This is a genomic window from Simplicispira piscis, from assembly GCF_054783455.1.
This window is the reverse complement of the sequence record NZ_BAAGQN010000027.1, coordinates 55402-111181: the sequence shown is the minus strand read 5'-3', so window position 1 is coordinate 111181 and position 55780 is coordinate 55402. Positions and strand designations below refer to the sequence as shown.

General features: G+C 63.2%; 54 protein-coding genes and 1 pseudogene (1 of these 55 cut by a window edge). 33 read left to right on the top strand and 22 right to left on the bottom strand.

All coding sequences use genetic code 11. From position 1 onward, the window contains the following. The 4 genes from ACYVOC_RS17350 to ACYVOC_RS17335 all read left to right on the top strand — a co-directional run. Nucleotides 1-778: the 3' portion of a branched-chain amino acid ABC transporter substrate-binding protein gene (locus tag ACYVOC_RS17350; RefSeq protein ID WP_461162591.1), read on the top strand. It extends 554 nt beyond the left edge of the window; only the last 778 of its 1332 coding nucleotides appear in the window; its start codon lies off the left edge, out of view; its stop codon occupies nt 776-778. 63 nt (nt 779-841) lie between these two features. Next, complete coding sequence (locus tag ACYVOC_RS17345) at nt 842-1228, top strand: GIY-YIG nuclease family protein (protein WP_461162590.1); 387 nt, start codon at nt 842-844, stop codon at nt 1226-1228. After that, entirely contained in the window at nt 1225-1788 is a 564-nt protein-coding gene (locus ACYVOC_RS17340) for a DUF2239 family protein (RefSeq protein ID WP_461162589.1), read from the top strand. Before ACYVOC_RS17345 ends, ACYVOC_RS17340 begins: the two co-directional genes overlap by 4 nt. Beyond that, complete coding sequence (locus ACYVOC_RS17335) at nt 1775-3157, top strand: MATE family efflux transporter (RefSeq protein WP_461162588.1); 1383 nt, start codon at nt 1775-1777, stop codon at nt 3155-3157. The genes ACYVOC_RS17340 and ACYVOC_RS17335 overlap by 14 nt, the downstream gene beginning before the upstream one ends. A gap of 15 nt (nt 3158-3172) precedes the next feature. Here ACYVOC_RS17335 and ACYVOC_RS17330 read toward each other — a convergent pair whose 3' ends face one another. The 11 genes and pseudogenes from ACYVOC_RS17330 to ACYVOC_RS17280 form a co-directional block, all read right to left on the bottom strand. After that, a complete protein-coding gene (locus tag ACYVOC_RS17330) occupies nt 3173-3943 on the bottom strand; it encodes an ABC transporter permease (protein ID WP_116003235.1) in 771 nt (256 codons plus the stop codon). Continuing rightward, a complete protein-coding gene (locus ACYVOC_RS17325) occupies nt 3940-4908 on the bottom strand; it encodes an ABC transporter ATP-binding protein (RefSeq protein ID WP_116003236.1) in 969 nt (322 codons plus the stop codon). The genes ACYVOC_RS17330 and ACYVOC_RS17325 overlap by 4 nt, the downstream gene beginning before the upstream one ends. Before the next feature lie 207 nt (nt 4909-5115). Then, the gene (locus tag ACYVOC_RS17320) at nt 5116-6003 is read right to left on the bottom strand and encodes an alpha/beta fold hydrolase (RefSeq protein WP_461162587.1); all 888 of its coding nucleotides are present in this window, start codon (nt 6001-6003) and stop codon (nt 5116-5118) included. A gap of 259 nt (nt 6004-6262) precedes the next feature. Beyond that, nucleotides 6263-7093, bottom strand: coding sequence for an alpha/beta fold hydrolase (locus ACYVOC_RS17315; protein ID WP_116003238.1), 831 nt, complete (start codon nt 7091-7093; stop codon nt 6263-6265). Nucleotides 7094-7138: 45 nt separating this feature from the next. Further along, nucleotides 7139-8689 (bottom strand): wax ester/triacylglycerol synthase family O-acyltransferase, encoded by a 1551-nt coding sequence (locus tag ACYVOC_RS17310; RefSeq protein ID WP_461162586.1) that lies wholly within the window; start codon nt 8687-8689, stop codon nt 7139-7141. Between the two features lie 87 nt (nt 8690-8776). Next, nucleotides 8777-9040 (bottom strand): oxidoreductase-like domain-containing protein, encoded by a 264-nt coding sequence (locus ACYVOC_RS17305; protein WP_461162602.1) that lies wholly within the window; start codon nt 9038-9040, stop codon nt 8777-8779. Further along, nucleotides 9035-9274, bottom strand: a pseudogene (locus ACYVOC_RS17300) (DUF1653 domain-containing protein); the annotation flags it as partial. The pseudogene ACYVOC_RS17300 and the gene ACYVOC_RS17305, both read right to left, overlap by 6 nt. Nucleotides 9275-9287: 13 nt before the next feature. Then, nucleotides 9288-10364: a lytic murein transglycosylase B gene (mltB, locus tag ACYVOC_RS17295; protein WP_461162601.1), complete on the bottom strand. Its 1077-nt coding sequence runs from the start codon at nt 10362-10364 to the stop codon at nt 9288-9290. Then, on the bottom strand, nt 10364-12409 hold the full coding sequence (locus tag ACYVOC_RS17290; protein WP_116003241.1) for a transglutaminase TgpA family protein: 2046 nt from the start codon (nt 12407-12409) through the stop codon (nt 10364-10366). Before ACYVOC_RS17290 ends, mltB begins: the two co-directional genes overlap by 1 nt. An 82-nt stretch (nt 12410-12491) precedes the next feature. Next, nucleotides 12492-13502 (bottom strand): DUF58 domain-containing protein, encoded by a 1011-nt coding sequence (locus ACYVOC_RS17285; RefSeq protein ID WP_116003242.1) that lies wholly within the window; start codon nt 13500-13502, stop codon nt 12492-12494. Between the two features lie 32 nt (nt 13503-13534). Beyond that, nucleotides 13535-14455 (bottom strand): AAA family ATPase, encoded by a 921-nt coding sequence (locus ACYVOC_RS17280; RefSeq protein WP_116003243.1) that lies wholly within the window; start codon nt 14453-14455, stop codon nt 13535-13537. Nucleotides 14456-14497: 42 nt separating this feature from the next. On the opposite strand from ACYVOC_RS17280, the gene ACYVOC_RS17275 reads away from it, so the two are divergent. The 8 genes from ACYVOC_RS17275 (at nt 14498) to acs (ending at nt 24605) form a co-directional block, all read left to right on the top strand. Next, nucleotides 14498-15451 (top strand): histone deacetylase family protein, encoded by a 954-nt coding sequence (locus ACYVOC_RS17275; RefSeq protein ID WP_461162585.1) that lies wholly within the window; start codon nt 14498-14500, stop codon nt 15449-15451. Between the two features lie 140 nt (nt 15452-15591). Further along, on the top strand, nt 15592-16383 hold the full coding sequence (locus tag ACYVOC_RS17270; protein WP_461162584.1) for an enoyl-CoA hydratase: 792 nt from the start codon (nt 15592-15594) through the stop codon (nt 16381-16383). Continuing rightward, a complete protein-coding gene (locus ACYVOC_RS17265) occupies nt 16383-17708 on the top strand; it encodes a mechanosensitive ion channel family protein (RefSeq protein ID WP_116003246.1) in 1326 nt (441 codons plus the stop codon). Before ACYVOC_RS17270 ends, ACYVOC_RS17265 begins: the two co-directional genes overlap by 1 nt. Before the next feature lie 167 nt (nt 17709-17875). Then, the gene (locus ACYVOC_RS17260; RefSeq protein ID WP_461162583.1) at nt 17876-18625 is read left to right on the top strand and encodes an electron transfer flavoprotein subunit beta/FixA family protein; all 750 of its coding nucleotides are present in this window, start codon (nt 17876-17878) and stop codon (nt 18623-18625) included. Between the two features lie 12 nt (nt 18626-18637). Continuing rightward, nucleotides 18638-19570 (top strand): electron transfer flavoprotein subunit alpha/FixB family protein, encoded by a 933-nt coding sequence (locus tag ACYVOC_RS17255; RefSeq protein ID WP_116003248.1) that lies wholly within the window; start codon nt 18638-18640, stop codon nt 19568-19570. Nucleotides 19571-19642: 72 nt separating this feature from the next. Further along, complete coding sequence (locus ACYVOC_RS17250) at nt 19643-21433, top strand: acyl-CoA dehydrogenase (protein WP_461162582.1); 1791 nt, start codon at nt 19643-19645, stop codon at nt 21431-21433. An 89-nt stretch (nt 21434-21522) separates the two neighbouring features. After that, on the top strand, nt 21523-22479 hold the full coding sequence (locus ACYVOC_RS17245) for an NAD(P)H-dependent flavin oxidoreductase (RefSeq protein ID WP_116003250.1): 957 nt from the start codon (nt 21523-21525) through the stop codon (nt 22477-22479). A 128-nt stretch (nt 22480-22607) separates the two neighbouring features. After that, complete coding sequence (gene acs / locus ACYVOC_RS17240) at nt 22608-24605, top strand: acetate--CoA ligase (protein WP_461162581.1); 1998 nt, start codon at nt 22608-22610, stop codon at nt 24603-24605. 316 nt (nt 24606-24921) lie between these two features. Here acs and ACYVOC_RS17235 read toward each other — a convergent pair whose 3' ends face one another. Continuing rightward, nucleotides 24922-25227, bottom strand: a complete 306-nt coding sequence (locus tag ACYVOC_RS17235) for a c-type cytochrome (protein ID WP_116003252.1) — start codon at nt 25225-25227, stop codon at nt 24922-24924. 99 nt (nt 25228-25326) lie between these two features. Between ACYVOC_RS17235 and ACYVOC_RS17230 the strand changes: the two genes are divergently transcribed. Then, nucleotides 25327-25569: a TIGR04438 family Trp-rich protein gene (locus ACYVOC_RS17230; protein WP_116003253.1), complete on the top strand. Its 243-nt coding sequence runs from the start codon at nt 25327-25329 to the stop codon at nt 25567-25569. Between the two features lie 291 nt (nt 25570-25860). Continuing rightward, entirely contained in the window at nt 25861-27720 is a 1860-nt protein-coding gene (ilvD, locus tag ACYVOC_RS17225; RefSeq protein WP_116003254.1) for a dihydroxy-acid dehydratase, read from the top strand. A gap of 145 nt (nt 27721-27865) precedes the next feature. Here ilvD and bfr read toward each other — a convergent pair whose 3' ends face one another. Beyond that, the gene (gene bfr / locus ACYVOC_RS17220) at nt 27866-28342 is read right to left on the bottom strand and encodes a bacterioferritin (RefSeq protein WP_116003255.1); all 477 of its coding nucleotides are present in this window, start codon (nt 28340-28342) and stop codon (nt 27866-27868) included. A 59-nt stretch (nt 28343-28401) separates the two neighbouring features. Here bfr and lgt point away from each other — a divergent pair, with 59 nt between their 5' ends. Beyond that, nucleotides 28402-29217 (top strand): prolipoprotein diacylglyceryl transferase, encoded by an 816-nt coding sequence (gene lgt, locus ACYVOC_RS17215; RefSeq protein ID WP_461162580.1) that lies wholly within the window; start codon nt 28402-28404, stop codon nt 29215-29217. Here the strand turns inward: lgt and ACYVOC_RS17210 are convergent. The 7 genes from ACYVOC_RS17210 to ACYVOC_RS17180 all read right to left on the bottom strand — a co-directional run bounded on the left by ACYVOC_RS17210 (nt 29214) and on the right by ACYVOC_RS17180 (nt 38603). Further along, a complete protein-coding gene (locus ACYVOC_RS17210; RefSeq protein WP_461162579.1) occupies nt 29214-31082 on the bottom strand; it encodes an AMP-dependent synthetase/ligase in 1869 nt (622 codons plus the stop codon). The two genes, lgt and ACYVOC_RS17210, sit on opposite strands and share 4 nt — an antisense overlap. Nucleotides 31083-31172: 90 nt before the next feature. Beyond that, nucleotides 31173-32051, bottom strand: a complete 879-nt coding sequence (locus tag ACYVOC_RS17205) for a beta-keto acid cleavage family enzyme (protein ID WP_461162578.1) — start codon at nt 32049-32051, stop codon at nt 31173-31175. Further along, a complete protein-coding gene (locus ACYVOC_RS17200) occupies nt 32048-34048 on the bottom strand; it encodes an acetyl/propionyl/methylcrotonyl-CoA carboxylase subunit alpha (RefSeq protein ID WP_461162577.1) in 2001 nt (666 codons plus the stop codon). The genes ACYVOC_RS17205 and ACYVOC_RS17200 overlap by 4 nt, the downstream gene beginning before the upstream one ends. Then, the gene (locus ACYVOC_RS17195) at nt 34045-34872 is read right to left on the bottom strand and encodes an enoyl-CoA hydratase/isomerase family protein (protein WP_461162576.1); all 828 of its coding nucleotides are present in this window, start codon (nt 34870-34872) and stop codon (nt 34045-34047) included. The genes ACYVOC_RS17200 and ACYVOC_RS17195 overlap by 4 nt, the downstream gene beginning before the upstream one ends. 14 nt (nt 34873-34886) lie before the next feature. Next, entirely contained in the window at nt 34887-36041 is a 1155-nt protein-coding gene (locus ACYVOC_RS17190) for an acyl-CoA dehydrogenase family protein (protein WP_461162575.1), read from the bottom strand. A gap of 40 nt (nt 36042-36081) precedes the next feature. After that, a complete protein-coding gene (locus ACYVOC_RS17185) occupies nt 36082-37704 on the bottom strand; it encodes an acyl-CoA carboxylase subunit beta (RefSeq protein WP_461162574.1) in 1623 nt (540 codons plus the stop codon). Next, complete coding sequence (locus ACYVOC_RS17180) at nt 37701-38603, bottom strand: SDR family oxidoreductase (RefSeq protein WP_116003263.1); 903 nt, start codon at nt 38601-38603, stop codon at nt 37701-37703. Before ACYVOC_RS17180 ends, ACYVOC_RS17185 begins: the two co-directional genes overlap by 4 nt. 146 nt (nt 38604-38749) lie before the next feature. On the opposite strand from ACYVOC_RS17180, the gene ACYVOC_RS17175 reads away from it, so the two are divergent. The 8 genes from ACYVOC_RS17175 to ACYVOC_RS17140 all read left to right on the top strand — a co-directional run bounded on the left by ACYVOC_RS17175 (nt 38750) and on the right by ACYVOC_RS17140 (nt 45443). Then, nucleotides 38750-39046: an SCP2 sterol-binding domain-containing protein gene (locus ACYVOC_RS17175; RefSeq protein WP_116003264.1), complete on the top strand. Its 297-nt coding sequence runs from the start codon at nt 38750-38752 to the stop codon at nt 39044-39046. A 2-nt stretch (nt 39047-39048) separates the two neighbouring features. Continuing rightward, the gene (locus ACYVOC_RS17170; protein ID WP_116003265.1) at nt 39049-39531 is read left to right on the top strand and encodes a MerR family transcriptional regulator; all 483 of its coding nucleotides are present in this window, start codon (nt 39049-39051) and stop codon (nt 39529-39531) included. Between the two features lie 120 nt (nt 39532-39651). Then, nucleotides 39652-41103, top strand: a complete 1452-nt coding sequence (locus tag ACYVOC_RS17165; RefSeq protein ID WP_461162573.1) for a malonyl-CoA decarboxylase — start codon at nt 39652-39654, stop codon at nt 41101-41103. A gap of 34 nt (nt 41104-41137) precedes the next feature. After that, nucleotides 41138-41962: an enoyl-CoA hydratase/isomerase family protein gene (locus tag ACYVOC_RS17160; RefSeq protein WP_461162572.1), complete on the top strand. Its 825-nt coding sequence runs from the start codon at nt 41138-41140 to the stop codon at nt 41960-41962. 16 nt (nt 41963-41978) lie between these two features. Next, a complete protein-coding gene (locus ACYVOC_RS17155; RefSeq protein ID WP_461162600.1) occupies nt 41979-43535 on the top strand; it encodes a malonate--CoA ligase in 1557 nt (518 codons plus the stop codon). A 123-nt stretch (nt 43536-43658) separates the two neighbouring features. Further along, on the top strand, nt 43659-44117 hold the full coding sequence (locus ACYVOC_RS17150; RefSeq protein ID WP_461162571.1) for an IPTL-CTERM sorting domain-containing protein: 459 nt from the start codon (nt 43659-43661) through the stop codon (nt 44115-44117). A 194-nt stretch (nt 44118-44311) separates the two neighbouring features. Next, nucleotides 44312-44830, top strand: coding sequence for an exosortase H (gene xrtH / locus ACYVOC_RS17145; RefSeq protein ID WP_116003268.1), 519 nt, complete (start codon nt 44312-44314; stop codon nt 44828-44830). Continuing rightward, a complete protein-coding gene (locus ACYVOC_RS17140; protein WP_461162570.1) occupies nt 44820-45443 on the top strand; it encodes an exosortase H-associated membrane protein in 624 nt (207 codons plus the stop codon). The genes xrtH and ACYVOC_RS17140 overlap by 11 nt, the downstream gene beginning before the upstream one ends. 47 nt (nt 45444-45490) lie before the next feature. On the opposite strand, the gene ACYVOC_RS17135 is transcribed toward ACYVOC_RS17140, so the two are convergent. Further along, a complete protein-coding gene (locus ACYVOC_RS17135) occupies nt 45491-45934 on the bottom strand; it encodes a universal stress protein (protein WP_116003270.1) in 444 nt (147 codons plus the stop codon). 108 nt (nt 45935-46042) lie between these two features. Here ACYVOC_RS17135 and ACYVOC_RS17130 point away from each other — a divergent pair, with 108 nt between their 5' ends. The 10 genes from ACYVOC_RS17130 to rraA all read left to right on the top strand — a co-directional run bounded on the left by ACYVOC_RS17130 (nt 46043) and on the right by rraA (nt 54664). Then, the gene (locus ACYVOC_RS17130; RefSeq protein WP_461162599.1) at nt 46043-48463 is read left to right on the top strand and encodes a heavy metal translocating P-type ATPase; all 2421 of its coding nucleotides are present in this window, start codon (nt 46043-46045) and stop codon (nt 48461-48463) included. A gap of 18 nt (nt 48464-48481) precedes the next feature. Further along, the gene (gene ccoS / locus ACYVOC_RS17125) at nt 48482-48619 is read left to right on the top strand and encodes a cbb3-type cytochrome oxidase assembly protein CcoS (RefSeq protein WP_116003272.1); all 138 of its coding nucleotides are present in this window, start codon (nt 48482-48484) and stop codon (nt 48617-48619) included. 63 nt (nt 48620-48682) lie between these two features. Beyond that, entirely contained in the window at nt 48683-50125 is a 1443-nt protein-coding gene (gene ccoN, locus ACYVOC_RS17120) for a cytochrome-c oxidase, cbb3-type subunit I (protein ID WP_116003273.1), read from the top strand. A gap of 18 nt (nt 50126-50143) precedes the next feature. Then, nucleotides 50144-50773 carry a cytochrome-c oxidase, cbb3-type subunit II gene (gene ccoO / locus ACYVOC_RS17115; RefSeq protein WP_116003274.1) on the top strand — a complete coding sequence of 210 codons (630 nt, stop codon included), beginning with the start codon at nt 50144-50146 and terminating at the stop codon, nt 50771-50773. A gap of 9 nt (nt 50774-50782) precedes the next feature. Continuing rightward, entirely contained in the window at nt 50783-50920 is a 138-nt protein-coding gene (locus tag ACYVOC_RS17110; protein WP_116003275.1) for a cbb3-type cytochrome oxidase subunit 3, read from the top strand. A gap of 24 nt (nt 50921-50944) precedes the next feature. After that, nucleotides 50945-51862, top strand: a complete 918-nt coding sequence (gene ccoP, locus ACYVOC_RS17105) for a cytochrome-c oxidase, cbb3-type subunit III (RefSeq protein WP_461162569.1) — start codon at nt 50945-50947, stop codon at nt 51860-51862. A gap of 83 nt (nt 51863-51945) precedes the next feature. Further along, complete coding sequence (ccoG, locus tag ACYVOC_RS17100; RefSeq protein WP_116003277.1) at nt 51946-53370, top strand: cytochrome c oxidase accessory protein CcoG; 1425 nt, start codon at nt 51946-51948, stop codon at nt 53368-53370. Nucleotides 53371-53418: 48 nt separating this feature from the next. Further along, the gene (locus ACYVOC_RS17095; protein ID WP_116003278.1) at nt 53419-53691 is read left to right on the top strand and encodes a FixH family protein; all 273 of its coding nucleotides are present in this window, start codon (nt 53419-53421) and stop codon (nt 53689-53691) included. Between the two features lie 58 nt (nt 53692-53749). Next, the gene (locus ACYVOC_RS17090) at nt 53750-54043 is read left to right on the top strand and encodes a hypothetical protein (protein WP_116003279.1); all 294 of its coding nucleotides are present in this window, start codon (nt 53750-53752) and stop codon (nt 54041-54043) included. 117 nt (nt 54044-54160) lie between these two features. Then, entirely contained in the window at nt 54161-54664 is a 504-nt protein-coding gene (rraA, locus tag ACYVOC_RS17085) for a ribonuclease E activity regulator RraA (protein ID WP_461162568.1), read from the top strand. Here the strand turns inward: rraA and ACYVOC_RS17080 are convergent. Next, a complete protein-coding gene (locus ACYVOC_RS17080; RefSeq protein ID WP_461162567.1) occupies nt 54653-55603 on the bottom strand; it encodes a DMT family transporter in 951 nt (316 codons plus the stop codon). The genes rraA and ACYVOC_RS17080 overlap by 12 nt on opposite strands. Between the last annotated feature and the right edge of the window lie 177 nt (nt 55604-55780).

Here is a 55780-nt window from a genome sequence, read left to right as displayed (position 1 = left end):
CATGGCCGCCCTGATGGGCGTGTTGCGTGCCGACGATGCCCTCAAGCGTGTCTATCTGATTGGCCAGGACTACAGCTTTGGCCAGGCCGTGCTGCGTGAGGCCAAGAAGCAGCTGGCCGCCCAGCGCCCCGATGTGGCCATCGTGGGTGACGAACTGCACGCCGTGGGCCGGGTGAAAGACTTTGCTCCCTATGCCGTCAAGATCAAGACCAGTGGCGCGCAGGCGGTCATCACCGGCAACTGGGGCAACGATCTGACGCTGCTCGTCAAGGCAGCGCGCGAGGTGGGTTACACCGGCAGCTTCTACACCTTTTATGGCAACGCACTGGGCGCCCCCGCGGCTATGGGCGATGCCGGCATCGACAAAGTGATCGCTGTGGCCGACTGGATGCCCAATGTGCCGGGCGCCCAGAGCGAAGCGTTCTACCAATCCTTCCGGGCGCGCTTTCCCAAGCCGCAAGACGACTATGTGCACATGCGCATGCAGCTCATGGTCGAAGCGCTGGCCCAATCCATCGAAGCTGCAGGCAGCGTGGACACCACGGCCGTTGCACGCCAGATGGAAAAAGCCCATGTGCAACTGGCCGGACGCAGTGGCCGTATGCGCGCTGCCGACCACCAGTTCCAGCAGCCGCTGGTGGTGGGCCTGATGGAAAAGCAGGGCGCTCCGGGCGTCAAGTTTGATGTGGAAGGCTCGGGCTATGGCTTCCGCGTGGTGCGCGATATTCCTGCAGCGCAGACCCAGCAGCCGCACAACTGCCAGATGCAGCGTTTTTAAAGAGGGGTTGTTTTTTACCCGGGTATATTGCATTGCAAATATTGCCCGGGTAAAATAAAAGGCATGACTTACTCATTGCCTGCCCACGCCGCCCTTTCGCCGCGCCGCGCACTGGTGCGCCAATACAAGGACTCGCGTCCGCCTGCGGGTGTTTTCGCCCTGACGAACCAGACCAATGGCCGGGTTTACGTGGGCGGCAGCCTCAACCTCGATGGCGCGATGAACCGCATGCGGTTCGAGTTGAAAATGCGCTCACACCGCAACAAATCGCTGCAGCAAGACTGGATTGCGCATGGTGCCGAGGCTTTCAGCTTTGCTGTGCTGGACCACATCAAGGAGCGGGACGATCCACTTTTTGATTACGCGGCTGAACTCGACAGCATGCTGCAACTATGGCGCGAGGAGACCCCTTGCCATGGCGACAGCGGCTACAACGGGGATCGTCCATGAGCGCCCGCACCCTGACCGCGTTTGGCGGGTTTGAGCGCATTGCCCATGGCAGCCGGGAAGAGGTCTTTGCACAAATGCGGCAATACCAGGGCGGTGCATCGGTTTTGATTTTTGACGACACCAGCGGTGCGTTGGTGGATCTGGATCTGCGCGAACCTGCGCCGGGTGCAGATGCAGAGCCCGCACCAGAAAGTGCACCGCGCAGTGTTGGCCGCCCCAAGCTGGGCGTGGTGGCGCGCGAGGTCACGCTCTTGCCGCGCCATTGGGACTGGCTCAGCCGCCAGCCCGGCGGCGCCTCGGTCGCCTTGCGCCGCTTGGTGGAAGAAGCACGGCGCATTCACCAGGGGCGTGATACGGTACGCGAATCACGTGAAGCGACCTACCGCTTCATGACCGCCATGGCAGGATCACTGGAAGGTTTCGAGGAGGCCGCACGCGCGCTGTTTGCGGGCGACCAGAAGCGCTTTGCCGCGTTGGTAGCACCTTGGCCTGTGGATGTTTCGCATTATTTGCAGGGTCTGGCTGCTGCGTCGTGGAGTGAAGACAATGCGGCCTCCTGAGAAGGCGCCCGGTGCGGCCCCTGCGGGCACACGCCCGCTTTGGCGTGTGTTTGCGGTGTTCCTCGCCCCCATGCTGGCGAGCAACATCCTGCAGTCCCTCTCAGGCACGCTCAACAACATCTACCTCGGTCAGATGCTGGGCGTGAAAGCGCTGGCGGCGGTCTCTGGTTTCTTCCCGGTCATGTTCTTTTTCATCGCCTTCATGATCGGGTTGGGTGCGGGCGCCTCGGTGCTGATTGGCCAGGCCTGGGGTGCAGGCAAGGTAGACCGTGTGCGTGCCGTGGCCGGTACCACGCTCACCGTGGGCGTGGTGTTTGGTGTGTTTGTGGCGGTGCTGGGCGGGAGCTTTACCGGCCCCATGCTGCGTGCGCTGGGCACTCCGGCCGACATTTTGCAAGACGCCACGCAGTACGCCCGCATCATCCTGATTGCCATGCCCGGCTTGTTCGTGTTTCTGCTGGCCACGGCCATGCTGCGCGGGGTGGGCGATACGGTCACACCGCTCTACACGCTGCTGATTTCCGCGGGCATTGGACTGGTGCTCACGCCCGCGCTCATTCGTGGCTGGGCGGGTTTGCCGCAGCTGGGTGTGGCCAGCGGCGCGGCTGCCACCGTGGTGTCCTTTGTGGTGGCCACGACCTGGCTGGGCTGGCGCTTGGTGCGCCTCCATAGCCCGCTCGCGCCGGGGCGTGCGTTGATTCCACATTTGCGCATTGACCTCGCCTTGCTGCGCGGCGTGCTGCGCGTGGGTGTCCCTACCGGGGTGCAGATGATCGTGATCTCGCTCGCCGAGTTGGCCCTGCTGGGCTTGGTCAATGGCTATGGCTCGCAGGCCACGGCCGCTTATGGTGCGGTGAACCAGGTGGTGGCTTATGTGCAGTTCCCAGCCATCTCGATTGCCATCACCACCTCCATCCTGGGTGCGCAGGCCATTGGCGCCGGACGCCTGCACACGCTGGGCGCGATCGTGCGTACGGCGCTGTGGATGAACGTGGTGCTCACAGGCGCGCTGGTGCTGCTGGGCTACCTTTTTTCGCGCACGCTGATGGGTTTTTTCATCACCGACCCGGCCGTGATCGAGGTGGCGCAGGAGCTGCTGCACATCATGCTGTGGAGCACGGTGATCTTCGGCATGGCCTCGGCCCTGTCAGGAATCATGCGGGCCAGCGGCGCAGTGTTGGTGCCCACTGGCATTGCGATTGCCTGCATTGCGCTGGTTGAGGTTCCCGCCGCGTGGTTGCTCAGCCAGAAGTTCGGGCTGAGGGGCGTGTGGATGGGCTACCCGATCGCCTTTGCTGCAATGCTGTTGTTGCAAGCGACCTACTACCGAAAAATCTGGCGCCATCAGCCGATTCGCAAGCTGGTGTGACGGCTGTTTCAAGGCTCACTTGCGGATACGGTGCCCGGTCTTGAACACCCACCACACCACGCAAAGGCATATCGCCATGAACGCGAGTGTCATGCCCGCGCTCACGCCGATGTGCACGTCAGCCTGACCGTAGAACGCCCAGCGCAGGCCGCTGATGAGGTAGACAACCGGGTTGAACAGCGACACCTTCTGCCACAGCGGCGGTAGCATGTTGATGCTGTAGAACGCACCGCCCAGGAAGGTGAGAGGCGTGATCACCAGCAGCGGAATGATCTGCAGTTTTTGAAAACTGTCGGCCCACAAACCGATGATGAAACCAAACAGGCAGAAGGTGATCGCCGTGAGCACCAGGAAGCCCACCATCCATACCGGGTGCGCGACCTCGTAGGGTACAAAAAACCGTGCTGTTGTGAGAATCAGAGCGCCCACCAGAAGCGACTTGGTTGCCGCCGCTCCCACATAGCCCAGCAGCACCTCGACCCAGTTCACCGGTGCGCTCAGCAGCTCGTAAATGGTGCCTGACCACTTGGGCATGTAGATGCCAAACGCCGAGTTGGAAATGCTCTCGGACAAGAGCGACAGCATCAACAGTCCGGGGATGATGTAGGCGCCATAGCTTACGCCGCCAATGTCACCCATGCGTGAACCGATGGCCGAGCCGAAGACGATGAAATACAGTGCGGTCGAGAGCACCGGTGCCACCAGGCTTCCCATCCAGGTGCGAAACGCCCGGTGCATTTCAAAGGCGTAGATGGCACGCACGCCGTGCAGATTGAGGCCCTTCATGCTTGCGGTGCTTTCGTGTCGTGGACCAGGCTGACGAAGATGTCTTCGAGCGAGCTTTCGCTGGAATGCAGGTCTTTGAAGTCAATGCCCAGTTCGCCCAGCGCGCGCAGCAGTGCGGCAATGCCGGTGTCTTCCTGCTGCGTGTCAAAACTGTAGATGAGCTGCTGGCCATCCTGTGACAGGGCAAGCGGCCAGCGTGCCAAGGCGTCTGGCACGCGTTCCATGGGCTGCTGCAGGGTGAGCGTGAGCTGCTTCTTGCCGAGCTTGCGCATCAGTACGTGCTTGTCTTCCACCACGATCAGCTCACCCTTGCGGATCACGCCAATGCGGTCGGCCATGTCTTCGGCCTCTTCGATGTAATGCGTGGTCAGGATGATGGTGGTACCGGCATCGCGCAATTCACGCACCAGGCGCCACATGTCGTGGCGCAGCTCTACGTCCACCCCGGCGCTGGGCTCGTCGAGGAACAAAATCTTTGGCTCGTGCGACAGGGCCTTCGCAATGAGCACGCGGCGTTTCATGCCGCCCGAAAGCTGAAGAATTTTGTTGTCCTTCTTGTCCCAGAGTGACAGGTCTTTCAGAATCTTCTCAATGAACGCCGGGTTGGGCGCTTTGCCAAACAGCCCGCGGCTAAAGCTTACTGTCGCCCACACGGTCTCGAACGAATCGGTGTGCAGCTCCTGCGGCACCAGGCCAATGGCGGCGCGGGCGGTGCGGTAGTCGCGCACCGTGTCATGGCCGTCGGCGGTCACCGTACCCTCGGTGGCGTTGCTCATGCCGCAAATGACGCTGATGAGCGTGGTCTTGCCCGCACCGTTGGGGCCGAGCAGGGCGAAAATCTCACCGCGCCGGATGTCCAGGTTTACATTTTTCAGTGCCTGAAATCCACCCGCATAGGTTTTGCTCAGGCCGCGCACGCGGACGATGGCGTCTGCGTCGGAAACGAAGGGGGGAGTGGCAGGCATGCAGGGTGATGTTTGAGGAGGAGCGTCGAGAACGGGGCTGCACATTGTGGCGCGAACCCCATTGCGGCGCTGGGCAGGGGGCTTGTGATACCGGATTGCAAGGTGATGCCGTTTCTAAACCATCCGTGTTGTTGTTGCTTCGCCTTGCAGTGCTACAGCACTGTCTGCGGCTTTGGCGCTCCAAGTCCGAAAACCTCCCAAGTCCGCTCAGGGGTGTGCCCGCGCTGCGTTCTCTGCGATGCCCGTGGCGAAGTGCCCGAGCAGCATATCCGGCAGATCGTGGCCCATGCCGGGAATAAAGTCCGTCTGCGCGCCCGCAATGTGCTGCGCCAGTTGCTGGCCGCTGGCCACGGGTACCAACGGGTCGTCCAGGCCATGCACGATGCGCGTGGGTGCTGTGATGCGGGCCAGCAAGGGCGTGCGGTCGCCGTCGGCCACGATGGCCAGCAATTGCCGGGCCGAGCCCGCTGGGTGCCAGGCGCGGCGCACCGAGGCCAAGGCACGCTCGCGCAGGGTGTCTGCGTTGGCCGGGTAGCCGGGGCTGCCGATGGCGCCAAACAGGTGCACGATCCAGGCGACGGCGGCATCTTCGCCAGGCCCCGCCGGACGGGACATCAGGGTGCGTTGCAGGGCCCAGCGGGGTTTGGGCAGTGAACGGGCGCCGCTGGTGGTCATCATCAGCGTAAGGCTGGCCACGCGCTGCGGGGCGGTGGCGGCAAGATGCTGGGCGATCATGCCGCCCATGGAGGCACCGCACACATGGGCCTGGGCGATGCCCAGCGCGTCGAGCACGCCCAGGGCGTCGCGTGCCATGTCGGCCAGGCAATAGGGCGAGCGCACCGGCAGGTGCAGCAGATGGCGCAGGCCTGCCAGTGCCATGTGCGGAACCCCCGCATGGTCAAAACCCTGGCTCAGGCCGATGTCGCGGTTGTCCAGGCGCAGCACACGAAAGCCGCGCGCCACGAGCCCATCCACCAGCGCCTGCGGCCAGGCAATGAGCTGCATGCCCAAACCCATGATGAGCAAGACCACCGGGCCCCCAGCGGGGCCCTGGTCGTCCACCTCGATGTGCAGTCCATTGGCCTGGATTTGCATGGGTCAGGCAGCCCGCTGTTTCAACCTAGAAACGGCAGTTGGATGTGCCCGCCGGTGCCGTGATCTGGGTGTCAGGCAAGGCGAGACGACGCGGCGGGCTCCTGCCCGCAAGGAGGAACAACGCCGCATGGCGCCCTGAGCGCGGTGCTGGTGGGTGCATAGCGCTCTCCCCCATCAGGTGAACGTTATTGGAGTCATCAACGATAGCTTTCATGCGGCCCAGCAAGAGATACAAAGCGGTCAACTGCTGTTTCTAGGTTCAATACCACCGTGTGACGGCCTCAGGCTGGTGCGCCACCTTGAAGAACCAGCGCCGCGCGCCCTGTACGTCAAATCGCCGCCATTGGTCGGGTTCCTGGCGCAGGCGGTCGGCAATGGCATACATGGCCAGCGGGTTCATGCCCATGCCGATGTGGCTGGCGCGCACCTCGATGTTCTCGGTGTGGGCATGCCGCGCCGGGTTGATGCTGCACTGCCAGGACACGATGCCGTCGGTCTTGCTGTAAATCGACGTGGTGGGCACTGGCGGGGGCTTGCGCACTTCGGCCAGCAACTCTTCGTCGTGGGCGTTTTGGCCACTCACCATTTGGTAGAAACGCCAGGCATTGGTGGCCTTGGGGTGGCCGGTGAACGGGGTGCCCAAGGTGATGACACCGCGTACCAGGTCCGGCATTTCCTTGGCCATTTCGCGTGCGTAAATGCCGCCCAGGCTCCAGCCGATCAGGCTGATTTTTCCGCCATGCTCCCGGTGCAGTGCCTCGAGCCGCTCCAGACAGCCTTCGACGACGCCCTCACGGGGGCCCAGGTTCAGGCCCTGCTTCCAGCCATAGGCCTGGTAGCCCAGTTTTTTCAGAAACCGGCGCAGGGCCAGGGTGGTGAGGTCGGATGCGCCCAGGCCGGGGCAGACCAGCACCGCATGCCCGTCGCCTGGCGGCATGCGCGAGAGCCACGGCGAGACGGCGGCCATGGCCATGGCTTCCCAGGGCGCACGGGCTTCGAGCAGCATCAGCCTGAGGCCCGGTGGCATCAGGTCCAGACCGGCGTCTTCGGTGGGTGTGACGTGGGTCTTGCGGCGGGTATGTGCAGGCATGGGGACACATTCTGAGGTGGAGGCCATGGCACCATGGTAAAGATGTCAAGCGCCTCTCCGGGTGGCATTTACCCGAGAGACGGGTCGCTTGCGCGACACCTTGGCAGCTGCCGGGGCAGGGGGGCGTGGGCGGGCCGCTGGCGGGGCGGGCTGCGGGTGGGGCAGAGTGCGCAGCTCGTCCAGTGCGGCGTCCAGAGCTTTGGCCAATGCCTTCACATCGGGCAGCGCCGCCGCGTCGGCCATGAGGCCGAAATCCATGTGTGCGTCAAAGCTTTGCACCGTGATGTTCAGGGCCAGGCCGTGTACCACGATGCTGGTGGGGCAGTTGGCGAGCATGCGTGCACCCGCCAGGTACAGCGGCACCTGGGGGCCGGGCACGTTGGAAATCACCACATTGGCCACCTGGGGCAAGCGGTCGGCCACGCGGGCCTTGCCATACAGCGTGGCCGCTGCCTCGATCAACCAGGGGATGCCGATGGACGGGAAGTCGGTCGGCAGGATGCTTTTCATGCGTCCCATGGTGGTTTTCATCGCGCCGCTGGCGGTACGGATGTGCGCCAGGCGTTGGCCCGGATCGGCCAGGTGCGTGCCCAGGCTGATCAGGCTCATCGAGGCCTGGTTGTCCGGACGGGTGTCGCCCTGCGGGCGCAGCGAAATGGGCACGGCCGCGACCAGGCTCTTGCGCGGCAGTTTGTGGTGCAGCAGCAGGTAGCTGCGCAGCGCACCCGCGCACAGCATGAGCACCATGTCGTTCAGCGTTGCACCGTGCGCGCGTGCCAGGGCCTTGAGTTCTGGCAGCGGCAGGCTGGCGCTTGCAAAGGCCCGTGTGGTGCCCACGGTCACGTTCATGGGGGTGGCCGGGGCCAGCGTGACGTTGCCTGAGCCTTTGCCGCGCAGGCGTTGGCTGGTCAATGCGTCCTTGGCTGCACCGGCCACGGTGCCCAGCGTGGCCGGCAGTTCGCGCACCAGACGCGCCACCTGGCCAACCTCGTTACCGAGGGCTCCGCGCAGCATCTCCACCATGCCGATACCAAAGACCTTGCTGCGCCGTGAGGGGCGCAGTGCGATTGCGCGGGGTTCAGGCGTCAGGTCGTACAGCACATTGCCCAGCGCCACCGCCGCCTGGCCATCCACCGCAGCGTGGTGCAACTGCGAATACAGCCCCACCTGCTTGAGGCCCTGCGCGCTGCGCGGCAGGCCTTCGATGACATGCATGCGCCACAGCGGTTTGCTGCGGTCGAGCAGTTGCGGGTGCAGCAACGAAATTTTTTCTTCCAGCAGCGTGCGGGCGTCGCTTGGTGGTCCGCCTGCCGCGCGGCGGGGCAGCTTGTGTTCGATGATGTGGTACGACAGGTCGGGCTCGGCATCCACCCAGAGCGGGTTGGCGAGGTTCAAGGGCATCCACCACAGGCGCCGGCGCAGCGCAGGCAGGGCAGGCATGCGCGCGGCATACAGCCGCCGCAGGTCGCTGACATAGCGGCCCCGGTAGCCTTTGGGGAGTTCGAGCAGGTGCATGGCGCCCACGTGCATGGGCATTTCGGGCTTCTCCATGTAGAGAAACAGGGCGTCCAGTCCGGACAGCTGTGGCATCGGCATGCAGGGTCTCCTTGTCCTGCATGGTGACGGCTTTTTCTACTCGTGGGCAACCAAAATGCTCAGGGTATTTCCCATGTCTTGCGGGCTTTAGCAGACTGCAGAAGATGCTTCGTTGCGCTGCAAGAAGGCGATGGCGTCCTCGCGCCAGTGGTGCAGAGCGGTGTAAAAGCCCTCCCACACGCAACCGTTGCAGCCGCGCCCGCAGCAAGTGGTGGGCTCGGGCGGTGGCGGGCGCAGGGCTGTGTCCAACGGCAGGCTGCCTTGCCGCTGCGCCTGCCCGCGCAGGTGGGCGATGAGTGCGTGCGCGGTGGGCAGGTCGGCCAGCAGCAGCTGCGCGGGTTCGTGGCGCACGAAGCGCGGCTGTACCTTGCCGGCAAAGTGGCCCGATTCGTTGAACATCGCGGCGGGCCGTACCCATAGCGTGCCATCGGTCAGGCCTGCGCCATAGAGCGGGCGGTAGAGCGTCATGCCTTGCAGGGTCTCGCTGCAGCGCACGGTGGCGACCACCTCGTACCAGCCGCCTTTGTAGTGGCGGTACAGGCCGGGGGCCGTGGCGTGCAGGGCAGGCAGGTGCGGGTCGGTCACGGCGGGTTGGGGGTCAACGGCGCGCTGCGGCCACGGCTTGGCCCAACCCGATGACGGCCATGGCGTAGTAGCTGGACCAGTTGTAGCGCGTGATGGCGTAGAAGTTTTCCGTGCCTGCCACGTAGCTGGGCGGGTTGTCGCCGTTTTGCAGTTCGACCAGGGCCAGCGGGCCGGTGTAGCGGGCGCCTGCCTCGTCCAGCACGGCGCCCCGGGCCTGCATGCTGGCGGCGCTGAAGGTGGGCAGGATGTCGGGCACCAGCAGTTCGTCGGTTTGCGCGGCGCTGCCCTCGGGCCGTACGTCAAAGTGCGTGGGCATGCCGGGTGTCCAGCCGTGTGCGATGAAGTAGTTGGCCACCGATCCGATGGCGTCCTGAGCGCTGCCATACAGGTCGATGTGGCCGTCGCGGTCGAAGTCCACGGCGTACCGCGCCCAGCTCGATGGCATGAACTGGCCCAGGCCCATGGCACCGGCATAGCTGCCGCGCGGGGTGAAGGGGTCGGTGTCCGTGCGGTGCATGAGGCTCAGGAACTGCTCCAGCTCGCGCTGGAAAAAGGCTGCCCGCTCCTGCGCGCGCGGGTGCTCGGCCGGGAAATCGAAGGCCAGCGTGGCCAGCGCATCCATCACCCGGAAGTTGCCCATGTGCTGGCCGTAGATGGTCTCGACGCCAATGATGCCGACGATGATCTCGGCGGGCACGCCGTATTCGCGCTCGGCCTGCGCCAGCGCGGCGCCATTCTCTTGCCAGAAGCGCACCCCGGCGCGGATGCGCACCGGCTCGATGAAGCGGTTGCGGTAGGCCTGCCAGTTCTTCGCTGTACCTTTGGCCGGTGGCAATACCAGGCGCGGCACTTGCGCCAGAAAACGCGCCTGGCCGATGGCCTGGCGCACCCATTCGCGGTCCAGGTCGCGGCGCTCGGCCAGGTCGTCGGCAAACTGCATGGCGTCGGCGCGGCGGGCGTAGAGCGTGCCGGTCGGCTCGGCGGCGCGGGCTGCTGCGGCTTGCTTTTTAGAGGGATTTTTGGCATTTACGCCCGTAGATAGGGCGGTAACAGCTATTGAAAGAAGAGCAATCGAGAGAAATTTCTGCATCATGAAGGACGGCGTGGGGCAGGCCAGCGCAGGCGGCGCAGATCGCGCCGCAGCTGGCCCAGGGCCTGCACCCGGGATGTGGAGGGAGGGGCGTAGCGCAGTTGCTCCAGGCGCAGCAGCCAGGCTGCGGCGTCGTCGGCAGGGGCGCCAAAGCGGGCTTGGGCGTGTGCCGCCAGCGTGCGGGGCGGCATGCTGGCCGTGGTGGGTAGGCCGCTGCGCTCTAGGCGTGCGCGGGCGCGGGCCAGCAGGCGCAGCCAGGGGTCGTGCTGCAAGCGCTCCCACAGCGTCCAGGCGGCAGCGGCCGCTGCGGCGGCGACGATCAGCCCCGCCAGCACGCGGGCCAGGTCTTGCCAGTCGGGGGCGTCAAAGCCCATGGCGCGCAGCAGGTCAAGCTGGCGGCTTTGCGTGTAGTTCAGCACCCACTGGTTCCAGCGGTTGTTGGCGGCTTCCCATACGGCGCGCAGGCGCTGCACAGTACCGGGGCTCAGCATTGTGCCCACTGCATTGGCCATGGCTCCACGGGGGGCTTGCAGGCGCTGGAACTGGCCTACGCGCCCGGGGGATACGGCGCCTGTGGGGTCGACCCGTACCCAGCCACGGCCTTCCATCCAGACTTCGGTCCAGGCATGGGCGTCGCTCTGGCGCACGGTCCAGTAGCCATCGACCGGGTTGCGCTCACCGCCCTGGTAGCCGGTGACGATGCGTGCCGGCACATCCATGGCGCGCATCAGCACCACGAAAGCCGATGCGATGTGTTCGCAAAAGCCGGACTTGCGGTCGAACCAGAATTCATCGGCCGTGTGCTCTCCGTACACGCCGGGCTCCAGCGTGTACTCGTAGCCACCGGTGCGCAGGCGCTGCAGCGTGGCGTCCACCAGCGCCTGGGTGCCACCGGCTGCCAGGGCCGGGTTGGCGCGCATTTGCTGGGCCAGCGCAAGGGTACGCGGGTTCAGGCCCTGCGGCAGCGCCGTCATGAAGCGCAAGGCCGGGGTGGCGGTACGCGGGCCGTGGCTGAACCGCGGGTAGCTTTCGGCGCGCAGGCGCACGATGTCGGTGATGGGGCGCGATGCCACCCACTGCAGGTCTTGCGTCATAAAGACATTCATGCCTGCCACCTCGGGCTTCTCGGGCGCGGCTTCGAGCAGCAGCAGCCAGGGGCGCTGGTGCGCCTCCAACGTGATTTCGTAGCGCAGCGATGGGCCCTGCACCTGCAGCTGCGCGGGCAGGCCCATGCGGCCAGCAAAGGCGCTGTCTTCGCGTACCGGGTCGGCCTGCCATTCGCGCCCGTCAAAGCTGGAGAGCACCGGGCCGCGGAAGTACAACACCGATTGGGGTGGTTCGATTTTTGGGTCGTCAAAGCGCACCCGCAGCGCTACGCGGTCGTCCAGGGCCAGCTCGGCGATGGAGCCCACCTTCATGCTGCCCGACAAGCCGGTGCGGCCGGTCAGGGTGTCGCCCGGCACGCCCCACAGCGGCGCCATGCGCGGGAAGAACATGAACAGCGCCGCCATGATGGGCGCGCCCAGCAGCGCCATGGTGGCGGCCGTGCGCAGCGACTGCATCAGCGGTGGCCGACCCACCGGCATGTGGGCATTGACCAGGGCCGTCAGCAGACCGAGCAGCGCCACCAGCATGGCGGCGGCGGTGAGCAGGGACTGCGAATAGAAAAAGTTGCTGAGCATCGTGAAGAAGCACAGGAAGAAGATGACCATTGCGTCGCGCTGGGCACGGGCTTCCAGTGTCTTGAGGGCCAGCAACACGACGATGAGGGTGAGGCCGGCGTCACGCCCCAGGATGGTGCGGTGCGTAAGCACCGTGCCCGCCACGGCCAGCACCAGCAAAATGCGCAGCAGCCAGGTGCGGGGCAAGGGGCGCAGCGTCCAGGCCAGCCAGCCGCGCCAGACCAGCAGCGTGGCGGCCAGTGCTGTGGTCCAGAGCGGCAGCACGTCGGTCTGCGGTGCAATCACCCAGGCAATGACGGCGAGCAGGAACAGGGTGTCGCGGGCATCGCGTGGCAGCGCAGCAAGGGTTTGGCGCAGGCTCATGCAGCCCCCAATGTGCTATTGTAAATATAGCTTTTCACGCTTGATATATAAGCGCTTGAGGTATATTTGATTGATATTTCTCTCAGCATAGCGCCAGCGCCTCCAGGCAGCGTCGGCGCTGGGCCGGGCCGTTGCCTTGGGCGACTTCCTGGCCTGGCAGGCGCAGGCCATAGTCCAGGCCCAGCCGGTCGGCCTGCAGTACCCAGGCGGCCAAGCGCGAGAGGCGCGCCTCGGGGTTGGCGAGGCCCGTGTGGGCGTAGTCCAGCCAGAGTTCATGGCGCTGCGATTGCTGGGCATCGCGGCTGACCAGTGCGTCGGAGCCACTGGCCAGGGCCTGTGCGGCCTTCTTCCAGACCACCAGTTGCAGCGGATCGCCCCGGCGGTAGGCGCGCACGCCTTCAAATTCGCCGGTGCCTTGGTGGGGCGCACTGCCCGTGCCGCCCGCGCGGGGCTCGCCTGGTGGCAGCGGTGGAGCGCCCGGTTCGGGTGCGGGGTAGACCAGCACTTCAGCGGCGGGGCGCCACACGGTCCAGACACGGAAGGTGCCCAGGGGGAAGCGGGTCTCTGCCGTCAGCGTGGGCACGCGGTGCAGGCCACGGTGGGGCGCGGCAAAGGCTACCTGCACGTTGGCCGTGCCCTGGGCGGGCACATCGGTCCAGGCCCAGTGCCCGCTGCCATGCACGGCCAGCGCGATGCTGTGGCGCGGGGTGCGGCGTTCGCTGCTGAGCTGCACCTCCAGCGTGGCGCTGTGGCCCAGAAAATGGGGTTCCGGGGGCTTGAGGTGCAGGGTCAGGCCGCGCAGCGTGGCGTGGCAGATGTGCATGCCCACCACGGCGCTGCCTGCTAGCAAAAAAGTGAGCAGGTAGCCCAGGTTGAGTTGGAAGTTGATGGACGCCACGAGCAGCACCAGCAAGGTGAGCGCCAGCATCCAACCCGCCCCCGTGGGCAGGATGTACACATTGCGCTGCGTGAGCACCGTGGTGTCGGCCAGCGGCAGGCGCGCCTGCCACCAGCGCGTAAAGCGCCGTTGCACGGCAGCCAACGGGTTGAGGGCGTCAGGCCACCAGGGACGGTGCGGGTGTGCGCGTTCCATCGGGTGTGGCGGGCCTGCGTGCGGCACTGCCGTCAAGGCAGCGCGACGGACTGGACCATGGCCTGCACCTGCTCGACGGCACCACGCCCTGCATCGCCCACGGGTACCAGGCGATGGGCGATCGTCTGGGCGATGATGGCCTGCACGTCGTCGGGCGCCACGTAATCGCGCCCGCTGATCAGCGCCTGCGCCTTGGCTGCGCGCACCAGGGCAATGCCGGCGCGTGGCGAGAGGCCTTGCAGAAACCAGCGGCCCGAGCGCGTGGCGGTGATCAGGTCCTGCACATAGTCCAGCAGCGGATCGGCCGCGTGCACGGCCAGCACCTGCTGTTGCAGGTGGGCCAGCTCTTCGGCCGAAAGCAGCGGCAGCATGGTGCTGGCCATGGCGCGCCGGTCGCTGCCCGCGAGCAGTTGGCGCTCGGCTGCGCGGTCCGGGTAACCGAGCGAGATGCGCATGAGGAAGCGGTCGAGCTGCGACTCGGGCAGCGCATATGTGCCCAATTGGTCGTGCGGATTTTGCGTGGCAATGACGAAAAAGGGCTCGGGCAGTGCGCGTGTGGCGCCTTCGACCGATACCTGCTTTTCTTCCATGGCTTCGAGCAGGGCGCTTTGCGTCTTCGGGCTGGCGCGGTTGATCTCGTCGGCCAGCAGCACCTGGGCGAATACCGGCCCGGGGTGGAACATGAAGGCTTCCTTGCCGCGCTCGTAGACGGAGACGCCGATCAGGTCGCTGGGCATCAGGTCGGCCGTGAATTGCACGCGCGCAAACTGCAGGCCAAAGGTGTGGGCCAGGGCGTGTGCCAGTGTGGTCTTGCCCACGCCAGGCACATCCTCGATCAGCAGGTGACCGCCTGCCAACAGGCAGGCCACGCAGTCCTGTACGCGGGCGTTTTTGCCCACGATCACCGTGTTAAGCTGATCCAAAATGGATTTGATTTTGTGCTGGGTTGGCATGGCGTGACGTTATCCGAAATTCTGACGCGTGGAGACAAGGCAATGGGCAAGACAGGTTATTTTTCCCACCGCGACTGCTGGAAACATGAAATGGGCCCAGGCCATCCCGAGTGTCCGGGGCGACTCGATGCGATCGAAGACCGCCTGTTGGTGACCGGTGTTATCGACGCCCTGGAGCGCTACGAGGCGCCTGAGGCGGCGTTGGCCGACATCGAACTGGCCCATGGCCGTCTGCACATCGCGGCCATGCGCGGCCTGACCGACTGGCTGCGCGAAGAAGTGGAGGCTGGCGGCCCGGCTTATACGCAGGTGGATCCCGATACCTCCATGAATGTGCACACCTGGGCCGCAGCGCTGCGCTCGGCCGGGGCTGCGCTGGCTGCCACCGATGCGGTCATGGCCGGTGAGCTGGAAAACGCCTTCTGCGCGGTGCGCCCACCAGGCCACCATGCCATGCGCGACAAGGCCATGGGTTTTTGTTTCTTCAACAACGTGGCAGTGGCTGCCAAGTACGCGCTGCAGCGCTACAACCTGCAGCGTGTGGCGGTGGTGGATTTCGACGTGCACCACGGCAACGGCACGGAGGATATCCTGGCCGGTGACGATCGTGCGCTCATGGTCGGCTTCTTTCAGCATCCGTTTTACCCTTTCAGCGGTGACCAGGCCCCTGCCGCCAACATGCTCAACGTCCCGGTGGCAGCCTACACACGCGGGATGGATATCCGCGAACTGATCGAGATGATGTGGATTCCGCGCCTGGAGGCGTTCAAGCCCGAGATGATCTTCATCAGCGCCGGTTTTGATGCGCACCGCGATGACGACATGGGTCAGCTGGGCTTGACGGAGCAGGACTACACCTGGATCACGCAGCGCATCAAGGACATAGCGCGCCGTTTCTCCAATGGGCGCATCGTCTCCTGCCTGGAAGGCGGCTATGTGATGAATGCTCTGGCGCGCAGCGTGGAAGCCCATGTGCGCGTGCTGGCGGATTTATAGCTCCCCCCTGTGCCGCCTGCGGCGTCTTCCCCCCAGGGGAACGCCACCAGAGGCCTGGCAAAGCCAGTTCTTCGGTGGCCCTGGCGTCAGCAGCGCACGTTTTTCGAATTTGCCCAATGCAACGCTCAGGAGAAATACACATGACGACTTCCAGCGCTGGTGAATTACTGCTCACGTCCTGTGACGCACGGGGCGTGGTCACACTCACCCTGAACGATCCCGCACGTTTCAATGCCCTGGGCTCCGACATGTTGACAGCCCTGCAGCAGGCGCTGGATGCGCTGGTGGGCGATGGGTCCGTGCGCGTGGTGGTTTTGGCGGGCGCGGGCAAGGCCTTTTGCGCTGGCCACAACCTCAAGGACATGGCCGCGCACCCGGAGTTGGGCTGGTACCAGCAGCTTTTTGCTCAGTGCAGCCGCATGATGCTGTCGCTGCAAAAGCTCGACGTTCCGGTGATTGCGCGGGTGCATGGCATGGCTACGGCAGCGGGCTGCCAGTTGGTTGCACAGGCCGACCTGGCGGTGGCGGTCGATAGCGCCAGTTTTGCCACCAGTGGTATCCACTACGGCCTGTTTTGCTCCACGCCCAGCGTGCCCCTGGTGCGCAACGTGCCTGCCAAGCGCGCCATGGAAATGCTCCTGACCGGCGATTTCATCGATGCCGCCACGGCACTGCGCGAAGGGCTGGTCAACCGCGTGGTGCCGGTCGATGCGCTCGACGCCGAGGTGGAGAAACTTGTCCAGTCCATTCTGGAAAAACCCCGCGTTGCCGTGGCCATGGGCAAGGCCCTGGTGTACCGCCAGCGCGAACTGGGCCTGGACGCTGCCTACCAGCTCGCTGGCCAGACCATGGCCGTGAACATGATGGATGAAGCCGCACAAGAGGGCGCCCGCGCTTTTGCGGAGAAACGCAAACCCCACTGGAAGTGCTGATGGCCACCAGGGTGCAGCCCTTGCTGGTGGATGGGGTGGATGCATGGCTGGAGGCGTTCACGCAGCCCAGCGTATTGATCGAACTGGGCGTGCTCGCCCTGTGCGCCGTGCTGGCTTGGGCGCTGGTGTCTGTGCTGCGCCGGGGCGCACGCACGACCGATGCCCGCTCCATACTGTTTGGCCGCAATGTGATCGATGGTGTTTTGTTTCCGCTGGTGCTGCTGGCGTTGGCCTATGTTGCGCGCACCCTGGTGCAGCAATGGATGCCGCTGGCGGCGTTTGCCGTGGCGATCCCTGTGCTGGTGGCCTTGGTGGTCATCCGCATGGGGGTCAAAGTGCTGCAGGCCGCTTTTCCGCAGGCGGGCTGGGTGCGGCCGATCGAGCGCAGCATTTCCTGGCTGGCCTGGCTGGTCATGGTGCTGTGGGTCACAGGCTTGCTGCCCATGGTGCTGCAAGAGCTGGGCGAAATCACCTGGAAGGTGGGCAACAGCACGCTGTCGGTACGCACCCTCATCGAAGGCACGCTGACAGCGGCGGCGGTGTTGCTGCTGTCCTTGTGGTTGTCGGCCGCCATCGAGGCCCGCTTGCTGCGTTCGGCCACGGGCGGCGAACTGTCGCTGCGCAAGGCCGTCAGCAACGCTACCCGTGCGCTGCTGGTTTTTGTGGGTCTGATCGTGGCCTTGTCTGCCGTGGGTATCGACCTGACGGCGCTGTCGGTACTGGGCGGTGCCATTGGCGTTGGAGTGGGTTTGGGCTTGCAGAAGCTGGCGGCGAACTATGTGAGCGGCTTTGTCATCCTTGCCGAACGCAGCATACGCATCGGTGACAACGTGCGCGTGGACGGGTTTGAGGGGCGCGTTACGGATATCAAGTCGCGCTACACGGTCATCCGGTCGCTTGGAGGCCGTGAATCCGTCGTACCCAACGAGATGATCACCACCAGCCGGGTTGAGAACCTCACCCTGGCGGACCCGCGTGTCTGGTCCTCGACCGTGGTCAGCGTGGGTTACGACAGCGACGTGGACTTGGTCTTGCGCCTGCTTGCCGATGCCACGCTGGAGAGCAGCCGCGTCCTGCGCGATCCCGCCCCTAGCGTGGCGCTGTCGGCCTTCGGTGCCGACGGGCTCGAATTCACCGTGGGGTTCTGGATTGCCGACCCCGAGAACGGACAGATGGGTTTGCGCTCCCAGGTTAATCTGGCCATCCTGCGGTCCTTGCGGGCGCACGGTATCGACATTCCCTTTCCCCAGCGGGTGCTGCATTTGACGGGCGCTGCTCCGGGGCAGATGCCCCTGGCGGGCTCAGACCGGGCGCTGGCCGACTAAAGTGCTGGACAAGCAGGGGCCCTGCTGGCCTATAATCACCAAAAAGCACGATCGTTCTTTTTTTGTCGTCGGGTTCTGGCAAAGAGTCTCGTGCTTTCGCTGCACTGCGGCATAAAATGTTCTGGTTTACGTAAACGTCAATTCAATCAACTTTAGGAGCCGCAGCAATGAAGGTTTTGGTCCCTGTCAAGCGCGTGGTGGATTACAACGTGAAGGTCCGCGTCAAGTCGGACGGTACGGGTGTAGACATCGCCAACGTGAAGATGAGCATGAATCCCTTTGACGAAATCGCCGTCGAAGAGGCCGTGCGCCTGAAGGAAAAAGGCGTGGTCACCGAAGTCATTGCTGTCTCGTGCGGCGTGGCCCAATGCCAGGAAACCCTGCGCACGGCCATGGCCATCGGCGCAGACCGTGCCATCCTGGTCGAAACCACCGAGGAACTGCAACCCCTGGCTGTGGCCAAGCTGCTCAAGGCCCTGGTGGACAAAGAGCAACCCGGGCTCATCATTCTGGGCAAACAGGCCATCGACGACGATGCCAACCAGACGGGTCAAATGTTGGCAGCCTTGGCCGATCTGCCCCAGGCGACTTTTGCCTCCAAGGTCGAGATCAATGGCGACAAGGTCAGCGTCACCCGTGAGGTGGATGGCGGCCTGGAGACCTTGTCACTGTCTCTGCCTGCCGTGGTCACGACCGACCTGCGCCTGAACGAGCCGCGCTACGTCACCTTGCCCAACATCATGAAGGCGAAGAAGAAGCCGCTCGACATCGTCAAGCCTGAAGACCTGGGCGTCGATGTTGCACCGCGCCTCAAGACCCTCAAGGTATCCGAGCCTGCCAAGCGCGGCGCCGGCATCAAGGTGGCAGACGTGGCCGCCCTGGTGGAAAAGCTCAAGAACGAAGCCAAAGTCATCTAAGGAGAACAAAAAATGACCGCACTCGTTATCGCAGAACACGACAACGCCAGCATCAAGGGCGCCACGCTCAACACCATCACTGCCGCTGTGCAGTGCGGTGGTGACGTGCATGTGCTTGTGGCCGGACACAACGCCGCCGCCGCCGCCGCCGCCGCCGCCCAGGTGGCCGGCGTCGCCAAGGTGCTGCACGCCGACAGCGCAGCCCTCGAACAGGGCCTGGCCGAGAACGTTGCTGCCCAGGTGCTGGCCGTTGCCAGCAGCTACAGCCACATCCTGTTCCCCGCCACCGCGGCTGGCAAGAACGTCGCCCCGCGCGTGGCCGCCAAGCTCGACATGGGCCAGATCAGCGAAATCAGCAAGGTGGTCAGCGCCGACACGTTCGAGCGCCCCATCTACGCCGGTAACGCCATTGCCACCGTGCAGAGCCTTGACGCCACCAAGGTCATCACCGTGCGCACGACCGGTTTCGACGCCGCTGCTGCCACCGGTGGCAGCGCCTCCGTGGAGAGCCTGGCCGCTGTCGCCGACTCCGGCAAGAGCAGCTTCGTGGGCCGCGAAATAGCCAAGAACGATCGCCCAGAACTGACCGCAGCCAAGATCATCGTCTCGGGTGGCCGGGCACTGGGCAGCAAGGAAAAGTTCGACGAAGTCATGACTCCGCTGGCCGACAAGCTGGGCGCTGCCATTGGTGCCAGCCGTGCTGCAGTGGATGCAGGCTACGCCCCCAACGACCTGCAAGTGGGGCAAACCGGCAAGATCGTGGCGCCGCAGCTCTACATTGCCGCAGGCATCTCGGGCGCCATCCAGCATCTGGCGGGTATGAAAGACTCCAAGGTGATCGTGGCGATCAACAAGGACCCCGAAGCGCCGATCTTCAGCGTGGCCGACTACGGCCTGGAAGCCGACCTGTTCACGGCCGTGCCGGAACTGGTCAAGGCCCTGTAAAGCACTGTCGTGCGCGAAAAGGCATCGCTTGCGATGCCTTTTTTTTGACTTTTGCATCTCCCGGAGAACCCCATGAGCTACACCGCCCCCGTCAAGGACATGCTGTTCAACATGCAGCACCTGGCCCACATCGAACAGGTCGCACAGATTCCAGGCTTTGAGGACGCAGGCCTGGACACGGCCACCGCCGTGCTCGAGGAGTGCGCCAAGTTCACCGAGGGTGTGCTGGCACCGCTGAATTTCGAGGGGGACAAGAATCCCTCGTCCTGGAAGGACGGCGTTGTGACAGCCACGCCTGGCTTCAAGGATGCCTTCCGTCAGCTCACCGAAGGTGGCTGGCAGGGTCTGCAGCATCCACAGGACTTTGGTGGCCAGGGCCTGCCCAAGACCATTGGCGCAGCCTGCATGGAGATGCTCAACAGCGCCAACATGAGCTTTGCGTTGTGTCCGCTGCTGACCGACGGCGCCATCGAAGCGTTGTTGACAGCTGGCAGCGACGAGCTCAAGGCCATCTATCTGGAAAAACTCATTTCCGGCCAATGGACCGGCACCATGAATCTGACCGAGCCGCAGGCCGGCTCTGACCTGGCGCTGGTACGCACCAAGGCCGATCCGCAGCCTGATGGCACGTACAAGGTGTTTGGCACCAAGATATTCATCACCTGGGGTGAACACGACATGGCCGAGAACATCGTCCACCTCGTGCTGGCCCGTGTGCAGGGCGCGCCCGAGGGCGTCAAGGGCATCAGCCTGTTTGTTGTGCCCAAGTTCCTGGTGAACAAGGACGGCAGCCTGGGCGCGCGCAACGACGCGCACTGCGTCAGCATCGAGCACAAGCTGGGCATCAAGGCCAGTCCCACGGCCGTGCTGCAGTTTGGCGACCACGGCGGCGCCGTGGGCTACCTCGTGGGCCAGGAAAACCGTGGCCTCGAGTACATGTTCATCATGATGAACGCCGCCCGCTATGGCGTCGGTATCCAGGGCATCGCCATCGCCGAGCGCGCCTACCAGAAGGCCGTGCAGTACGCTAAGGACCGCGTGCAGAGCCGCCCCGTGGACGGCAGCATCAACGCCAGCGCGGCCATCATCCACCACCCCGACGTCAAGCGCATGCTCATGACCATGCGCGCCACCACCGAAGGCTGCCGCGCCATGGCCAGCACGGCCGCTGCCGCCTACGACGCGGCGCACCACCACCCGGACGCCGAGGTGCGCAAGGAAAACGCCACGTTCTATGAATTCATGGTACCGCTGGTCAAGGGCTATAGCACCGAGATGAGCATCGAGGTTGCAAGCCTGGGCGTGCAGGTGCACGGCGGTATGGGTTTCATTGAGGAAACCGGTGCGGCCCAGTACTACCGTGACGCAAAAATTTTGACCATCTACGAGGGTACGACTGCCATCCAGGCCAACGACCTTGTGGGCCGCAAGACGGCGCGCGATGGTGGCCAGACTGCCCGTGGCGTGGCCGCTCAGATCGCCCAGACTGAAAGCGAATTGCAGGCCAGTGGAACCCCTGCGGCCCTGGCCATGGCCAGTCGCCTGGGCGCTGCGCGCAAGGCTTTTCTGGACGTGGTGGACTTTGTTTGCGGCGGCGCCAAGGCATCGCCCAATGCGGTGTTTGCCGGTAGCGTGCCCTACCTTATGTTGGCGGGTAATTTGGTGGCGGGCTGGCAAATGGCCCGCGCGCTGCTGGTGGCGCAGGAACTGTTGCACAAGGGACAGGACGAGGCCTTTATGCGTGCCAAGATTGCCACAGCGCAGTTCTATGCAGAACACATCCTGGTCAAGGCGGCCGGTTTGCGCGACAGCATCGTTGAAGGCGCTGACAGCGTAACGGCCCTTGCGCTGGATTCATTCTAAATTTTGCTATGAAAACAATAGCTTTTGGCGCTCTTGAATAGGGCGTTACAGGCTCATTTCACTCATATTTTTATTCTGCGAAAGTTGCCATGTCCAAACTGCCACCGGTTCTGCAAAAGCTCTCGCTGCCCGTCATTGGGTCGCCCTTGTTCATCATCAGCAACCCCCAGTTGGTGATCGAGCAATGCAAGGCCGGCATTGTGGGCGCCATGCCCTCGCTCAATGCCCGTCCTGCCGAACAGTTGGACGAATGGCTGGCCGAGATCACCGAAACCCTGGCCGCCTGGGACAAGGCGCACCCGGAGCAACCCGCAGCGCCGTTTGCCATCAACCAGATCGTGCACAAGAGCAACGACCGGCTGGAGCACGACATGCAGGTCTGCGCCAAGTACAAGGTGCCGATCGTCATCACCAGCCTGGGTGCGCGTGAAGACGTGAACCAGGCGGTGCACGCCTGGGGTGGCATCGTGCTGCACGACATCATCAACAACAAGTTTGCGCACAAGGCCATCGAGAAGGGGGCCGATGGCCTGATCGCAGTGGCAGCAGGCGCAGGTGGCCATGCCGGGGTGAAGAGCCCCTTTGCCCTGGTGCAGGAAATCCGCCAGTGGTTCGACGGCCCGCTGGCGCTCAGCGGCGCCATCGCCACGGGCGATGCTGTGCTGGCGGCACAAGCCATGGGCGCTGATTTTGGCTACATCGGCTCGGCCTTCATCGCGACGGAAGAAGCGCGCGCCAGCGATGCTTACAAGCAGGCCATCGTCGATGGAAATTCAGACGACATCGTCTACAGCAACCTGTTCACAGGCGTGCACGGCAACTACCTGGCACCGTCGATCCGAGCGGCGGGCATGGACCCTGACAATCTGCCCGAGTCCGATCCGAGCAAGATGAATTTTGGTGGCAACTCCACCAAGGCCTGGAAGGACATCTGGGGCTGCGGCCAGGGCATTGGCGCAGTGCAGGCGGTGACGACCACAGCGGCGCTGGTGGCTCGTTTGCGCGACGAATACAAGGCTGCGCGAGCGCGTTTACTGGCCGCCTGATCGGGCTGCGGCTGTCCCGCCGACTCGGCGGGTGGCAAAACGGGGCTGTGAGGGCCCAGTCAGTAGCATGTAAGTGCGTGCATGGACAGTCTCGGGTGAACCTTCACCGATTTTCAGGAGACACACCCATGAGCGCGCCATCGAATGCCATTGAATCCACTCTGGTGGAAAACCGCGTTTTCCCGCCTGCGGACGCCACCGTGCAGGCCGCCCGCGTTTCCGGTATGCCTGCCTACGAGGCCCTGTGCGCCGAAGCCGCAGCGGACTACGAGGGCTTCTGGGCGCGCCTGGGCCGCGAGCACCTGCAGTGGACCAAGCCGTTCACGCAGACCCTGGACGAATCCAACGCGCCGTTTTACCAGTGGTATGCAGACGGCGAGCTCAATGCCTCGGCCAACTGTCTCGATCGCCATATGGGCACGCCCGCCGAGAACAAGACCGCCATCATCTTCGAGGCCGATGACGGCTCGGTGACCCGTGTCACCTACAAGGAGCTGCTGGTGCGGGTCAGCCGCTTCGCCAATGCACTCGCTGCGCTGGGCGTGGGCAAGGGCGATCGCGTGCTGATCTACATGCCCATGACCATCGAAGGCGTGGTGGCCATGCAGGCCTGTGCGCGCCTTGGCGCCATCCACAGCGTGGTATTTGGCGGTTTCTCGGCCAAGGCTGTGCATGAGCGCGTCATTGACGTGGGCGCCAGTGTTGTCATTACCGCCAACGCCCAACTGCGCGGCGGCAAGGAGCTGCCCCTCAAGGCCATCATCGACGAAGCCCTGGCCATGGGCAATTGCGAGAACGTGCGCAACGTGCTGGTGTTCGAGCGCACCAAGACGGCCTGCAACATGGTGGCCGGGCGCGACCTCACTTTCAGCCAGGCGATGGAAGGCCAGTCCGACATTTGCGAGCCGGTCGCCGTGGGCGCCGAGCATCCGCTGTTTATCCTCTACACCTCGGGCTCGACCGGCAAGCCCAAGGGTGTGCAGCACAGCACCGCGGGCTACCTGATGTGGGCCAAGGCCACCATGGAGTGGACCTTCGATATCCAGCCCAGCGACGTGTTCTGGTGCACGGCCGACATCGGCTGGATCACTGGCCATACCTATGTCACCTACGGCCCCTTGGCTGCAGGGGCTACGCAGATCATTTTTGAGGGCATCCCCACCTACCCGAACGCTGGTCGCTTCTGGCAGATGATTGAGCGCCACAAGTGCACGGTGTTCTACACAGCCCCCACAGCGATCCGCTCGCTCATCAAGTCGGCCGATGCTGATCCCGCTGTGCATCCTGCGCGGTCGGATCTGTCGAGCCTGCGCATCCTGGGTAGCGTGGGCGAGCCTATCAATCCCGAAGCCTGGATGTGGTACTACAAAAACGTCGGTGGCGAGCGTTGCCCCGTGGTGGACACGTTCTGGCAGACCGAAAACGGTGGCCATGTCATCACTCCGCTGCCTGGCGCGACGCCGCTGGTGCCCGGCAGCTGCACGCTACCCTTGCCCGGCATCATGGCCGCCATCGTGGACGAAACGGGCAATGACATTCCTAATGGCTCGGGTGGCATGCTGGTCATCAAGCGTCCCTGGCCCAGCATGATCCGCACGATCTGGGGTGACCCGGAGCGCTTCAAGAAGAGCTATTTCCCCGATGAGATGGGTGGCACGACGTACCTCGCTGGCGATGGCGCAGTGCGCAGCGCTGATCGTGGCTACTTCCGCATCACGGGCCGCATCGACGACGTGCTCAACGTCTCGGGCCACCGTATGGGCACCATGGAAATCGAATCGGCCCTGGTAGCAAAGACGGATCTGGTGGCAGAAGCCGCTGTGGTGGGGCGCCCCGACGATGTGACGGGCGAAGCCATCTGCGCCTTCGTGGTGCTCAAGCGCAGCCGCCCCACGGGCGAGGAAGCCAAGCAGATCGCCAAGGAGTTGCGCGACTGGGTGGCCAAGGAAATCGGCCCCATCGCCAAGCCCAAGGACATCCGCTTCGGCGACAACCTGCCCAAGACCCGCAGCGGCAAGATCATGCGCCGCTTGCTGCGCTCCATCGCCAAGGGCGAAGCCATCACCCAAGACACAAGTACGTTGGAGAATCCGGCGATTCTTGATCAATTGGCTGAAACCAATTGATCAAGCAGCCGCCGCAAGGCGGCAGGCGCATGGCGCCTTCGCCGGATTCGGAGAGCACTCATGTCGCGCAGCGACGTGATGTGTTCGCCAAAATCCCGTTAGTTTCAATCAATTGGCTGAAACCAATTGATCAAGCAGCCGCCGCAAGGCGGCAGCGCGCAGCGCGTTTTGGCTGAATAAAAAAGGGGGCGTCGCGAGGCGCCCTTTTCTTATGTGGCGACAACCACAAACAAAAACCGCCGCGTCCTTGGCAGGATTGCGGCGGTTTCGGGGGGGGCTGCCAACGGGTTGGCAAACCGTGTGACCAAAGACCGAATTACTTGAGCGACAGAACCCAGTCGACCAGCTTCTTGGCTTCGGCTTCGTTGACCTGGGCGTTAGCGGGCATGGGCACTGGGCCCCACACGCCTTTGCTGCCCTTCATGACGTGGGTGATCAGGGTCGCTTCAGCGTCTTTCTGGCCAGCATACTTTTTCGCCACTTCCTTGTAGGCAGGGCCCACGAGCTTCTTGTCCACTGCGTGGCAGGCCATGCAGTTCTTGGACTTGGCCAGCGCCTCATCGGCCAAGGCAGGAGCGGCAACAGCCAGCGTCATAGCGAGGGTAATCAGGGTGCGCTTCATCGTGGTCTTTCCTCTGGGTTGGGTTACATTGATGCAACGCGATTGTAATGACTCAGGTTGACTGCAGCCATACCATTACGGCATCTTTTGAGGATTATCATGTACATGCTTGGCTTGGGAATCATTCTGGCACTTCTCAAATACCTTGAAATCGGCCCTGTTGCCGCATGGTCTTGGTGGTGGGTGCTGACACCGTTTGGCCTGACATTTTTGTGGTGGGCCTGGGCCGACAGCACCGGCTATACCAAGCGCAAAGCGATGGAAAAAATGGACCAGCGCAAGCAGGACCGTATCGACAAGCACAAGGAAGCGCTGGGCATGCGCCCGCGCAAGCCGCGCTAAGAGCGACTCACAAAACGTTTCTGGCGTCGTTGCCGCGTCTTGTCGTAATACCCGTACTGCCTGCGACACAGCGCCTCGCCAGAACCGCTTCGCTGGGTTTTGTGATCCGCTCTAAAAGCCGGTGCCTGTAGTGCTGGCGTAGTCTTTTGATACCGCGAGCGAACCCGGTTCGCGTTGTGCATGACCCTGTTGCGGTTGTGCTGGTCTTTGTCGCACGGCTTGGTCGGAAAATCCCTGCGACATAATCAAAAAATCTCTTTTATTTAACCGCCCCACGGACGATTCGACACCATGCCAGCCTACCGTTCCAAAACCTCCACCGCCGGACGCAACATGGCCGGTGCGCGTGCCCTGTGGCGCGCCACCGGCATGAAAGATGATGACTTCCAGAAGCCCATCATCGCGGTCGTCAATTCCTTCACACAGTTCGTGCCTGGACATGTGCACCTCAAGGACATGGGGCAACTGGTGGCGCGCGAGATCGAGGCCGCAGGCGGCGTGGCCAAGGAGTTCAACACCATTGCCGTGGACGACGGCATTGCCATGGGCCACGACGGCATGCTGTACTCGCTACCCAGCCGCGACATCATTGCCGACTCGGTCGAGTACATGGTCAATGCCCACTGCGCCGACGCCATGGTGTGCATCTCCAATTGCGACAAGATCACCCCCGGCATGCTCATGGCCGCCATGCGCGTCAATATTCCCGTGGTGTTCGTGTCGGGCGGCCCCATGGAGGCGGGCAAGGTCCAGCTGGCCACGCCAGGCACGCACTCCCTGACGTTCAAAAAACTCGACCTGATCGACGCCATGGTGATGGCGGCTGATGACACAGCGTCCGACGCCGACGTGGCCGAGGTGGAGCGCAGCGCCTGCCCCACCTGCGGCTCCTGCTCGGGCATGTTCACCGCCAACTCCATGAACTGCCTGACCGAGGCCCTGGGCCTCTCGCTGCCCGGCAACGGCACCACGCTGGCGACGCACTCCGACCGTGAACAGCTGTTCAAGCGCGCCGGGCGCTTGGTGGTGGACCTGTGCAAACGTTACTACGAGCAAGAGGACAGCAGCATCCTGCCGCGCTCCATGGGCTTCAAGGCATTTGAGAACGCCATGACGCTGGACATTGCCATGGGCGGCTCGACCAACACCATCCTGCACATTTTGGCGATTGCGCAAGAGGCCGAGATCGACTTCACCATGGCCGACATTGACCGCCTCTCGCGCGTTGTGCCGCAGCTGTGCAAAGTGGCGCCCAATACCGACAAGTACCACATTGAAGACGTGCACCGCGCTGGAGGCATCATGGCCATCCTGGGTGAGCTCGACCGCGCAGGCAAGCTGCACACCGATACACCCACGGTGTACGCAAAGACCCTGAAGGATGCGCTGGACGAGTGGGATATTGCCCGCAACCCGTCGGATGCCGTCAAAACCTTCTATATGGCTGGCCCGGGTGGCATCCCTACCCAGACGGCCTTCAGCCAGAGCACCCGCTGGCCCAGCCTGGACCTGGACCGCGCCCAGGGGTGCATTCGCTCCGGCGAGCATGCTTTTTCGCAAGAGGGTGGCCTGGCCGTGCTGGTGGGCAACATTGCGCTCAAGGGGTGCGTGGTTAAAACGGCAGGTGTGGATGACGCACTGATGGTGTTTGAAGGCCCGGCCCACGTGACCGAATCGCAAGACGAAGCGGTGGCCAATATTCTGGACGACAAGGTCAAGGCGGGCGACATCGTGATCGTGCGCTACGAAGGCCCCAAAGGCGGCCCCGGCATGCAAGAGATGCTCTACCCCACCAGCTACATCAAGTCCAAAGGCCTGGGCAAAGCCTGTGCACTGCTGACCGACGGGCGCTTCTCCGGCGGAACCTCGGGTCTGTCCATTGGCCATGCCTCACCCGAGGCCGCAGCCGGTGGTGCGATTGGCCTGGTGCGCAATGGTGACCGCATCCGCATCGATATCCCGAACCGCAGCATCAACGTGCTGGTGTCCGATGAAGAACTGGCCAAACGCCGCGCCGAACAGGATGCCAAGGGCTGGAAGCCTGCCCAGCCGCGCCCGCGCAAGGTGTCGGCTGCACTCAAGGCCTATGCCAAGTTGGTGATGTCGGCAGACAAAGGCGCAGTGCGCGACTTGTCGCTGCTGGACGACTGATTCGGCTCATCCAGGTCCATCTAAAAAATGCCGTTCCAGCGAATGCTGAGACGGCATTTTGCTATCTTATAAATAGCTTTTTGCGCTTATGGGGTAAGCGTTAGAGGCTAATTTGACTGATATTTTTTAGCCGTTGTGAGATCAGTCAGGACGATGCTCCGGTCTGGCTCTGAAGGTAGTTCTCCAGACCGATCTTCTCGATCAGGCCCAGTTGCTTTTCCAGCCAGTAGGCATGGTCTTCCTCGGTGTCGCGCAATTGGGCCAGCAGCAAGTCGCGGCCCACGTAGTCGGCCACGCTCTCGCACAGCGCCATGCCTTTTTGCAGGGCTGCGCGCACCTCGTACTCCAGTGCCAGGTCTTTTTGCAGCATTTCGGGCACGGTACGGCCAAAAGCAAACTCTCTGGGCCGCATGTCGGGCGTACCGCCCAGGAACAGGATGCGGCGCAGCAGGGCATCGGCGTGCTGCGTTTCTTCCTGCATCTCGTGGTCCATGCGGGCAAACAGGCGGGTAAGGCCCAGGTCTTCATAGATGCGTGAGTGGATGAAGTACTGGTCGCGCGCTGCCAACTCACCGCGCAGCAGTTCCTTGAAATAAGCGATGACTTCGGGGTGGCCTTGCATAGTGTTTCCTCCATTGCTGGTGCCAGTATCGCGCAGGCGCGGGCACAATACCGCCCAACATGCTGACATACCCCCACATTGATCCCGTCGCCTTGCAACTGGGCCCGGTTGCCATCCACTGGTATGGCCTGACCTATCTCGCCGCCTTCGGATTGTTTATGTTCCTCGGCCTGCAGCGCCTGCGCCATGAACCCTTTGTATCCATCACCGGCCCTGGCGCCTGGACGCGCAAAGACGTGGAGGACATTCTTTTCCTGGGCGTGATGGGCGTCGTGCTAGGCGGGCGCCTGGGCTACTGCCTGTTCTACAAGCCGGGCTATTACGCCAGCCATCCGCTGGAAATTTTCGCCATCTGGCAAGGTGGCATGAGCTTTCATGGCGGCCTGCTGGGCGTGATTGCCTCCATGCTGTGGTTTGCCCATTCACGCAAACGCCCCTGGATGCAGGTGGCGGATTTTGTGGCGCCTTGTGTACCCACGGGCCTGGCGGCGGGGCGGGTGGGCAACTTCATTAATGGGGAGCTGTGGGGGCGCTTTTCCAGCCCCGATCTGCCCTGGGGCATGGTGTTTGCGCAGAGCGGGTCCTTGCAGCCCCGGCATCCCTCGCAGATTTACCAGTTTCTGCTGGAAGGATTGCTGCTGTTCGTTCTCTTGTGGCTCTACGCCCGCCGCGAACGCCCGCAGGGCCAGGTGGCCGCCGCGTTCCTGGTGGGGTATGGCGTGCTGCGTTTCATTGCCGAGTATTTCCGTGAACCCGACAGCTTTTTAGGGCTGTTGTCCCTGGGTATGAGCATGGGCCAGTGGCTGTGCCTGCCCATGGTCTTGGCTGGAACCGGGATGTGGCTGTATTGCGGCCGGCGTGCTGCGCGCAACTAGACCGGGTTCGCGGTATCGCGGTAAAGCGCTTCGATCTCGGCCGCGTACTGCCGCTGCACCACGTTGCGGCGGATTTTTTGCGTGGGCGTGAGGCAGCCGTTGTCGATGGAGAAGTCGTCCTGGATGACGCTGAACTTGCGGATGTGGGCTACGCGCGCCTGCCGCGCGTTGACGGCATCGATTCCGCGCTGTAGTTCTTCGTGCACCTGGGGGCTTGTGCGCCATTGCGCCAGCGTGCCTGGCAGGTCGTGCTGCTGCGCAAAGCTCTGCAGCACATCGGTTTTGAGCGTCAGCAGCGTGGCCAGGTAGTTGCGCGAGTCGCCCACGACCACCGCATGCTCCACCAGGGGCAGGTTCATCAGATCGGCCTCGATGTTGCCGGGTGAGATGTTTTTGCCGCCCGAGGTGATGAGCAGGTCTTTCTTGCGGCCGGTCACGTAGATGAAACCGTCTTCGTCGATACGGCCCAGATCGCCGCTGTGCAGCCAGCCGTCCTGCAGCGTCTCGGCCGTGGCTTCCGGGCGGCCTTTGTAGCCCCTGAACACATTGGGCCCTTTGACGAGGATTTCGCCGTCTTCGGCAATGCGCACCTGTACGCCGGGCAGGGGCTTGCCTGCGGCTCCGATGCGGATGAAGCCCGGCAGGCTGATGGCGGTGGGGCCACTGTCTTCCGACTGGCCATAGACCTCGCCAATGACCAAATCGAGGCTGGTGAAGAACTGCAGGTTCTCCACGGAGATCGGTGCAGCGCCCGAGAGCAGGATGCGCGCCTGGTCAAAACCCAGCGCCTTTTGCACCTTTTTGTGCACCAGCTTGCCCGCCAAGCGCTTTTTCATATCCCGCCAGGCACTGGGCTCCTGTCCTTGCAAAGCCTTGGCATGCCAGTCGCGCCCGGCACGCAGCGCCCAGCGTGCCAGAGCCGCCTTGGTGCCGGTGGCGGCGTCCAGCTTGCTGGTAATGGCCGCCTGCATCTTCTCCCAGACACGGGGTACGCCAAAGAAGATGGTGGGATGCACCTCCTGTAAATGCTCGCCCAGGGTCTCCAGCGAATTGGCGAAGTACACCTGATAGCCCGCCAATACATGGTTGCAGATGGCCCCCATTTGTTCGGCCACATGGGCCAGCGGCAGGTAGGAAATCAAACGGTCTTGTGGCGTTACCGCGAACGCGGCCGAGAGCCCGGCCGAGGTCCAGCTCAGGTTGGCATGGCTCAGCTCTACGGCTTTGGGGTGGCCCGTGGTGCCAGAGGTGTAGATCAGCGTGGCAATGTCGCTTTCTTCAATGGCGTCCAGGCGCCGCTGCACCTCGCCATCGTGCTCCATGCCGGCGCCAAGCGCCATGAAAGCCTCCCAGTCCATGGGAGGGTTGATGCCATTGGAGGCCTGTGCGGGCAGTTCAGTGCTGGCGCGCCGCATCATCACCGTGGCGCGCAGGCGGGACAGGGATTGGGGCTCCGCTGCCGCCTTCTGCCACTGCTGCGGGTTTTCCACCAACAGAACCGCACAGCCACTGTGCTCCACGATGTAGGCGATTTCGTTGGCCGCGCTGCTCCAGTAAATGCCGGCCGCCACGCCGCCCACCATCATCGCCGCGAGATCCATCGTGGTCCATTCAGGCCGGTTGAAGCCCAGGATGCACACGGCGTCGCCCGGCTGCACACCCAGCGCCACCAGGGCGCGCGCGGCCTGGCGCACCTGGGCGGCATAGTCGCCCCAATTCGTGGCCTGCCAGCCAGTGGCATCGCGCACGTAGTAGGCGGGATGCGTGGGCTGGCGCGCAGCGGTGCGCAAAAGGCGTGCAGGAATGCTGGCGAACTGGCTGTCGCGGGCCGCCAGGGGCACCTTGCGCGCGTCGGTGATGGGCATGTTTTTTGTCTCCTTGGCTTTTGTTTATTCAGCGCGGCGTCGCCGCGCTTGGCCTGGCCCTTCTATGGGGCCTTGGCTTGACCACCGTTGTCAGGCTTTCAGCCCAAGCATCTGCCGCGCCTCAGCGGGCGATGCGATGCCGCGCCCGGCGTTCTGCGCGCATTGCGCCAGGGCCTCGATGAGCGGGCCGTTGCCGCCAGCGCGGCTGCCGTCCGGCAGGTAGAAGGTGTCTTCCAGCCCGGTGCGCAGCATGCCGCCCAGCTCAGCGGTTTTTTGGTGCACAGGCCAGATCTCCTGGCGGCCGATCAGCGTGGCCTGCCAAACGGCGCCCGGTGCCATCCACTGGGGCAGCAGCTCCAGCAATTGCGCATCGCAGGGCATGCCCGAGGCCACGCCCATCACCAGGTTGTATTCGGGGCGGCCCATCTCGGGCCTCAGCATGCCGTTCTTGATGTACATGGTGGTCGAGCGCACGATGCCCACGTCGAAGCACTCGAACTCGGGGTGCGTCCCGCACTCGGCCATGACGTCAAGAAACTGCTGCACCTTGGCCACCGGGTTGTCGAACACCATGGGCGGCCAGGCCCAGGTGCTGTCTTCCTTGAGCTTGAGGTAGTTCAGGCTGCCCGCGTTGCAGGCAGCGATTTCGGGGCGCACGCGGCGGATGCAGGCGAGTGGCCCGCTGATGTCCTTGCCGACGACGCCGGTGGTCAGGTTGATGATGACGCCCGGGCAGGCCTGGCGGATGGCGTCCACAATTTCTTGTGCCACATCGGGGTCCCAGCTGGGCATGTGGCCCATGCCTTCTTGCTGGGAGCGGATGTGCACATGCATGATGGAAGCACCCGCATCAAATGCCTGGCGGGCCTGTGCGGCCATCTGCTCGGGCGTGACGGGTACGGGATGCTGCAGGGGGTTGGTCAGCACGCCGGTGAGGGCGCAGGTCAGGATGGCTTTGTTGTTGCTCATGGTGTGGTCTCTTCGGTGGTGAGTTCAAGTTCTGCGAGCACGCTGCCTGCAGCCACGCTGCCTTTGAGTGCTGCATGCAGGGCGGTAACGGTGCCATCAGCGCGGGCGCTGAGCCACATTTCCATCTTCATGGCCTCTACGCAGAGCAGGGGCTGGCCTGCCTTGACCTGGTCGCCCACGGCCACGGAGATGGCGCAGACGGTGCCTGCCACGGGCGAGCGCAGTTTGCGCGGGTCAAGGGCCTGGTCGGTTTGCGGGAAGGGTGATTTCTCTTCGAACACAAACACCGCAGCGCCCAAGGAGAGCGTTACCCGGCCACCGTGCAGCAAGCACAGGGCCTGCCGCTGCACACCGCCCTGGCGGTAGTGCAGGCGGTGGTCTTGCAAGGCAATGTGCTCAAAGTCGAAGGCCTCGCCGCTGGCCAGCTCCACCGTCACCTGCGCACCGTGGGGGCGGATGCGCACGGCCTGGCTTTCGGCCGTGCCTTGCAAAGCCAGCGTGGTGCTCCAGGCGGCCACGCTGTCGGGCCGCAAGGCGTCCGAGGTTTGCGCCACCAGTGCAGCAGCAGCCAGGGCCCAGGTATTGGCGTCCGCTTGCGGCGCTTGCAGCAGAGCAACGCCTTCCTGCATCCATTGGTCGATGGTCGCGGTGTGCATGCGCGCTGCGCGAAAGTCGGGGTGGTCCAGCAGGTCGCGCAGGAAGCGTGCGTTGTTGCGCACCCCCAGCAGCGGGCTGTCTTCCAGTGCGGCCATCAGGCGGCGGATAGCGTCGTTGCGGTCGCGGCCGTGCGCGATCAGCTTGGCCACCATGGGGTCGTACCAGGGGGTGATGGAGCCACCTTCCCGAATGCCAGCGTCAATGCGCACCTCGCCAAAGGCGCATTGCCCCCGTGCACGGCCTGCCAGGGCGAGCTCGGGGCGCCAGAACTGCACCGGGCCGGTCTGCGGGGCAAAGCCGTTGTAGGGGTCTTCGGCGTAGAGCCGCACTTCGATGGCGTGGCCGTCGAGGCGGATGTCCTGCTGCTGCAGCGGCAGGGGTTCGCCCGCTGCCACGCGCAGCTGCCACTCGACCAGATCCAGGCCGGTGATGCATTCGGTCACCGGGTGCTCCACCTGCAGACGGGTGTTCATTTCCAGGAAGTAGTGGCGGTTTTCGCTGTCCACGATGAACTCCACCGTGCCCGCGCCGCGGTAGCCCACCGCCAGGGCGGCGGCCACGGCGTCTGCGCCCATCTGCGCGCGCATCTGCGGCGAGACGATGGGGGAGGGCGCTTCTTCAATGACCTTCTGGCGGCGGCGCTGCGCGGTGCAGTCGCGCTCGCCCAGGTGCACGGCGTTGCCATGCGCGTCGGCAAACACCTGGATCTCGATATGGCGCCCGCCTTCAATCAGGCGCTCCAGCATCAGTGAGCCGTCGCCAAACGCGCTGGTGGCTTCGCGCCGGGCTCCCGCCAAGGCTTCGGGCACCTCGGCCAGGTCACGCACCAGGCGCATGCCGCGACCGCCGCCGCCGTTCACGGCCTTGACGAGCAAAGGGGCTTGCAAGCGGGCGGCTTCGCGCAGCAGGCATTCGTCGCTCTGGTCTTCGCCCAGGTAGCCAGGCGCGCAGGGCACACCGGCGTCGACCATGCGCCGCTTGGCGACGGCCTTGTCGCCCATGGCCGTAATGGCCGATGCAGGGGGGCCGATGAAGACGAGACCGGCGCCCGCGCACGCCTGCGCAAAATCGGCGCGCTCGGACAGGAAGCCGTAGCCTGGGTGCACCGCATCGGCGCCGGTGAAGCGCGCGGCTTGCAACAAGGCATCGATCGACAGATAACTTTCGGTCGCTGGTGCCGGGCCGATGTGCACCGATTCATCGGCCAGGGCGACATGGGGGGCTTGGGCATCGGCGTCGGAATACACGGCGACGGTGCGGTAGCCGAGTGCGCGAGCGGTCTTAATAACCCTGCAAGCGATCTCCCCTCGGTTTGCAATCAGTATTTTCGAAAAAGTCATGCCGGAACCCAAGTCGGTTTGCGTTTCTGCAGAAATGCGCTGGTGCCTTCCTGGCCTTCGGGGCCTTGCACAGCGCGTGAGAAGAGCGCTGCAGCCTCGTCCACCAAATCGGCGGGAGGGTTCCAGCGCGCCTTGGCCATCAGCGCCTTGGTGGCGGCCAGGGCCCCGGGTGCGCAGGCCAGAATGTCGGTCAGCACGGCCTGTACGGCACTGTCCACTTCGGTGGTTTGCACCTGCTGGTGCACGAGGCCAATGGCCAGGGCTTGTGCCGCATCCAATCGCCCGCCGGTGACGGCCAGGCGCTTGGCCTGGGAGTAGCCCAGCCGCTCGACGAGGAAAGGTGCAATCTGCGCGGGTACCACGCCGAGCGCGGTTTCCGGCAGTCGGAAGTGGGCCGTTTCGGTGGCAATGGCCACATCGGCCACGCAGGCCAGACCAAAGCCGCCGCCCATCACCGTGCCCTCCAGCACCGCCACCACGGCCAGCGGCGTGTCGGCAAAAGCCGCGCACATGCGGCCGAAAGCGGCGTTGACTTCGGCCACAGGATCGTGGACAAGGTCGGTGCCCGTTGGCGATTCCAGGGCGCGCATGCGGGCCATGGCCATGTCCTTGAGGTCGCCCCCCGCGCAGAAATGCCCGCCCGCGCCGCGCAGCACCACCACGCGGGTCGGCTGGGCGCTGCCCACGCTGACTTCGGCCTGCGCCAGGGCCTGACGCAGCTCCTCCACCATGGCCAGCGACATGGCGTTGCGCACGTCGGGGCGGTTCAAGGTGATTTCGAGCACGGGGCCCGTATTCACAGCGTTAATAGCTATAAAACTCATAGCATTCATCCGCTTTAGCGCTTCTTGCCGGGGAGGGTGCCTTCGAGCTTGCAGATGATGCCGAGCATGATTTCGTCGGCCCCACCACCGATGGAGATCAGGCGGCTGTCGCGGTAGGCCTGCGAGATCGGGTTGTCAAACGTAAAGCCCATGCCGCCCCAGTACTGCAGGCAGCTGTCGGTGACTTCTCGCGAGAGGCGCCCGGCCTTGAGCTTGGCCATGGAGGCGAGTTTGGTCACGTCCTTGCCCGCAACGTAGGATTCGACGGCGCGGTAGGTCAGCGCGCGCAGGCATTCCACCTCGGTGCGCAACTCGGCCAGGCGAAAGTGCACCACCTGGTTGTTCAGGATGGGCTGGCCAAACGTGTGGCGCTGGCGGGTGTATTCGATGGTCTGGTCGATCAGGTTGTCCAGGGACCGCAGGCTGCTGGCCGCACCGTACAGACGCTCTTCCTGGAACTGCAGCATCTGGAACATGAAGCCCGCACCTTCCTGGCCAATCAGGTTGCGCTGGGGCACGCGCACGTTGTCGAAAAAGAGCTGCGCGGTGTCGCTCGAATGCATGCCGATCTTCTCGATCTTCTGGCGTGTGATGCCGGGTGCATCCATGGGCACCATGATGAGCGACTTGTTCGAGTGCACCTGCCCCTCGCTGGTGTTGGCCAGCAGGCAGCACCAGTCGGCCTGCATGCCGTTGGTGATCCACATCTTGGAGCCGTTGATGACGTAATCGCCGCCGTCCTTTTTGGCCGTGGTCTTGAGCGCGGCCACGTCCGAGCCGCCGGTGACCTCGCTCACGCCGATGCAGCCCACCATGTCGCCGGCAATCGCCGGGGCCAGGAATTCCTTGCGCAGTTCGTCGCTGCCAAAGCGCGCCAGCGCCGGGGTGCACATGTCGGTCTGCACGCCAATGGCCATGGGCACGCCGCCCACGTTGCAGTCGCCCAGCGCTTCGGCCATCACCATGGAGTAGCTGAAGTCCAGCCCCATGCCGCCGAACTCGGTGGGGTACTTGATGCCCAGCAGGCCCAGGTCGCCCATCTTTTTGAAGAGCTCGCGCGCGGGGAAGATGCCTGCCTTTTCCCATTCGGCCGTGAAGGGGTTGATCTCGTTGGCGACAAACTTGCGCACGGTGTCGGAAATCTGCTCGTGCTCGGGGGTGAATTGCATGGTGTTTTCTCCAGAAAAAGGGGGGATCGGCGCAGGGTGCTTAGAAGCGCGCCACGCCAAAGGTGTTGGGGTGCAGCACGCGCGCTCTGGCGTCGCGTGCCATCGCCAGGCACAGCGCCAGCACGTTGCGGGTGTCGCGCGGGTCGATGATTCCGTCGTCCCACAGGCGGGCGGTGCCAAACAGCACGTCGGATTCAAGGTCCAGGCGCCGCTTGAGCTGATCGCTCATGGCCTGGATACCGGCTTCGGCCTGCTCGTTCATCGGCACACCGGCGCGCTCGAGCTTGCCGCGGCTGATCATCTCCATGACCATGGCGGCCTGCGCGCCGCCCATCACGGCGGTGCGTGCGCTGGGCCAGGTGAAGATGAAGTCGGGATCGAACCCGCGCCCGCACATGCCGTAGTTGCCCGCGCCAAACGAGCCGCCGACTACGATGGTGAACTTGGGCACCCGCGCATTGGCCACGGCCTGGATCATCTTGCTGCCGTGCTTGATGGCACCGGCGCGCTCGGCCGCCGTGCCCACCATGTAGCCTGTGGTGTTCTGTAAAAACACCAGCGGCGTGCCGCTCTGGTCGCACAGCTGGATGAACTGCGCCGCCTTGACCGAGCCCGTGGGCTGGATGGGGCCGTTGTTGGCGATGATGCCGACATGGTGGCCATCAATGCGTGCATGGCCGCACACCGTGTCGCTGTCGAAGGCCCCCTTGAATTCGAGGAAGTGCGAGCCGTCCACGATGCGGGCGATGATCTCGCGGGCGTCGTAGGGCTCGCGCTCGTCTGCCGGGACGATGCCCAGCAGCTCCTCGGCGGGAAACAAAGGCGCACGCACGCTGGCGCCCTGCGCACTGGCCTCGTCCCAGGGCAGGTGGTCCATCAGGTCGCGGGTCAGTGCAATGGCGTGCGCATCGTTCTCGGCCAGGTATTCACCCAAGCCTGTCACGCTGGCGTGCATCTCGCTGCCACCCAGTTCCTCGTCGGTCGCATCTTCGCCAATGGCTGCTTTGACGAGTGGTGGGCCCGCCAGGTAGATGCTTGAGCGCCCTTTCACCAGCACCACATAGTCGGACAGACCCGGCAGGTAGGCGCCGCCCGCCGTGGACGAACCATGCACCACCGCGATCTGCGGAATGCCCGCAGCCGACAGGCGCGCCTGGTTGGCAAAACTGCGCCCGCCATCGACAAAAATATCGGCCTGGTACATCAGATTGGCGCCGCCCGATTCGACCAGCGCAATCAGCGGCAGCTTGTTCTGCAGCGCGATGGCCTGCGCGCGCAGGCCTTTCTTGAGGCCCATGGGCGCCACGGTGCCGCCCTTGACAGCGCTGTCGCTGGCGGAAATGAGCACGCGCTTGCCCGCCACCTGGCCGATGCCGACGATGGAGCCGCCGCCCAGCACGGCCTTCTTGCCGTCGTCGTCGTGCATCCCCAAGCCGGCCAGGGCGCTGAGTTCCAGAAAGCTGCTGCCCCGGTCGAGCAGGCGTGCGACCCGTTCGCGCGGAAGCAACTGGCCTTTTTTCTCGAACTTGCCTTGCTTGGAGGCCGACTCGGCCACCACCTTGCCTTGCAGGCCTTGCACCTGCGCGAGGCGTTCGGCCATGCGCTCGGCATTGCGGCGAAAGCTGTCGCTGTGTGCGTCGATCAGTGTGCGCAGAGCAGTCATGGGTTCAGCACCTCCGGTGTCTGCGCGCGGTGAAAGCCCTCAAACGGCGGGCAGCGGTCGTGGTCCATGGTCGGGAAGACCGGGCTGCCCAGCGATGCCGCGCCGTCAATCTGCAGCGTGACGCCGCTGATAAAGGCCGCACCGGGGCTGAGCAGAAAGACGATGGCCGCGCTGATTTCTGCCTCGGTGGCCAGGCGCCGCATGGGCACATGCTGTCGCAGCTTTTTAATCATCGCCCGGACAGGGCCTTCGTAGCTGTCCATGCCCGAGGAGGCCACCCAGCCGGGCGATACGGCATTGACGCGCACACCCGCTTGTGCCCACTCAAACGCAGCGCTCATGGTCAGGTTGCTCATGCCGGCGCGGGCCGCGCCCGAGTGGCCCATGCCCGGCATGCCGTTGCGAAAGTCGGCCGTCATGTTGACGATTGCGCCGCCATGCTCCTGCATGCTTTGCAGAAACACCTCGCGCATCATCAAAAAACCGCCGGTGAGGTTGTTGCTGACGACCGCTTCAAAGCCGCGCTTGCTGATGGCCTGCAGCGGCGCCGGGAACTGCCCGCCCGCGTTGTTGACCAGTCCGTCGATACGGCCCACGCGCGCCACCACGGCGGCTACCGCAGTTTTTACCGCGTCTTCGTCGCGGATGTCGAAGGCCTGGGTTTCGCACTGGCCGCCGTCGTCGCGGATCTCTTGCGCCACGCGGTCGAGCTTCTCCTGCGTACGCCCGCTGATGACAACGCGCGCACCGAGCGAGGCGAGCTCATGCGCCACGCAGCGGCCAATACCGCTGCCGCCGCCGGTCACCCACAAGGTGCGGCCCTGGAAAAGTCCGCCGCGAAAGATGCTGTGGTACTGCGCCGGGGCGGGAGTCTGAAGGGGAAGGGTAGGCTGGTTCATGTCGATTGCAGATCAAGGATGACGTATTAGACTAATGCATGACGTTTACGTCAACCTAATTTCTTATAGGTATTTTCCCTTTGGTTATGGGAACTCATTGCACTTATGATGCTGACCTTGTTTACCCCATCTTCACAAGGAACACCATGAACATCCAGGAATGCACCGACGCCATCCGCGCCAAAGTGGGCGACGACAGCGGTTTGAACGCCGTGCTCAAGTTCGATTGCGGCGCTGACGGCCAGATCGTCATCGACGGTGCGGCGGCGCCCAATACCGTGGACAACAATGACCGTGATGCCGACTGCACCGTGGCCATCACGCTGGAAAACCTGAACAACCTGCTCACCGGCAAGCTCGATCCGGTGACCGGCTTCATGGGTGGCAAGTTCAAGGTCAGCGGCGACATGAGCCTCGCCATGAAGCTGCAGCGGGTGGTCTGACCATGGTGGCTGGCCGCACCCCCGGCTCTGCCGACCGGCAGGCCGCCGCCACGGAGGCGGCGCGCCAGGTGCTGGCCGATCATTTTTCGGACGACAAGGACTCCGAGCTGTTCGGCGTCACCGAGTTGTGCAATGCCTTTGATGTGACGCCGCGCACCCTGCGCTTTTACGAAGACAAGGGCTTGCTCAGCCCGCGCCGCATCAATGGCACCCGTGTTTACAGTCGGCGCGACCGCGCGCGGCTGGCGCTGATCCTGCGCGCCAAGGTCATTGGCTCGTCGCTCGCCGAGATCAAGCAGTACCTGGACATGTATGGCCAGGCGGGCGAAGGTCGCGAGCAGCAGCTGCGCTATGTGCTTGCCCGCACCGATGGCGCCATTGCCGAGCTGGAGCAAAAGCTCACCCACATTGAAAGCAGCCTGGCCGAGTTGCGCATCATCAACAGCAACGTGCGCCAGAACCTGGGGCTGCCTCCACTGGAATAACTTGGACTGTTGCTGAAAGCGCCGACGGATCTGCGGATCAGGTCGGCGCTTTTGCTTTGGTGTTGTCGCAATGGCGGTGATACACAATCGGGGGAGTCGCAGTCTTTTTCGATGGAGCCCATGACCACCGCACCCGAATGGATCACCCGCAATGTTTCGCGCCTGCGCGGTGCCCGACCCGCAGCCGATGCAGCCCCGGCCTCCGTAGCCGCAAAACCCGCGGCCGAGCGCAGTACCCATGAGCGCCTGCAGGCCACGCTGCGCCGTGGCACCGAGGCACTCGCGCCGCGTGCCCTGCGCCGCCTGCTGGCCGACCTGCAGGAGGTGGTGGCGCCCCGGGTCAGCGAGATGGAAGGGGGGACCCGCGCCCAGGCGGTGGCCGCCTGGTACGCGCAGGCCGAACCGGGCGAGCGGCGCGACATGTGGCTGCTGATGAGCGAGCAGTTTGCGCCCGACGCCACGCGCTTCAAATCCGCCCGTGTACGTTACGAGGCGGCAGCGGGCACGGAAGAGCAGGGCCAGGCCGAAATCGGCCTGCGCCGCGCGATGGTTTCGCCCCGCACGCGCCTGCTGCAGCGTTTTGCGGTGTTTCCGCAAGGCATGCGGTTTTTGGTGGACTTGCGTGCCGAACTGCTGCGCGCCTTGAAAGGCGACAAGCGCCTGCTGGCGCTCGATGCCGAGCTGGAGCACCTGTTCTCTACCTGGTTTGACGTGGCCTTCCTGGAGTTGCGGCGCCTATCCTGGGATTCGCCAGCCTCGCTGCTCGAAAAACTCATCCAGTACGAGGCCGTGCACGACATCCGCAGCTGGGCCGATTTGAAGAACCGCCTCGACAGCGACCGCCGCTGCTATGGATTTTTCCACCCGCGCCTGCCTAACGAGCCTTTGATTTTTGTCGAAGTGGCCCTGGTGGACCATATCTCCGGCAGCATCACGCCGCTGCTCGACGAGACAGCCGCGCACATGGATATCGGCAAATCCACCACGGCGATTTTTTATTCCATCAGCAACACGCAAACCGGCTTGCGCGGCGTGAGCTTTGGTGACTCGCTCATCAAGCATGTCGTGGAGACGCTGCAGCAGGAGTTTCCGCGCTTGCGCACCTTTGCCACGCTGTCGCCGATTCCGGGTTTCCGTGCGTGGTTGGGCAAAAATGCAGGCGCCATGCTCGAGCGCCTGGACGAGCGGCGTCGCGCTGAGCTGGGCCGCGCAGTGGGCTTCGAGTCCGCACAGGCTGCACACCTGCTGGACGCTGTGGACAAGGCGCAGGCGCTGGATGAACGCTCGCCCGTGCGCCAGTTGCTGCTGCAGTGTGCTGCGCACTACCTGGCCCGCGAGTTGGTGGATGGCAAGCCCGTAGACCCTGTGGCGCGCTTCCACCTGGGCAATGGTGCACGGGTGGAGCGCCTCAATTGGGCGGGAGACCCGTCAGCCAAGGGCCACAAGCAGTCGTACGGACTGATGGTGAACTATTTGTACGACCTCAAGCGCATCGACAAGCACCGCAGCCTGCTGGCCGAGGGCAAGGTGGCCGCATCGCGCGAGATCGAAAGTCTGAGCGCCTTGCGCTGAACGGGCGCAGGGGGGTGGGGGAGTGAAGGAATCCATGGAAACAACCGCAGAAGTGGCGGCGGCGCGGGCCGCTGGAGAGGCCGGCGATGCCGGTGTAGTGCTGGTCACCGTGCGCAACAGCGGGCGGCTCAACGCCATGTCGCGGGCCATGTGGCGCCAGTTGCGCAGTGTTTTTCTGGGCATCCAGCAGGATGCCAGGGCGCGCTGCGTGCTCATCGAAGGGGCGGGCGGCGCTTTCTGCGCAGGCGGAGACATTTCGGAATACCCAGCCTTTCGCTTCGACCCAGCGGCGTTGCGAGACTTTCATGAGAACGATGTCTGGGGCGCTCTGCAGGCCATGCTCGACTGCGACGTGCCCATCGTGGCGCGCATCGATGGCGCCTGCATGGGCGCAGGCGTGGAGATCGCCAGTTGCTGCGATATCCGCATTGCCGGAGCAGGTTCGCGCTTTGGCGCACCCATTGCGCGCCTGGGTTTTCCGATGGCCCCGCGCGAGGCACAGCTCGTGGCGGGCGCCGTGGGGGAGCTGACTGCGCGCCAGATGCTGCTGGAAGCCGCCACCTTTACGGCGCCCGAGATGCTGGCGCGTGGATTCCTGAGCCGCGTGGTGCCCGACGAGCGGCTCGGCGCCGAGGCCCTGGGCACCGCCCTGCGCGTGGCCGCGCTGGCACCGCAGGCCGCCCGCCTGAACAAGCAGACGCTTCGGGCATTAAGAATGCCTCCAGCGCTTGATGGTCAAGCGCCAACAGCTATCGAAAATGAAGCACATGGCGCTGCGGACCCATACGCCTACGCGCCCAGTGCCGAACACCGTGAGGGCATCACCGCCTTCCTTGCCAAACGCCCGCCTGTGTTTTGACCCCGCCATGACCACAATGCCCCCCAACGAAAGCCTCTTCGCCGCCCTGCGCGCGGCCTTTCCCGCCGACCTGGACGCCACGGCCATCGAAACCACCGCGCCCGATGGCACGCCGCTGTACTACACCTGGGGCGACATCGACCGCGCCAGTGCGCGCATGGCCAATTTGCTGGGCTCGCTGGGTCTGCCCGATGGCAGCCGCGTCGCCGTGCAGGTGGAAAAATCGGTCGAGGCCTTGCTGCTGTACCTGGCCACGCTGCGTGCGGGCTATGTCTTTTTGCCGCTCAACACGGCGTACCAGAGCGCGGAGATCGAATACTTCATCGGCAACGCCGAGCCTGCGGTGGTGGTGTGCACGCCGGGCAACTTTGGCTGGGTGTCGAAGATCGCCTTCACGGCCGGCACGCGCCATGTGTTCACGCTGGGCGAGAACCGCGACGGCAGCCTGCTGGAGCGCGCCGTGCACCATGCCGACACGCACGAGGTGGCGCGCCAGGGCGCGGACGATGTGGCCGCCATCCTCTACACCAGCGGCACCACGGGCCGGAGCAAGGGGGCGATGCTGACGCACGGCAACCTGCTGTCCAACGCGGCGATGCTGAATGACTACTGGGGCTGGCGCCGCGACGACGTGCTGATCCACGCGCTGCCCATCTTCCATGTGCACGGGCTGTTCGTGGCCATCCACGCGGCGCTGCTGGGCGGCAGCAAGATGATCTGGCTGGCGAAGTTCGACCCCCAGGCCGTGATCGCCGCGCTGCCGCGCGCCACCGTGTTCATGGGCGTGCCCACGCTGTACGTGCGCATGCTGGGCGAGGGCGCGCTCACGCGCGAAGCGGCCAGCCACATGCGCCTGTTCATCTCGGGCTCGGCGCCGCTGCTCATCGAGACCTTCCGCGACTGGCAGGAGCGCACCGGCCACACCATCCTGGAGCGCTATGGCATGAGCGAGACCATCATGCTCACCTCCAATCCTTACCAAGCCGATGCGCGCCATGGCGGCCAGGACGAGCGGCGCGGCGGCACCGTGGGCTTCCCGCTGCCCGGCGTGGGCCTGCGCGTGGTGGGCGACGACGGCCAGGCATTGCCCGGGGGCGAGACCGGAAACATCCAGGTGCGCGGCGCCAACGTGTTCAAGGGCTACTGGCGCATGCCCGAGAAAACGGCCGAGGAATTCACCCCTGACGGCTGGTTCAAGACCGGTGACGTGGGCGTGGTGGACGGGCGCGGCTACGTGCGCATCGTCGGCCGCAGCAAGGACCTCATCATCAGCGGCGGCTACAACGTCTACCCGGCCGAGGTAGAGGCCACCATCAACGAGCTGCCCGGCGTGATGGAAAGCGCCCTGGTCGGTGTGCCGCACCCTGATTTCGGTGAGGTGGGCGTGGCGGTGGTCATTGCCAGGCCGAGTGCCGCGCTGGACGGCGAGGTGATCCTTGCGCAGCTCAAGTCCCAGCTGGCCAACTTCAAGGTTCCCAAGCGCTGCTTTGTCGCTGCGGAACTGCCCCGCAACACCATGGGCAAGGTGCAAAAGAACCTGCTGCGCGCGCAGTACCAGGGGCTGTTTGCCTGAAAAAATGCACACGCCCTGTATACATAAAGGGCATGAATGCTATTAAAGTGGTAGCTATTATCGTTTGATGAATAAGCGATAGAGGTCAAAAATTCCCGAAATCAACGTAGCGCTAGCACCCGAATGTGCGAATGCATCAGCGGACGAAATGCCCCGTCGCTGGCGGCTCTGGAGCGCAATGGAGGCCGCTGCCGACAGCACCAGGCGGTACCCTACACCACTGGGGCCGTTACGGCCAACTGCACGGTTAACGCGAGCTTTGGTGTCGTGCCCCCGACCAGTTACCCCATCAACATTTCTGCCAGCGCCGGTGGCAGCGTGGTGTGCAGCCCCAACCCCGTGCCGCATGGCGCCAGCGCCACCTGCACCGCCACGCCCAACACAGGTTACCGCTTGACGGCTTGGGGCGGCCAATGCAGCGGCAATACCCCGTCGTGCACCCTGGCTGCGGTGACTTCGGCCACCAGTGTCACAGCGCAGTTTGCGTCGGCGCAGGCCATTCCGACCCTGGGTGAATGGGCTATGCTGCTGCTCTCGGGCCTGATGGGTATTGCCGCGCTGGGGGTGCTGCGCAGGTGGTGATGGCCGTTCGATTCGTTTCACTGTCTTTGAGAGCGACTCATAAAACTCTTCTGGCGTTGTTGCCGCGTCTGGTTGTACTGCCTGCGGCGCAGCGCCTCGCCAGAACAGAACCGCTTTGCTGGGTTTTGTGATCCACTCTTGATCCTGCCGGCCAGTGCGGGCACGGGTGATGCTGCGCTTAAACTTGTGGACTCATGTTGCGTTTTTTTAGTATTTTTGGTGTCTCCCTGCTGGTCCTGTTTCGCATCGACATGCTCGAGAGCGTGCAGCGCACGGTGATTGCCCCCTGGTCGGACTGGCTTGCCGTCCTCAGCTTCTTGTGCATGACCCCTTTCGACCCGGATGTGATGCATTCCGGGCGGCTGCTTTACAGCCCATCGACGGGTTTTGCTGTGTCCATCGAAGCGGGGTGCAATGGCATCGAGGCGGCGATCGTGCTGATTGCGGGCGTTTTGGCCTTCCCCGCCACCTGGACTCAAAAGGCCTGGGGCTTTGCCATAGGCTTTGGTGCCATACAGGTGGCCAACCTGCTGCGCATCATCAGCCTGTATTACCTGGGGCGCTGGAATATGCAGTGGTTCGAGTTTGCCCACCTCTATTTGTGGCAGGCTTTGATCATGCTCGATGTGCTGGTGGTCTGGTTGCTATGGATGCGCTGGGTGGGCCGGCAAGCGGCCCGGGCTGAGATCTCCCGCACTGCCCATGCGATCTAATTCTTTGCCGCTGTTCCTGTTGCTGTCGCTGGCCGGGCTGCTGTGCCTGATGCCGGTGTGGTATTTTTTTCTTGCGCCTTGGCTGGCCGTGCCAGTGTTTTACATGGCGGGCGAGGCTTTATCCAACTTGTTCCATTGGGTGGTGATTTACCAGCCCACAGGAACCCAGGCGACGCTGTTGACCAGCCTGCAGTTCATTGCCGAACAAGGGCAGGGCCGATCGGGCAAGCTGGCGCCGGTGGTGGAGTATCGAATCCACGGTTATGGCCTGGTGATGCTGTGGGCCATGTTGCTTGCTTCACGCCCTGCGGCACTGGTGCAAAAACTGTTGCTGGGGACCGGGGCTATGTTGGTTGTTTCGGCTGTGAGCGTGGCGCTGCAATGGCTCAATGAAGTTTTCAATCGCTCCGGCGCCCTTGTGCTTGCGCAAACCCGGGCGCCCACTTGGCTGGTGGAGGCGGTGGAATTTGGTTTCCACTTCAACCTTTTTATTTTTACCGCTCTCGCACCCGTTCTTTTGTGGGTGCTGATGAACCGCCCGTTTGTGCAGGCTTTGTGGAGTGATGCAATGGTTGTGCCGCCACAGGCAGCACGTTCAGATCAACCTGAGTAGTACGACAAGACGCGGCAACAACGCCCAGAAGAGTTTTGTGAGTCGCTCTAACGCAGCACCAGCACCGGGATGTGCGAATGCGTCAGCACATGCTGCGTTTCGCTGCCCAGCAGCAAGCGCTTGATACCTTTGCGGCCATGTGAGGCCATCACGATCAGGTCGCACTTGTGTTTCTTGGCAGCGGCAATCACGGCCTCGGCTACCAGGTCGGACTTGGCCACTATGGCCTTCACCGTCAGGCCCTGGGTTTCGCCTTTGTCTTTGATAGCGTCGACCATGGCTTGCGCAGCATCGCTCCATTGCTTCTCGATGCGGCGAATATCGCTGGCGTCTACGGGCAGGCCCCCTTCAAAGTAGCTGCGTGGGTAGCGGGGAACCACTTTCAGCGCGATCACGGTCGCTCCCGTGAGCGCGGCGAGCGAGAGGCCGCTTTCCACGGCTTTGTCAGACAGCTCCGAGCCGTCGGTGGCAATCAGGATGCGTTTGTACATAAGGGCTCCTTGGGTGGCAATGCTTTGATTAAAGTAAAAAGTTCGGTTTTTGAGTTGATTCAAGTCAATCAATTCCAGGTGCAAAGACGGTAAGCTTGCGCCATGTCAATGATTTCCATAACGGCTCCGGATACGCGAGAGGCGTCGGCTGTCTCGTTCGTGCCGTTTTTGCCTGTCGGACCGGGCGCGGAAACGCTGCTCGACGACCCGCAGGAGTGGGCGTCGTTTGGCCGCCAGTGCGCCGATACGGCGCAGCAGGGCGGGGCATGGGAGTCGCATGTCGTCGTCAAGGGCATGCATTGCGCTACCTGTGCGCTGACCATTGAAGAAGCCTTGCGTGCCGTCCCCGGTGTGGCGCAGGCTGAAGTCAGCGCCGCAACGCAGCGCGCTCGCGTGGTGTGGCAGCCCGGTCAGGTGCTGCCTTCGCAGTGGCTTGCCGCGGTGCGCAAGGCCGGTTACCAGGCCTTGCCGGCCATGGACGCCATGGCGCGTGAGCAGCGCGTGCGCGAGCACCGCCAGGCCCTGTGGCGCTGGCTGGTGGCCGGGTTCTGCATGATGCAGGTCATGATGTACGCATGGCCTGCCTACATCGCCGATCCCGGGGATTTGACGGCCGAAATGGAGCACTTGCTGCGCTGGGCATCCTGGGTCATTACGCTGCCCGTGGTGATTTTTTCCTGTGGCCCGTTTTTTGGAAATGCGCTGCGTGACATCCGCCAGCGCCGCGTGAGCATGGATCTGCCAGTAGCGTTGGGCATGGCCATCACTTTTGTGGTCAGCACAGCGGGCACGTTTGAGCCCGATGGCGTTTTTGGTCGCGAGGTGTATTTCGATTCGCTCACCATGTTTGTTTTCTTTCTGCTCACCGGGCGCTGGCTGGAGCTGCGCCTGCGCGACCGCACAGTGGGCGCGCTCGAAGCGGTGATGAACCGCCTGCCCGACAGCGTGGAGCGGCATGGTGCTGACGGCAGCTTTGAGCGCGTGGCGGTGCGTAGGCTGGTGCCTGGCGATGTAGTGCGGGTGCTGCCGGGCGAGGCCTTTCCGGGCGACGGCAGCATTACCGAAGGCACCACACGGGTAGACGAGGCGCTGCTCACGGGTGAGTCCGTGCCCCTGGCGCGTGGCGTGGGTGGCACAGTGGCAGCGGGCAGTTACAACCTGCAGTCGGCAGTGCTGGTGCAGGTGAAACAGGTCGGGGCTGAGACGCGGTTTGGTCAGATCGTGTCCCTGATGGAAAGCGCCTCGCTGCAAAAACCCCGCCTGGCGCGCATTGCGGACCAGGTTGCGCGCCCATTCTTGGTGCTGGTGCTGCTGGCAGCAGGGGCCGCCGCATTGTGGTGGTGGCCTACCGATCCCAGCCATGCTTTGATGGTGGCGGTTTCAGTGCTGATTGTGACCTGCCCCTGCGCCTTGTCGTTGGCGACACCCGTGGCCATGCTGTCGGCTGCTGGGGCCTTGGCGCGCCAGGGCGTGCTGGTGCGCAACCTGCAGGGGCTGGAAGCCCTTGCGTCCATTGATACCGTGGTGTTTGACAAGACGGGTACGCTCACCCGCGACGGCATGGCCGTGCGCGGCGTGCATGGCAAGGCGGAACTGGCCGCCGACGAAGCACTGGTGCTGGCGGCTGCGTTGGCGCGCCATTCGCTGCACCCTGTTTCGCGCGCCCTGGTGGCTGAAGCCACGCGCCGCAAGCTTGAGAACTCTGCGCGTTGGTCATTCGATGAAGTGCAGGAAGAGGCAGGCGCCGGGCTGAGCGCCCTGGTGCACAGCGCCGACGGGGCGGGTACCGCACGGCGCCTGCTGTTGGGTTCGGCGCGCCACGTGGGGAGTGCTGCTGCGCAGGAGCCTGGAGCTCTCCAGCAAGTGTTTTTGGCCTGGCAGCAGGAGGGTCAGGTGCCGCAGCAACTGGCTGTTTTTGACCTGAGTGAAGACTTGCGCCCCGAAGCCGCAGCTGTCATGAATGCTCTGCGCGAGGCGGGCATTGGCGTGCAATTGCTCTCGGGCGACCGTGCGCCTGCCGTGGCGCGGCTGGCGGCGCAGGCGGGCATTGCACGATGGCAGGGCGATTGCTCACCCCAAGACAAACTCGATGCGCTGCTGCGCCTGCAAGAGCAAGGCCACCGCAGCGCCATGGTGGGCGATGGGTTGAATGACGGGCCGGTGCTTGCCGGAGCGCATGTATCGTTCGCCTTTGGCCGCGCGGTGCCTCTGGCGCAATCGCGCTCTGATTTTGTGGTGTTGGGCGATGATCTTTCGCTCGTGCCCCAGGCCATTGACCTGGCCCGGCGTACTTTGCGTGTGGTACGCCAGAACCTGTGGTGGGCCGCAGGGTACAACGCATTGTGCGTGCCGCTGGCGATTGCGGGCTATATGCCTGCCTGGCTGGCGGGGCTGGGCATGGCGCTCAGTTCGCTGCTCGTCGTTCTCAATGCAGCGCGCCTGACATCGCCCCTGGCGGCTCTTCCGGGCGTTGCCGGTTCGAGCCCAACTGCCCTGTCGGCCGCCTCTGTAGCGGCCCAACCTGCCTGATACGTGGAGATTGACGCTATGGACATTCTTTATCTCCTGATTCCTTTGTCAGTAGCGCTGGTTTTACTGATTTTGCTGGGGCTGTGGTGGGCTGTTTATCGCGGGCAGTTCGAAAACGTCGAGCAAGAGGGCGAGCGGATTCTTCGGGACGGTTGACGCGCGTCAATATGTCAACAGTGTAAGTAAGGTTATTATTTCTACAGAACTAAGAGGTACCCGATGGATTCACCAAAAAGCACTCAAATGGCGCACTACAACGACACGGTAGTGCGCCAGTTTTCGATCATGGCCGTGGTCTGGGGGGTGGTGGGCATGCTGGTTGGCGTGTTCATCGCCGCGCAGCTGGCTTGGCCTGAACTCAACTTCGGCATCCCATGGCTGAGCTATGGGCGGTTGCGCCCCTTGCACACCAATGCGGTTATTTTTGCCTTTGGCGGCAGTGCACTCATTGGCACCAGCTATTACGTGGTGCAGCGCACCTGCCAGACGCGGCTGTTCGCCGGGCCTCTGGCATCGTTCACGTTCTGGGGCTGGCAACTGGTCATTCTGGCTGCCGCCATCAGCCTGCCGCTGGGTTACACCCAGGGCAAGGAATACGCTGAACTCGAATGGCCCATCGACATCCTGATCACGTTGGTCTGGGTTTCTTATGCCATCGTGTTCTTCGGCACCATTGGCATGCGCAAGGTCAAGCACATTTATGTGGCCAACTGGTTCTACGGTGGCTTCATTCTGGCGGTGGCACTTTTGCACCTGGTCAATAGCGCGGCCATTCCGGCGGGCTTCATGAAGAGCTACTCGGCCTATGCCGGTGTGCAGGATGCCATGGTGCAGTGGTGGTATGGCCACAATGCCGTGGGTTTCTTCCTGACCGCAGGCTTCCTGGGCATGATGTATTACTTCATCCCCAAGCAGGCAGGCCGCCCGGTATACAGCTATCGCCTGTCCATCGTGCACTTCTGGGCGCTGATCTTCACCTACATGTGGGCAGGTCCGCACCACCTGCACTACACCGCATTGCCCGACTGGACGCAGTCCGTGGGCATGGCTTTCTCGCTGATTCTTCTGGCGCCCAGCTGGGGCGGCATGATCAACGGCATCATGACCCTGTCGGGAGCCTGGCACAAACTGCGTGATGACCCCATCCTGCGCTTCCTGATCGTGTCGCTGTCGTTCTACGGCATGTCCACGTTCGAAGGCCCGATGATGTCCATCAAGACTGTCAACGCACTTTCGCACTACACCGACTGGACCGTGGGCCACGTGCACTCGGGTGCCTTGGGCTGGGTGGGTCTGATCACCATGGGTTCGCTGTACTACCTGATTCCGCGTCTGTTTGGCCGAGAAAAAATGCACTCCATCAAGGCGATTGAGTTGCACTTCTGGCTGGCCACCATTGGCATCGTGTTGTATATCGCAGCGATGTGGATCGCCGGTGTGATGCAGGGCCTGATGTGGCGCGCTGTCAATACCGACGGCACCTTGACCTATACCTTTGTTGAAAGTGTGAAGGCGACCTATCCCTTCTATGTGATCCGTGTCATGGGTGGCGTGCTGTACCTGACGGGCATGCTGATCATGGCCTGGAATGTGTGGGTGACCGCCATTTCCGGTCGCTCGGTGGCCGTGACCATCCCCGCAGTCAAGCCTGCCCACGCCTGAGATTCGAGGTAAATCGACATGTCACAAAACAACAATGCTTCCAAAGGTTTCACGCATGAGACGGTGGAAACCAACAACTTCCTGATGATCGTCCTGATCGTCTTGGTGGTTGCTGTCGGTGGATTGGTGGAAATCGTTCCACTGTTCTTCCAGAAGTCCACCACCGAGGCCGTCAAGGGCGTGGAGCCTTATGCAGCGCTGCCTCTGATGGGGCGCGACATTTATCTGCGCGAAGGTTGCTACAACTGCCACTCGCAAATGATTCGCCCCTTCCGTGCAGAAACCCTGCGCTATGGCCATTACTCTACGGCGGGTGAGTTCGTGTACGACCATCCGTTCCAGTGGGGCAGCAAGCGCACCGGCCCCGATCTGCACCGTGTGGGTGGAAAGTACAGCGATGAATGGCATCGCATCCACCTGAACAATCCCCGCGATGTGGTGCCCGAGTCCAATATGCCCGCCTATTCCTGGCTGGAGAAGACCACTCTGGATCCTTCGGATGTGACTCCGCGCATGAAGGCTTTGCGCACGGTGGGTGTGCCGTACACCGACGCGCAGATTGCTGCTGCGCCGGATGAAATCAAGGGGAAGACGGAAATGGATGCCCTGGTCGCTTATCTGCAGGGCATGGGCCGCGCGCTGAAATAGGAGCGGGTTATGGACATCACTACGTTGCGCATCGTTTTTACGTTGCTGTCGTTTGCCTGCTTCATCGGGATCGGAATCTGGGCCTATTCGCGCAGCAACCGTGCCCGGTTTGACGAAGCAGCACGGCTTCCTTTTGAACAAGATTGATTTCCACCAGAACGAGAACACACCATGAGTGACTTCACCAGTAATTTCTGGTCGGTTTATGTGGCCGGGCTGACCCTCATTGGCATCATTGCCTGCATGCTGCTGCTGTGGATCACGGCGCGCAAGAAGGTCGTATCCACCAGTGACAACACCACGGGCCATGTCTGGGACGAAGACCTGACCGAGATGAACAACCCCATGCCCCGCTGGTGGATGTGGATGTTCGTGTTGACCACTGTTTTTGCGCTGGGCTACCTGGTCTTGTACCCGGGGCTGGGTAGTTTTGCTGGCAAGCTGGGCTGGACTCAGCTGGGTGAGTACCAACAGGAAATGGACAAGGGACGTGCCGAGATCGAACCTCTCTATGCCCGTTTTGCTGCCATGACACCCGAGCAAATCGCGGCCGATGGTTCGGCCATGGCGATTGGCGAGCGTCTGTTCATGAACAACTGCGCCCAGTGCCACGGCTCTGATGCCCGTGGCAGCAAGAGCTTCCCTAACCTCACCGATGGGGACTGGCTGCACGGCGGTACACCCGAGAAGATCAGCGAGACCCTGCACCAGGGGCGGGTCGGTAACATGCCCCCCATGGCCGAGGCCGTGGGTAATGCAGACGACGTGCGCAACCTGTCGCACTATGTGCTGAGTCTGTCGGGTAGCCCGCACGATTCGCTCCGCGCTTCCTTGGGCAAACCCAAGTTTGCTGCGTGCGCCGCGTGCCACGGCATGGACGGCAAGGGTAACCAGGCCTTGGGAGCCCCCAATCTGACCGATGACATCTGGTTGCACGGCTGGGGCGAAGAGGCCATTACTGCGATGATCAACAAGGGCAAGGTCAACGAAATGCCCGCCCAGGCGGGTAAGCTGACGGACGCACAGCTGAGCGTTCTGACCGCCTATGTGTGGGGGCTCTCTCATAAGGCGGGTGCGGCGGCACAATAAGGCTTAATGCCTGGTTTGACAGCGGTGGCGCCGGTGGGCGCCATCGCGCTGTGATTGCCTCCCTGTTCTGAGAAGTCTGCACCATGAATACACCCAGCGGAAAACCCCGCAAGGTCATCCCCATCGCCACGGACAGTGACGTGGGAAGCTTGTTCGAAGCGCAGAGAAAAATCTATCCACGCTCCATCAGCGGGTTTTTTGCCCGGTGGCGTTGGTTCATGGTGGTTTTGACGCAGTTGGTTTTCTATGGGCTGCCGTGGCTTGAATGGGGGCAGCGTCAGATGGTGCTGTTCGATCTGGGGGCACGGCGCTTTTACATTTTCGGGTTGGTGTTGTACCCACAGGACTTCATCTACCTCACGGGTTTGTTGATCATCTCGGCGCTGTCGCTGTTTTTGTTTACAGCGGTGGCGGGGCGTCTGTGGTGCGGTTTTGCCTGTCCGCAAACGGTTTACACAGAAATTTTCATGTGGATCGAGCACAAGATCGAGGGTGATCGCAGTGCACGCCTGCGCCTCGATGGCAGCCCCTGGACCTTTGAGAAGGTCTGGAAAAAGTCCCTGAAGCAATTCACTTGGATCGTGATTTCAGTCTGGACTGGTTTCACCTTTGTAGGTTATTTCGTCCCCATCCGTGAGCTGGGTGCGGAGCTGCTGGCTTTGAGCGGCAGCTGGCAAATTTTCTGGGTGCTGTTTTACGGTTTTGCCACCTATGGCAATGCCGGCTTCCTGCGTGAGCAGGTGTGCATGTACATGTGCCCTTATGCGCGCTTTCAGAGCGCGATGTTCGACCCCGACACCCTCATCGTGACCTACGACGTTGCACGCGGCGAACCTCGGGGGCCACGCATCAAAACCGTAGATCACAAGGCCAAGGGTCTGGGGGACTGCATTGACTGCACGTTGTGCGTCCAGGTGTGTCCGACGGGTATCGATATCCGCGATGGCTTGCAATACGAATGCATTGGCTGTGGCCTGTGTGTCGATGCCTGCAACACTGTCATGGATAAGATGCATTACCCGAGTGGGCTCATTCGCTTCTCTACGCAAAACGGTGTCAGCAAGGGTTGGGGAAAAGCAGAAATACTGCGCCGGGTCATTCGTCCGCGGGTTTTGATCTACAGCGCAGTGCTGGTTGCCTTGTGTGTGGGCATGCTGGTCAGCTTGGTGGTGCGCACGCCTTTGAAGGTGGACGTGGTGCGTGACCGGGCGTCCTTGTCGCGCATCGTCGCGGGGGGCAAGCTGGAGAACACGTACCGCTTGCAAATCATGAATGCCACCGAGACAACGCAGCGTTACCGCATCAGTGCCCAAGGGTTGACGGGGTTGGAAGTGGTCTCCGAGCCCGAATTCGAGATCGCGGCCGCGGAGTCGCGCTGGGTGGTCGTGCGGTTGCAGATCCCTTATGGGTCGGCCGCCCCGGGCTCGCATACCGTGCATTTCAATATCGCAGCCGTTGATTCAGCCGCGCGCGTCGATGAGAAAGCAGTTTTCCTGGTGCCCCGCTGATCCTGCGGCATCAACCGCCTGTATGTCCTCTTATTTGAAAGCACCTTTATGGCGTTGAACCCTGATCGCAAAACCGATGCACGGCCGTGGTGGAAGTTTGGCTATATGTGGCTGGTCGTGGGGGGACCCACCGTGGTGGTTGTCGCAAGCTTCATCACGCTCTGGCTGGCCATACGCACGCCCGATCCAGTGATTGCGGAAGATTATTACCAGCGTGGAATCAATATCAACCAGACGCTGGAGTCGCCTGAAAAAAACCTGGTGCCTGCCATGAAGGGTCGCAACCATGCGGCCACTCCGCAGCACAGCCTGCCGCGTTGAATGTGCATGGCACTGGACCAGCGCTCTACCCGATCGATCTGACAAGGAGAAATGCACGATGTGGACCCAACGCTTGATGTGGATTGCCTGGCCCGCCTTTTTGATGGCGGGCGTACTCGAAGCGCTGGTTTTTGCCTTCATCGATCCGCAGGATCTCCATTGGTTCGGTCAGCCCATCACGCTGTCGCGCGAAGGCGTTTACACGATTGCATTCTTTGTGTTCTGGATCGTTACCATGGTTTCAAGTGCCATGACGACCTTGCTGGCGATGTCACCGTTCGAAGTGAATCGCTGCCCGTTTCCCATAGACCAGCGCCCGGCAGGCTGCCACAAATCCAGCCCTTGTAATTAAATCCAAGAAATACCCACCTGCCATAGCCTTTTCGTCATGGCGTGGTGGCGGTCGCCCGCGCTGCACAAACGATATGTTTGAAATTTCATGGATGAAGCCTCACGTTTCTGACGCTCTATGACCCTCCTTACCGCCTTCAGTACCTGCGACTTGTGTGATGCCCATAAGGGCAACGACAGTGGCACATTCCGGGTCTTGCCGCCCGTCTTTTCCAGCTTTGGCGGGCTTGCTGCTTTTGCTGGAATGGTGACGACCGTCAAATGCTTTGAAGACAATTCGCTCGTGAAGGCAGCGCTCGATACCCCGGGCGATGGCCGAGTGCTGGTGGTGGATGGGGGCGGCTCGCTGCGGCGCGCCTTGGTTGGCGGAAACCTGGCCGCTGCTGCTGCACGCAATGGCTGGGCCGGCATCGTGGTGGATGGCTGTGTGCGGGATGCGGCCGAACTTCATGCTGCCCCAGTGGGTGTGCGTGCGTTGGCGCTGATGCCTTTGCCCACGGAAAAGCGCAACGAAGGCCAGCGCGATGTGGTGGTGGTGCTTCAGGGTGTGGCGGTGCGCCCTGGGGATTGGTTGTACGCCGATGCCGACGGCATCGTGGTCGGCGCCACCTCATTGCACTGATCGAATTCGCCACGCCAGCCGGGACGGCAGGGTGGCCAACAGCACTCCAGCCAAGGCAATCGCGCAGGCCAGCCACTGCAGTGCGTGCAGCGTCTCACCCAGCCACACAACACCCACCAGGGTGGAGCTGACAGGTAGAAAGACCGTGAAAATACCACCTTGCGCGGCGGGCACGGTCTTGAGGCCCGTCATCCACAACCAGACGGTCCAGATGCAGGCTGCGAGTGCATAGAACACCAGGAGCACCCAGGTGTTCCATTGCACGGGTGCAAAGTCGAAATCCCACGCCGCGTACAACCCCAGCGGAGTGGATAGCGCAAACCCCCACAGATTGATGAGTGACGAAATCCGCTTGGGTCCCAGCGTGTCCGTGAGCTTCTTGCCGATCACCGAGTACGCTGCTTCACACACCACTGCTGCCAGTAAAAGCAACTGACCCAGCCAGATCATTCCTTGGGTGTTTTCGGTCCCAAACGCTTTTGCAACAAGCGGTAGCTGCTCTTGTTTTGAGAGTGAAAAAAGTGCAATGCCAAGAATGGCACAAGCGATTGCCAGCCCAGTGCGCTGCGTGACCCGTTCGTTCAGAAAAACCCAGCCCATGACCGCAATCGCCGCTGGAATGGCCGCCAAGATGACGCCTGCAGTCACGGCCCCCGCCCATTTGACGCCGGTAATCATGCACACCGTGAACAGAAAATTCCCCAGGAACGACTCGGCGAACAGCAGCCAACGGGTGCGTGCATCCAGTGGCGCTTCTTCCGGCGGCTTGGGCAGCCAGTGCAGCATGGCTACGGCGCCGATGCCGAACCGCAGCCAAGCCAGCAGAAACACGGGCAATACGGCGGCCAGGGGTTTGGACAGCGCCACGTAGCAACCCACCAGAGTCATGCTCAGTGCCAGGTAGCCATAGGCGAGAGGGCGGCTGGGAGGTGGACTCAATGCGAAACCGTCTGAGATGAATAGACGCACATCATCCCTGATCTGGCAATCTGGATGGGCGAAAAAACAGGTCTATGGAGATTCTGCATCGTGATCTTTTGTTTTTGCTATATGAAATTTCATCCGGTGATCTTGCAAGGTGAATTATCGTTAAGAGAAAAATTATTCCATAATGCG

What these genes read in the sequence shown, in the direction of transcription:
- ACYVOC_RS17095 (WP_116003278.1), top strand. Translation starts at nt 53,419, where the DNA reads ATGGCGTTGAACCCTGATCGCAAAACCGATGCACGGCCGTGGTGGAAG.
- ACYVOC_RS17110 (WP_116003275.1), top strand. Translation starts at nt 50,783, where the DNA reads ATGGACATCACTACGTTGCGCATCGTTTTTACGTTGCTGTCGTTTGCC.
- ACYVOC_RS17175 (WP_116003264.1), top strand. Translation starts at nt 38,750, where the DNA reads ATGAACATCCAGGAATGCACCGACGCCATCCGCGCCAAAGTGGGCGAC.
- ACYVOC_RS17170 (WP_116003265.1), top strand. Translation starts at nt 39,049, where the DNA reads ATGGTGGCTGGCCGCACCCCCGGCTCTGCCGACCGGCAGGCCGCCGCC.
- ACYVOC_RS17285 (WP_116003242.1), bottom strand. Translation starts at nt 13,502, where the DNA reads ATGGAACGCGCACACCCGCACCGTCCCTGGTGGCCTGACGCCCTCAAC.
- ACYVOC_RS17210 (WP_461162579.1), bottom strand. Translation starts at nt 31,082, where the DNA reads ATGCCCATCACCGACGCGCGCAAGGTGCCCCTGGCGGCCCGCGACAGC.
- ACYVOC_RS17260 (WP_461162583.1), top strand. Translation starts at nt 17,876, where the DNA reads ATGAAGGTTTTGGTCCCTGTCAAGCGCGTGGTGGATTACAACGTGAAG.
- ACYVOC_RS17280 (WP_116003243.1), bottom strand. Translation starts at nt 14,455, where the DNA reads ATGCCAACCCAGCACAAAATCAAATCCATTTTGGATCAGCTTAACACG.
- ACYVOC_RS17160 (WP_461162572.1), top strand. Translation starts at nt 41,138, where the DNA reads ATGGAAACAACCGCAGAAGTGGCGGCGGCGCGGGCCGCTGGAGAGGCC.
- ACYVOC_RS17345 (WP_461162590.1), top strand. Translation starts at nt 842, where the DNA reads ATGACTTACTCATTGCCTGCCCACGCCGCCCTTTCGCCGCGCCGCGCA.
- bfr (WP_116003255.1), bottom strand. Translation starts at nt 28,342, where the DNA reads ATGCAAGGCCACCCCGAAGTCATCGCTTATTTCAAGGAACTGCTGCGC.
- ACYVOC_RS17135 (WP_116003270.1), bottom strand. Translation starts at nt 45,934, where the DNA reads ATGTACAAACGCATCCTGATTGCCACCGACGGCTCGGAGCTGTCTGAC.
- ACYVOC_RS17140 (WP_461162570.1), top strand. Translation starts at nt 44,820, where the DNA reads ATGCGATCTAATTCTTTGCCGCTGTTCCTGTTGCTGTCGCTGGCCGGG.
- ACYVOC_RS17235 (WP_116003252.1), bottom strand. Translation starts at nt 25,227, where the DNA reads ATGAAGCGCACCCTGATTACCCTCGCTATGACGCTGGCTGTTGCCGCT.
- ACYVOC_RS17150 (WP_461162571.1), top strand. Translation starts at nt 43,659, where the DNA reads ATGTGCGAATGCATCAGCGGACGAAATGCCCCGTCGCTGGCGGCTCTG.
- ACYVOC_RS17275 (WP_461162585.1), top strand. Translation starts at nt 14,498, where the DNA reads ATGGGCAAGACAGGTTATTTTTCCCACCGCGACTGCTGGAAACATGAA.
- xrtH (WP_116003268.1), top strand. Translation starts at nt 44,312, where the DNA reads ATGTTGCGTTTTTTTAGTATTTTTGGTGTCTCCCTGCTGGTCCTGTTT.
- ACYVOC_RS17180 (WP_116003263.1), bottom strand. Translation starts at nt 38,603, where the DNA reads ATGAACCAGCCTACCCTTCCCCTTCAGACTCCCGCCCCGGCGCAGTAC.
- ACYVOC_RS17320 (WP_461162587.1), bottom strand. Translation starts at nt 6,003, where the DNA reads ATGCAAATCCAGGCCAATGGACTGCACATCGAGGTGGACGACCAGGGC.
- ACYVOC_RS17230 (WP_116003253.1), top strand. Translation starts at nt 25,327, where the DNA reads ATGTACATGCTTGGCTTGGGAATCATTCTGGCACTTCTCAAATACCTT.
- ACYVOC_RS17340 (WP_461162589.1), top strand. Translation starts at nt 1,225, where the DNA reads ATGAGCGCCCGCACCCTGACCGCGTTTGGCGGGTTTGAGCGCATTGCC.
- ilvD (WP_116003254.1), top strand. Translation starts at nt 25,861, where the DNA reads ATGCCAGCCTACCGTTCCAAAACCTCCACCGCCGGACGCAACATGGCC.
- ccoN (WP_116003273.1), top strand. Translation starts at nt 48,683, where the DNA reads ATGGATTCACCAAAAAGCACTCAAATGGCGCACTACAACGACACGGTA.
- ACYVOC_RS17265 (WP_116003246.1), top strand. Translation starts at nt 16,383, where the DNA reads ATGGCCACCAGGGTGCAGCCCTTGCTGGTGGATGGGGTGGATGCATGG.
- ACYVOC_RS17330 (WP_116003235.1), bottom strand. Translation starts at nt 3,943, where the DNA reads ATGAAGGGCCTCAATCTGCACGGCGTGCGTGCCATCTACGCCTTTGAA.
- ACYVOC_RS17185 (WP_461162574.1), bottom strand. Translation starts at nt 37,704, where the DNA reads ATGACTGCTCTGCGCACACTGATCGACGCACACAGCGACAGCTTTCGC.
- lgt (WP_461162580.1), top strand. Translation starts at nt 28,402, where the DNA reads ATGCTGACATACCCCCACATTGATCCCGTCGCCTTGCAACTGGGCCCG.
- ccoG (WP_116003277.1), top strand. Translation starts at nt 51,946, where the DNA reads ATGAATACACCCAGCGGAAAACCCCGCAAGGTCATCCCCATCGCCACG.
- ccoS (WP_116003272.1), top strand. Translation starts at nt 48,482, where the DNA reads ATGGACATTCTTTATCTCCTGATTCCTTTGTCAGTAGCGCTGGTTTTA.
- ACYVOC_RS17165 (WP_461162573.1), top strand. Translation starts at nt 39,652, where the DNA reads ATGACCACCGCACCCGAATGGATCACCCGCAATGTTTCGCGCCTGCGC.
- ccoP (WP_461162569.1), top strand. Translation starts at nt 50,945, where the DNA reads ATGAGTGACTTCACCAGTAATTTCTGGTCGGTTTATGTGGCCGGGCTG.
- rraA (WP_461162568.1), top strand. Translation starts at nt 54,161, where the DNA reads ATGACCCTCCTTACCGCCTTCAGTACCTGCGACTTGTGTGATGCCCAT.
- ACYVOC_RS17195 (WP_461162576.1), bottom strand. Translation starts at nt 34,872, where the DNA reads ATGAGTTTTATAGCTATTAACGCTGTGAATACGGGCCCCGTGCTCGAA.
- ACYVOC_RS17255 (WP_116003248.1), top strand. Translation starts at nt 18,638, where the DNA reads ATGACCGCACTCGTTATCGCAGAACACGACAACGCCAGCATCAAGGGC.
- ACYVOC_RS17155 (WP_461162600.1), top strand. Translation starts at nt 41,979, where the DNA reads ATGCCCCCCAACGAAAGCCTCTTCGCCGCCCTGCGCGCGGCCTTTCCC.
- ACYVOC_RS17270 (WP_461162584.1), top strand. Translation starts at nt 15,592, where the DNA reads ATGACGACTTCCAGCGCTGGTGAATTACTGCTCACGTCCTGTGACGCA.
- ACYVOC_RS17325 (WP_116003236.1), bottom strand. Translation starts at nt 4,908, where the DNA reads ATGCCTGCCACTCCCCCCTTCGTTTCCGACGCAGACGCCATCGTCCGC.
- acs (WP_461162581.1), top strand. Translation starts at nt 22,608, where the DNA reads ATGAGCGCGCCATCGAATGCCATTGAATCCACTCTGGTGGAAAACCGC.
- ACYVOC_RS17205 (WP_461162578.1), bottom strand. Translation starts at nt 32,051, where the DNA reads ATGAGCAACAACAAAGCCATCCTGACCTGCGCCCTCACCGGCGTGCTG.
- ACYVOC_RS17200 (WP_461162577.1), bottom strand. Translation starts at nt 34,048, where the DNA reads ATGACTTTTTCGAAAATACTGATTGCAAACCGAGGGGAGATCGCTTGC.
- ACYVOC_RS17315 (WP_116003238.1), bottom strand. Translation starts at nt 7,093, where the DNA reads ATGCCTGCACATACCCGCCGCAAGACCCACGTCACACCCACCGAAGAC.
- ACYVOC_RS17190 (WP_461162575.1), bottom strand. Translation starts at nt 36,041, where the DNA reads ATGCAATTCACCCCCGAGCACGAGCAGATTTCCGACACCGTGCGCAAG.
- ACYVOC_RS17245 (WP_116003250.1), top strand. Translation starts at nt 21,523, where the DNA reads ATGTCCAAACTGCCACCGGTTCTGCAAAAGCTCTCGCTGCCCGTCATT.
- ACYVOC_RS17130 (WP_461162599.1), top strand. Translation starts at nt 46,043, where the DNA reads ATGATTTCCATAACGGCTCCGGATACGCGAGAGGCGTCGGCTGTCTCG.
- ccoO (WP_116003274.1), top strand. Translation starts at nt 50,144, where the DNA reads ATGTCACAAAACAACAATGCTTCCAAAGGTTTCACGCATGAGACGGTG.
- mltB (WP_461162601.1), bottom strand. Translation starts at nt 10,364, where the DNA reads ATGCAGAAATTTCTCTCGATTGCTCTTCTTTCAATAGCTGTTACCGCC.
- ACYVOC_RS17090 (WP_116003279.1), top strand. Translation starts at nt 53,750, where the DNA reads ATGTGGACCCAACGCTTGATGTGGATTGCCTGGCCCGCCTTTTTGATG.
- ACYVOC_RS17250 (WP_461162582.1), top strand. Translation starts at nt 19,643, where the DNA reads ATGAGCTACACCGCCCCCGTCAAGGACATGCTGTTCAACATGCAGCAC.
- ACYVOC_RS17310 (WP_461162586.1), bottom strand. Translation starts at nt 8,689, where the DNA reads ATGCCGATGCCACAGCTGTCCGGACTGGACGCCCTGTTTCTCTACATG.
- ACYVOC_RS17335 (WP_461162588.1), top strand. Translation starts at nt 1,775, where the DNA reads ATGCGGCCTCCTGAGAAGGCGCCCGGTGCGGCCCCTGCGGGCACACGC.
- ACYVOC_RS17290 (WP_116003241.1), bottom strand. Translation starts at nt 12,409, where the DNA reads ATGAGCCTGCGCCAAACCCTTGCTGCGCTGCCACGCGATGCCCGCGAC.